The following is a 44,918-nucleotide window of genomic DNA, read 5'->3' as shown; positions in this document are numbered from 1 at the left end:
CAAGCTCATCATACTGCCATGCCCGAATGCCGCCTTCCGGGTCGGTCACCCGCTCCAATCTTCCGTCTTCACGGTACGTATACTTCCATACGCCCCCATCCGGCTGCACTTCCTCGACGATCCGCCCGAACCCGTCGTACGCATACCGCGTAATCCGACCTTCCTCGTCCGTTTCGCTCAGCAGCTCGCCCAGTTCGTTGTACTCATACTGCACAACGCCGCCCAGCGGGTCGACGATCCGGGTGCAATAATACTCCGGGGTGTATTCATACGTCGTCGTATGTCCCTGACTGTTGCTCACTTCGTTCAAGCCGTCGTGATACGCGATACGCCCTTCCAGCAGCCCGTCGTCCCCGTACGTATGAACGCAGCGAGCCCCGGTTGTCGGGCCGTCATAACGCCAGTGGAAGCTGTACCCGTTACGGTCCGTCTTTTGGAGCATCAGGTGACCTTCATAGGACATGCGGGTCGTCTGTCCCAACGCATCCGTTACCGCAATAAGGTCCCCTGCCTCGTTATAGCCGTACTGCACCAGCACCTCGCGCTGCTCTCCGCGGTACACATGGGTCACTTTTGTGATGCGTCCGGCTTCGTCCGTCTGGATATCCAGTCTCCGGCCCACACTATCGGTTATCTGCTGTAAATAGCCACGGTCATCGTACGAGAGCACGATGGAATGTCCCCATTCCCGCACGATCCGTTCCAGACGAAATCTCGTTTCCATCCCTGTCTGTTTTCCAAAATGATACGTCAGACGGCTGTCTTCCTCGAATAGTGCATACCCGATACCTTCCCGGCGCAAAACCATCCGTTCCTTCGGGTTTCGCGTTTCCATCCGTCCCCGGTGCAAGCGCTCGAACGAAACCGCCCGTCCATCTGCGAGCAGTACACCGATGCAGTCATCCAGCACCTCCAGCCGCATATCCAGACTGTGATGCACCCCATGACCGAGCAATCCCCGATGGCCGCTGTCGCTGATCCAGCGCCGATCCCATTGGAGCGGCAGCGGACCCGGAAAGGCGAAGTCTGTCGCTTCGCTCATCATCCGTCCGGTGATCAAATCAACCGGCTCAAAGCCCCATTTACAGAAGCGGTCACTGAGTCCTTGGGTGCTCTTGAAATTCTTCAATACCTTATGGTTGAACTTGGTCAGCGCCTTCTTCGCCCCGGATTTCTCCAGCGCTTTCTGGAGCAGCGCTTTCCCCTTCTCCGCCAGCTTCTGCTGCATGTCCTGCAGCTTCTTCTGCAGCAGCTCCCGCAGCTCCTCGGCCTTCTGCTTCAGCTTCCGGGCTCCGGTCATCACCTTGTTCAGCGTGTTCTTCCCGAACTGGACCGCCTTCTTCGCCGCTGCCCGGCCGATTTTCGCGCCCATCTTGCCGCCTGCCTTCGCCGCCGCTTTGGCCGCGACCTTCGCTACGCCTTTCGCCGCCAGCTTCGCTGCCCCGAACGCCGCGCCTCCGATCGGCAGCATCGAGCCGATGGACAAGGCCGCGCCGAGGAAATCTCCACGGCAAATACTCACGACCGCGCTCGCCGCCCCCGCGATAATGCCAAGGCCCGGAACCATGCTGAGCACATCCAGCGCCGTTCCCAGCTTTTCCAAAAAGCTGTCCTTCTCCTTGTCGCTCTTGGCCTGTTCCGCTTCCGGGTTGCTGAGCGGCTCGAACGACTGCCGCTCGCTGCCCGTCATCATGACCTGCTGACCCATCACGTCGGTCATGTCGGTCAGCATCATGCTGCTTTTGCCTCCCGCGATCCACAGCTCTTCTTGCGCCTCGGCCCGGAACGTTTTCAGCTCGCTGAACGACAGCTCCTGCTCGGCCATCAGCACGAGGTCTTTATCGCTTTGCAGGGTAATTCCGTCTTCTTCGCCGATATTGATAAACAGCGCGCCTTCCTTCGCCGTAAATGAAATATCTTTCGTCCCCAGCTCGAATTCCTTGCCTCCGCCCGTGGAAAACGACTTCACGGTCGTGTCGGCCATTTTCTTATTCGCCTTCTCCGCCGCCTCGCCCTGCGGGGAAAACGGCGTCCGCACGGACTGAATCAGCATCGCTTCCGCTTCGTCGTGAGTTGGAAAATACAGCTTGATCCGCGATCCGACCGGCGGCATGGCATGGAAAATATGGCTTGTCGGCGACGAGTACGGGAACCAGACCGCTTCGTGCTCCGGCTGGATTTTGTCGATATCCAGATGCACCTTCGCCTTCTTGACGCCGATGGCTAAAATTTTGCCGTCCATCGCCAGCCCGGGCAGGTTCTCGTTATACCGCTTGTTTTGCCGCAGCCCTGCCGGGGTGGTGCACAAGTATTCGAACTGCAGGATGCCGTGGACCAGCGCTCCCTGAATGCCCGCAACGACAAACAGACGGCCGTTTCTCTCTACCTCCGCTCCGAGCTCCAGCCACTGGTCTTTTGCGACAATAAAACGCGTAAAATCTTCCTCCTGGAACCGCTCGACCTTCGTTTCCACCGCGGTCAGAAACGACTGCACGTCATGCCGGATGCGGTAGGCGCCTTCTTCCAGCTTCACATGCTGCTTGCCCGACGGCGTGCCGATCCACAGGCGCGGGGCATGCGTGCTCACGTCCGGCGTCACCACCGCGCCCGCATGGGAGGCGATCCGTTGAATAAACTCCCAATCCGTCTCCTCGTATTGGAGCACCAGATCGCCGAGCGATGCTCCGCGCTGGAACGCGTCGGTTTCCAGAAAGTTTCCGCCCGGATACGCGTGGATGACTTCGGACAGCACATCCGTATAAAGCATGCCCGCATGCTGGAAGGAGCGGCTTTTGCGCTGCACGTCCAGCTGGTACGTATGCGAGATGACGTCCACTTGGACGTTGTATACGCCATGGATGCGGTCAACTTGGATTTCATGCAGCTGCCCGAGGAACAACGGCACCTCCGGCTGCCCTTCGCGAGCCGCATACAGGCCGATAGTGTCGCGGTGACTGCCTTGCCGCACCAATGCCTGGCTGTCTTCCTCGCTCATGATGCCCCCAAGCTGCATGCGGGCATGGGCTCCGGGAAACCGCGTCATTTTTATATTTTCAAGCCGCAGCTTTCCGTACGGCCATTTCAGCACTAGGTCCTGTACGGTCAAGCCCGACAGGCGATCCGATTCGTTGTTTGACACGTCCATCCCCCTCAAATCTATTGCGAAGTAAAAGATGGCCTAAGGCTCATAAACCCGACTGCCGCTGCCGAAGCTATTCTTTCTTCTGCCCGTCGTCGGCGATATAGATGACCCCGCTTGCATGCTTCATGCACATGATGTAGGAGTCGCTGGTTAACACGGGCTTGCCGTCGATGAGCACGTCCGCTTTCCCGTTCATCCACTCCATGTTCACCTGCGGCTCGCACGGCGCATCCAGCGCTTCGCATACTCCGAAGGTGGCCGGTATATTGACGATGGGCTTGCTGTCCGCGACATTCATGAGCGGCTGCCCTTGAATATATGCGCCATGGCACGTGGGCAGATTGAGCAGATTCGGATTGCTGCCGCACTCGCACTCCAGTATCGCTCCTCTTACGACATAGCTGGCTTCCTGCCCCGCCGGCGCTTCTACGGTAGGCCCGGCGGGCTTTCTGAACGATATGACACTAGGCATTTGTTTCCCTCCTCAGGGCTTTGCTTTAGCAAAGCCATCTTCGTAAGCGTTACAGGGCTTTGCTATTGCAAAGCCTACTTCGTAAGCGTTACTGGGCTTTGCTTTAGCAAAGCCATTTCCTAATCCAACTCCACCGGGGTCAAATGAAGCCCCGTAAACGCCCGTCTGAGCAAGCTTTCCGCGATATCCAGCCGGACGATCAGCATATCCTCCTGCAAGCCCACCACGCGAAAAATGCGCTCCCGCCGCACTTTGGGGGCCGCCAGCACCAAGCGTCGGCAGGTCCCGCCGGCATCCACCTGCGTCCTCGCGGATAAACAATCCAGCTCGCCCGGCTCCATAAACCAATAGATGTCTTGACGCTGCGTGCTGCGTCCGGTCACGATAGCCGATTGAAACCGCAGCCGGTCGTCGTACTTCTCAAGCAGCGCCTTCAGCCGGTCCGAGACGAGCAGCCGCGGATAGTCGATGAAGTCGAGGTAAACCGGCTTGTCCCCGTCCTCTTTCACAAAAACAATGTTCCGCTCCTTCATCTCCATATCCCGGCTGACTTGCTCTAGCCGCAAGCCGTCGATGAACCGTTTGTCCTGCTGCAAACGAAAATAGTACATGTGCCCGTTCTTTCCTCCCCCGCCCGGGTCTAGCTGCGAACCTCCACCAGCCGCCCCGTTTCGTCTTCTTCCATCCAGCGCACCTGCCGTTTCTGCTCCTCGCTCAGCGCAAACTTGGCCGCCTCCTGCAGGATGATCTTGGCTCCACGCAGATCGGCTCCTTGAAAGTCCGCGCGCTCCAAGTCCGCAAACATCAGGTTGGCTCCCTGCAAATTCGCTCCGGCAAAGCTGACGCCGAAGGTGCCCATGACCTGCCCTTCATGAATAAGCGGCTCGCCGCCGACGGCTTCCTGAAAATTCGCCCCCTGCAGGTCGCAATGGCTGAAGTTGGCGTCATACAGCACGCTTTGGCTCAGATCGACGTCCTGCATGCGGCTGCCGCTAAAATCAACCCCTAAGCAGACGCTTTTGTTCAAGCGGCTTCCCGTCAGATTCGAGCCGGTCAGGTGGCTGTAAGCCACATCGGCTCCTTCGTAGCGGCCGCCGCTCAAATCAAGCTTACGCCAGTCCTGATAGCGGAAAAGCGTGCCGTCCTGCCGCTCCAGCGAAGCGCGGATCGCTGCCGCATCCTTCTCCTCGCGTACTTCTACCCATACGTCCTCGCTCAGATCAAGGTACTCGCCCGCGCGTATGCGGAACGTAGCGGCCCGCTCGATTCGCTGAAACTCCGGCAGCTCCACAAGGCGCGAAGCGGCCGCCCGGACAAGGCTGACGACATAATGGCCGGCGATAGAGACATCTTCCATCCAGACGCGGTCGCATTCCAAGGGCAAAATGTCGGCGCCGTAGCTTTTGCGCGCCTCGTCTATTTTTTTCCGGTACCTTTCCAAATGATCATACAGCCAAGGCAGCTCGTGCAGCTCCATGCAAGCCGCCCGGTCCAGATACCAAGTATCGTCGTATGCTTCCAGACTGCACATGAGCTTTCCTTGTCCAAGCCACGAGCGCAAATATGAGACGTGGATGTAGGCGATGGGACGTTTGTCACCGGCCTCTTGCATCGCATGAATGCGGAGGCAGAGCTTGCGGAACGGCTCGATCCACTCCCGAATGCGCGCCTCGGCCTGCTCCCGGACCTCCGCACCCATGCGTCCAATCAATGCCTCCCGCTGCGGCGCAACCTCCTGCGTCAGCCATCGTTCTAACGGTTCCTGCTGCAATGGTTTCTCCTCCCCGGCGTTTGTCCGCTCGCGCAAGCGTGCGCTTCGTTAGTTGTTATGAACCTGAGTGCCTTTCACATCGACGCGGTCCTCCAGCACGACGGAGCTGGCCTTGCAGGTTAACTCGATTTTTTCCTGGGCGGAAATCGTTATTTTTTTCGAGGTCATCGTCACTTCCTCGGCCGCTTTTAGCGTCACGTTTTTGCTGCTGACAATCGAGATGCCGTCTGCATCGCTAAGCGTGATCGACACGCCGTCGCCCGTGATGAGAATGTGGTCGGGGGCCAGCACGATCATTTTGCCGTTTTTGGTCTTGATCGTTTTGATGCTCGGGTCTTCCATCGGATCGCTTCCGCTGCCGCCTGCTGCTCCGGCTTCGGACTTCGGCTTCGGCACGGAGCTGACCGCAATCGCGTCCTCCTCCTTGTGCGTCGGAAAATAAATTCGCACATCGTCTCCGTTCTCGGGCATGCAGTACCAGCCGGCATTGTCTTCCGAAGCATAGATCGTCGAATAAGGAAACCAGAACGCTTTGCCCGCGTCCTGCGCCGGATCGATGTTCAAATGCGCTTTGATTTTGTCTTTGGTCACCGCAATCACTTTCCCTTGCAGCGACGCCCCGACAATGGCCATGTTGTACTGCTTCCGCCGGCTCAAGCCCTGACGCGTCGCCAGAAGGTACGTATATTTCAGAAGCCCGTCAAGCATGCTTACCCGAACCTCATAGACGACGAGCCGCTGGCGATCAAACGTCACTTCCATCCCAATCTCGAACACTTGATCGGTTTCCACTTCATAAAAGATGCAATCGCTCTCGCTTAACTCCGGCACAAGCCCCCGCACCGACTCCTGATACAGCTCCATCCGTTTGTGCACGCGATAATGATAAGCGTTCACTTCCCCTTTAAAGCCAAGGTCCGGAACGCCGAAGTGGACTCTGGGGGTATCGAAGGCGACGGCAGGCACCAGCCCGGTGTGGAAGTGGGAGGCTAGCCGTTTCAGCAGTTCCCAGTCCGTCTCCCGGTACTGCAGTACAACACGGCCGATCGCAGCGCCGTTCGAGGCTGCATCCATCACGTCCGCGCCGTCATAGTCCTGTACAACCTGGTCCACCAGCTGCGAATAGGCCATTCCGGCGTCCTGAAACGTGCGGTCCTTCCGCGTCACATCGAACTGATACGACAGCGACACGGCTTCCAGCTCCAGCTGGTAAACGTCCCGCACCTGATGGATTTGCATGCTCATAATCATGCCCTGAAACAGGTGGATTTTCCCGCCCTGCTCGGTCTTTTGGGTAACGGCGATATTCATCCGGGCATGGCTCATTTCCATGTAGCTGGCTTTCAGCTCTTCCGGGACGATGCCCGTCAAGCGAAGCGTGGCATGCTCGTTGATTTGCTTGACGATCGCCAGCTCTTGGATCGATTCGAACGTAAAAGGCGTAACTTCCAGATCCTGATAAGTCGCATAAGACCGTTCTGCCACCCTTTATTCCTCTCCTTCCCGCTTCGGATTGATTTGCAGGGCGTCCATGATGCCGTGAGCGATCGGGCGCCACTGCTCCATATATTTCTCCATGCAGTTCAAGCCAAAAAAGACGCCTTTTCCATCCAGCTCAATGAAAAAGATGCCGTTATACATGACCCCGTCCAGCACCGGCACGGAAAATTCGTAAAAGCCCATCTTGCGGCCGCCGACCTCGCGGACGCCTTCGCCGTGCCATTTGGCATTCGGCTGCATCCGCCGGATCATGAAGCTGAGATCCTTGACGAACGTTTCCATTTCGTCGTTTACCATCCGGTTAGGTGTCGGATTGACAGTCAGGTTAATCTCCAGCGTCGAGTCGGTATAGATCAGCTTCGGCCGACGGTCGGCCGGATATTTGATCCTGGCGTAATCCTCCGGCATCGGCTCGAAGGAATCCGGTACAAACATGAACACTTGTCCGGGCACCACTTCCATTCGGGAAAACTTGATCGTCTCGTCGCCCAGCACAAGCTCGCCCGCTTGAACCGCCCGGCTGACATTCTCTGCCGTCAATGCCGACTTCAGCGCCTTCTGGCGTTCTTCCTGCTCCTGCTTGCTTATCAGCTCCAGCCACTGCTCGTCCATATGCTCCATCGTTCATCCTGCCTTCCGTTCCGTCTCCATGATCCGCGGAATCTTTGATTTTCTGCAAATTCATTCCAGATTACACTTTTCATTGTATATCGGACAAAGCGATTGAGATTTTTAGATATTTTTAGTAATTTTTCCATAAGTGTGTTAATACTCACAATTTTGAGCCGCAGGCGGCACCAAAAATAAAAAGCAGCCTATCCTCCATAGAGGCGGGCTGCAATGCTACGCTTGCATCGTTTTAAGATTTGCACACTTCGCTCGGGATGCAGCCGAACGTTTTGCGGAACAACAGGGAGAAATGGCTTACATTATGATAGCCGACCATCCCGGCCGCTTCGCTGACATTGACCTTTCCCTGCTCCAGCAGGCTGTGCGCTTCGTTTATTCGCAGCGCGCGCACATAGCCGAATACCGTCGTGCCGAACAGCTCTTTGAAGCCAAGCTTAAGGGATCGATGCGAAGCTCCGTATGCAGGAAATCGTCTTTGGGCATAAGCTCCGTGTGCAGCTTCTTATCCTGGATGTAAACGAGCGTAGAGAGGCCCGGGGATAAGCTGTAGCTTCGGGCGTTACCTTCGGTTTCCCAGCAGCCTTGGCCGGACAGCGTATAAGCGATTTCCAAGTGCGGATAATCGACTCCGACGTCCAGAGTGACAGGCTCTCGAAAGCTCGCATCCAAACCAATTGATCTCCATGCCTTCTCTTAGGCGAATCCGGTTTAAATGAACCGTGCCTCTCGCTGCGGGCACCGAATACGTTTGCCGGGATAGCCCCTGTTCGCATGACAGCCGGCTGAGGCCGGTTAAAGCCTCGTAAATGCCCCCCAGATCCTTCGAATTTACTTGAAGCTTCACTGTGCGGACCTCCTGTCTGCGCAAATCGGCGGAAGCGGCTAGTCCGTTTCGACCAAGACCGCAATTAACGGATCGCCTCGTTGTATCGGCGGTTGACCTCTTCCCAGTTGACGACGTTCCACCAGGAAGACACGAAGTCCGGTCTTTTGTTCTGATACTGCAAATAATAAGCATGCTCCCACACGTCAACGACCAAAATCGGCGTTTTCTTCTCCATGAAAGGTGTATCCTGGTTCGGCGTACTGGTCACTTCCAGCTTGTCTCCGTCGACAACAAGCCATCCCCAGCCCGATCCGAAACGGCTGATTGCCGCCTTCGTCAATTCGTCCTTCATCTGCTCGAAGCTGCCGAAATGTTTTTCGATCCCCTTCGCAATATCTCCGTAAGGAGCTCCGCCCCCGTTAGGACTCATAATGGACCAATACAGGCTATGACCGTAATGCCCGCCCCCGTGGTTCCGGACGGCCATCCGAATATCCTCCGGCACATCGTTCAAATTGCTGATCAGCTCCTCAACGGTCGCATTCTTAAACTGCGGATAGCTCTCCAGCGCTTTGTTTAAATTCGCTACATAGGTTGCATGATGCTTGCTGTGATGAATTTCCATCGTTCTGGCATCCAGATAAGGCTCCAGCTCGTCATATCCGTAAGGCAGCTCCGGCAAAGTAAATTGTTCCATTCGACAATCTCCTTTCGATGATCTTTTTTTTCCAATGGTTGGGTACACCCCAAGTTTACACGATTGGAACATTTTTGTACATAACCAATTATTTTTACACAGGGAAACTTTTTTTGTATTTCTTCCCTTGGGTGTCGTGAACCCATTCCGCAGGAATAATCGGCTGCCCGAAATAATACGATGGCTACAGGCGACGGCTTGATACTCGTGGCACGAACCTCAATTTTGCATGTTACCCATCCTTGTGGAGGTAGGCGCTTATGCTGAATTTTTCGCAAATTTTCATCGAAGGCATGCTGCTGTCCGCATTTTTTTGCTTCGGTGTTCTGGGGATGTTGGCTTACAACCCTCGGCTGCTGTTAAACGATTATCCCCAAAGCATTCGGCTTTCCGTCCCCCCGAAATCGTCGAAGGAAACGAAGCTGACCAGGGCGATCGGGATACCGTTTGCAGCGGTTCTCCTTATCGCTCCGTTTATTTCCACGCTGCACTACGGTGAGATCGCCTTTATCCATGCTTTTTTGCATCCGTTTCTCGTGTTTGCCATCGTCAGCTTGGTGGATCTGATCGTTGTCGATTGGCTTATTTTTTTGCTTCATCACACCGGATTTTTTAGTTATTCCGGGAACAAAAGGAATGAAGGATTATAAAAATTACCGGTTTCATTTTTTTGCTTTTCTGAAAGGGATTGTCGTATACGGGGGCTTGTGTATGGTCATAGCGGGCATCCGCATGCTGCTCTGAAAAGCCGCCTTCTCGGAAATCCGCTCCCGTCTCGTATAAAAAGATTGCCGCTCTCCGGCCTTTCGTGCCAGATGGTTGGCAATCTTTTTCATTTTGACAGTTCTAACCATTGGATTTAGTAACATATATTGTAATAATTTACATCAAAAGGAGGTGAATGAGGTGGCACGGATTGTTCCGCGCAAGGATCGTCTGAGGACGACGGGTTTTTACCCTTAACTCCAAGAGCACGGCACGAAGCGCGAAGACTAAATCAAACGAATAAAAAGGAGAGTTATCATATGAAAATGTTATTGAAAAAAGCTCCGCTTTTCCTGTTCGCTATCGTAATGGCGTTATCCTTCTCGCTTGCCGCAAGCGCGGCCCCGTCCGCCGATCAAGCGGCTGCGGCGCCTGTCGTCAGCTTTCAGTCGGCCAATGGATCGTGGATTAAAGTGAATGGGGACGGCAGCGTAACGGCCAACGCCAGCTCGGCGGACCAAGCGGGCAAATTTGATCTGATTCCGGTGGACGCGCAGTATTTCGCCTTAAAATCCCGGACCAACGGCAAGTTTGTTTCCTTCAATGCCGACGGCACCGTAGTGGCAAACGCCGCTTCGATCGGCACGGCTCAGAAAGTGGCCATCACTTATGTTGTCAACACGCCTCAAGAAAAAGCGATTCAGGCCAAAGCTTTAAGCAACGGCAAATATGTCAGCGCCGTTAACGGCGGCGGCGGAAAAGTGGTCGTGAACGTTGCCGTACCGTCCAAATTCGAAACATTCAAAGTGAAAAACTGGCAGTAATCCGCATTTTGGTCGTAGGGGCGACGATTAAATAAGGAAAGGCGCCAAGGAGTCGTGAACGCGACAGCATTTGGCGCCTTTCCCGGCTGAACGTTTAAAGGTCCGTGCCTTACTTTGGACTTCCGCGCAGCCCCGTTCTGACCGCCAGCCCCCAGCCAAAAAACTCGGTGTGCTCTACAGACGCCAACGGCACATAAACGGCTCCTTCCACCACAAACGTATTATTTTGCTGTTGCACAATCCTGGAGTGATAAAGCTTGGAATGCTTCATGAATTCCACTCCCTATCGTTCGCGTCGGGGGATTTGCAGCCCTCCGGGTGTTGGAATCAATTCTTTATCTATCATTCACCACACGTTCTGCAGGTGTCAAGTTTTGGTTCAAATAAAAAACTATCATGAGCGTTCATGATAGTTTTTGGGCGGTTTTGATATGAGCGAAGCTCCCGCTGACCGGCTGCGGGTCGGTCAATAGATGCAGGCTGGAACATGACCTCTCAACCGCTTTATGCAGCCTCAGAATCTCGTCCGTGGAGTCCGGAGACAAAATATTGAGCTTGTAAGTAATGTTGCGAAGAGCCGCCGGAGTCCAGGCGTCAACCGCGGTCAGCTCGCCCGCTACTTCAACGTCCAGATAGTGCAGCGTAATTTCCCGGGAGGCAGCCAGCGACAAAGCGGCTTGAGCGATCCCGCTGCCCAGCGCGCCGAGCATCATCTCCGCCGGACTTGGCCCCAAGGCATACGGCTCTCCGGCTTCGGCTATAACATCCGTCGTAACCCGGAAGCCGCGCATTTGAATTTCCCGCTTCCCGGAGCCCCCCATCGCCACGACTTTGGCCTGCAGCTTCGCCGGCTCGCCCGGGCGGGACTGCTCCTGTTTGCGCGCGGCCACAATCTCATGCAGCTTCCTGGCTTCCGCTTGCGGCTCCTCCTTCGCAGGGGGCAGCATCGCCGGAACGGACGGAGCGGCCTCTTGCGGATCGGGCGACGCCTGACGCGGCTCGTACTGCGGCCGTTCCCGAAACCATAAGGTCGCGATCCATTTCTCCCCTTCCCTTAGCTCGCGGGAGCCGTGTAAAGAGAGCGGGTGCCGCTCGTTGGTGCCTCGCTTGCAGTTTTCGAAGACGATCAAATTGCCCTCCGAAGGCGCGATGTCCAGATTCAACTCCGGAAAATAAGTTTCCCCGCCGGCTTCGACGGTATTTAAATACAGGAGCGCCGTATAAAGACGCTGGCCTCCTTCGTCGTAAAACTGTTTGCCGGCTACCGTGTTCAGGTCGTACGTATCGAAATGCGCTCCGAACCTGCCTCCGGCCCCGTATCTTGCAATCTGCAGATGTTCCGCGTAATGAAGGGGCTGGCCCACAAGGGCCGCGAGCCGCTCGCACACTTCCCGCACGAGCGGATGCGAATCATGGCGAAACCAGGCAAAATCCGATTTGCGGAATTCGGAGGCGACGACTTCCTTTTCCCCGATCACCTTGGCAGGCTCCAGCTGATGTCTGGCTAGCTCGATCAGCTGTCTGCATTCCGGCACGGATACGGCCTGCCCGTAGCTTGCTACAAGCGGCTCTTCGTGAAAAACGACCGAAGGTTTCCTCACCGTTTCTCTCCTCCAACGGTTTAATATGCATGCGGATCAGCATCATCCTTCATAGCATATTAAAAAACGCTGCGCGCCGTGTGGACGAATGCGAAGGCGCATGAGCCTATTCAAAAAGCCGAGGCTGTCCTAATCTTCAAAAGCGAAAACGACAGCCCTCCAAATGAAAGCCTTCATTTGTAAGGGCTGTCTGTCTGATCAGCCTATTTCGCCAGCGTTCCCTGCAGCTTGGCCGACTCGAAGGCAGGATCCCCCTTCGACTTCGTGTCTCCGGCCGCTCTTACCTTCTCCAGCGCCGCGTTGTAACGCGTATTCAGATCGTTGATCACCTGATCCAAATCTCCGCCTTGCATCAAATATTTGGTCAGCGTGTCCGACTTCTTCATCCCTTCGACCTTGCCTTCTACCGTAAACGTAGGGGCAGCGGGATAAATGGCGTCGTATTTCGTCGGATTGAAATATTCAATCCCCGGTATGTTCGCTTTCTTCGCCGTCGACGTAACGTGCGGCAGAATGGATACGCCGTAGCCGTTCTCTTGGTAGCCCGATTGCACTTCATCGCTGTACATATACTCCAGAAACTTCCAAGCCTTGTCCTTGTTTTGGGAATCTTGGCTGATGGACAAGTAAGCGCCCCCGTTAACCAGGGCGGCCCCTTTCACCGTTCCGTCGATCGTCGGCACTTGGGCTGCGGCCCATTTGACTTGCGCGGGGAATTGGCTCTTGTAGACCGCAGGCTCGGACGAATGGTTAATGTACATACCGATCTTGCCTTGGGCGAACTGGGCGCGAAGCGGATCGATATCCAGCCCTTCGGCGCCCGGCATCATGCTGCCGTCCTGCTTCATTTGTCTCAAAGCTTGTACGATTTCCTTGTAAGCGCCGAAGTCGTATTGGCCGGTCTTCAGGTTATAGCCCTCCACGACATCCGTACCGCTCAGCGACGCGATCGGATAAGCGACGCGATCGATCGCCGTGGCGCTTTTGAAATTGCCTGCGAAGCCGTAAGCGCCCGTGCTCTTGCCCGCTTCGGTCAGCTTCTTGGCCGTGGCCACCAATTCCTGCAGCGTTTTGGGCGGTTCCTTGATGCCGGCTTTCTCGAACAGGTCCACATTATAGATAAGGCGCCAGATTTGCCCTACGTTCGGCAGGCTGTAGATTTTGCCTTCGTATATATTTTTTTCTTCGACAAGCGTGCTCGCGAATTTTTTCTTCATGTCGTCGCTCAGGTAAGCGTCCAGCGGAGCGAGATAGCCTTTCTTCACCCAAGGAACGACTTTGTTGAAATCGACCCGCAGAATGTCCGGCGCCTGCTTGCTTGCAAACGCGATATCGACGGATTGATCGTAGTTGTCCGCCATCACGTTTAATTCGACTTCCAGATTGTCTTTGTTCGTTTCGTTGAATTTGGCGATTACTTGCTTAATATAGTCCGCATCGGAACGGTCATTGGTCCAATACGTCAGCTTGGTTTTCTTCGCGTCCTGATTTCCGCTGCTTGATGCGGACGGCTTCTCCGGCTGAGCCGAGCAGGCGCCGAGCGATAAAGCCAGCAGCGCGCTTACCGCCGGGATGTACACTTTCTTGTTCATTGCAGCAATCCTCCCCCATGGAATTAACGGTTTCTACGTTCTGTTCGTATTATAGAACACTTTTGCCCAGTCTCAGGAAGGACAATTCAACTATCCATGGAGGAGGAAACTGCTATTATTACATCGAGCGGAATGCGCAGCGTGACGACAGTCCGTTCCCCGGGGGCGCTCGTCAGCTCCATGGACGCCCCGGAGCCGTAATACAGCTGCAGCCGGCTGTATATGTTGGACAGCGCATAGGACGACCGCTCGGCGCTTTTTTGCGCAAGCTCGCCGAAGACCTCATCGGCATTCATGCCGCGCCCGTTATCCTCCACGCTCAGCTTAAGACTGCTCCCCTCCCGCACCACGCCGATCCGAATGAATCCGCCCTGCTCCATATGCTCAAAGCCGTGCAGAATGCTGTTTTCCGCCAAGGGCTGAAGCAGGATCTTGATCAGAGGCAGCTTAGCCAGTGCCGGATCCTCCAGCTCGATCGCATAAGTAAACAAACCCTCATAGCATTTTTGCTGAATCTCCATATACTGCCTCACGTGCTCCAATTCCTTGTCCAGCGTTGTCAGCTCGTTCCCGTTATTCAACCCGAGCTGAAACAGCTTGGAAAGCGACATAATCATCTCCCGGACGTCGTGCTTCTCCGCGGTCTCGGACTTCCACAGCATCGTATTTAACGTATTATATAAAAAATGCGGGTCGATCTGGGCCTGCAGCGCCTTGATTTCCGATTTGCGCTTTTCCTGCTCCGACATTTTCACCTCTTCGATCAAAGCGGCCAGCTGCTTCAGCATCCGGTTAAAGCTGTCGCCCACCTGCGTCACTTCGTCATCGAATTTGCTTTCGAAGCGGACCTCCAGCGCATTATCGCGCTCCACCTTGTGCATAAGCCCTTGCAGCTTGTACAGCGGCTTGAGCAGCCGCGCGGTCAGCACATGGGAGAATACAAAGGCGAGCACGACACAAGCTCCCATGATCAGAACAATCAACCATTTGATTAACGTGATCTGGCTGAGAAGATCGGACTTCGATTGCAGGCTGACCAAAATCCAGTCGTCCACCAGCTTCAGATGCGAGTAGTTGACGAGCAAGGAAGACTTGAACGGCCGACGCAGCTCGTATTCGAAATGTCCCGCTCTCCGGTCGGCCATTTGGCTTAAGAAGCCGGATTGCCGGTTTAAATCTCCGAAAGCCCGCGACATAGTCACCGCCTCTTGTCCTTCGCTTCCGAGCAGAAGAAAGTCGATCCTCTGACTGTAAAAATCCTGGTAGACATCCTGCCTGATCGCTTCTTCCTTAATATTGATGACGATATAGACATCCGAGCCCGAGCTTTCCGTATACGGCTTGAGCAGCAGCGAGAGGACGCGGCTGCGCCCGGTAAAGAGCGTATCCTCGTGACTTCCGACCCAAACGGACGGGCTGTCACGCTCCTTGAGCAGCTCGTACAGGAAAGTGCGGTTGAACGCCACCTGTGCATTCCGCACCGCATTCGTCGGATAAAACTCCCCGACCGGCGTGCTGATCAGCACTGATTCGATCGACGACTCGTTTAATTTGATCTGAGTAAACAAGGCCTGCAGCGCGGATAAATGCTGGTAATAGTTCGCGGAATTCCGCACGGCCGCATCCTGCATCATCTGCTTGAACGGCTCGCTGATCAGAATCGTCGACGAAGAGACGACAATGTGCCTTAGACGTTCATCAAGCACCTGAACGGCTTTGTTCAACGTGTTCTGGCTCAGCTGAAAAGCGTTATTTTCCGTCACCCGCGAAGCGATGTAATACGACATGACGCCTGTCGCCGCGATACATAGGACCGTCAGCAAAATGCAGGCCATCCACATTCTTTGTTTCAAGGACGAACGATAAATGAACCGGTTCATCTCTTTCCTCCACTGTCTGCTCAATCTGCTTAAACCAAAATAACTCTAGCACAGGCCAGAGTTATTTTCGAGTCGTCCGGTGCGGAGCGGGCCTGCTATCCTTTGAGCGAGCCGGCGGTCACCTGCATAAACGATTTGTTGGCGAACATATAGACGACCAGCATAGGCACAATGGAGATGCAGGCTCCGGCCAGCATCAGCTGCAATTCGGCCGCCGCGCCGACACCGTATTTCAGATTCGTCAAGCCGACGGTTAAGGTCTGGAGCTTCGGCGTGCTCATCGTGAACACAAACGGCAGAATGTATTCGTTCCATGCGTTGCGGAATGTAAACAACGCGGTTACGCCGATCGCCGGTTTCAGCAGCGGAAGCACAATGCGCCAATACACGCTGTAAAAATTGCAGCCGTCGATATAGGCCGCTTCGTCCAGATCTTTGGGGATTCCCTTGAAAAAGCCGATCAGCATGAAAAACGCAGTGGCATGAGCGCTGATCAGAATCAGCACGACGCCCCAGAGCGATTGATTGAGGTGAAGCGCGACCATCAGATCAAACTGCGGCCGAAGGACGACCGCTCCGATGGAGATAAACATCGTGCTCGCCTGCAGGGCGACGTAAGCCTTTTTCCCCGGAAAATGCCCCCGGTCCACCGCATAAGCCGCCATAGAGGTGACCAGCAGGGTTCCGACGGTCGTTGCCGCGCTGACAAACACGCTGTTCCAAGTAAACAAAGCGAAATTCGCTTTTCTCCACGCTTCCGCGTAGTTGGAGAACAACCATTGCTTAGGGAACAGTGTCGCGCCGGCGGTCACTTCCAGATTCGTCTTGAAGGAGCCCAGAATCGCGACGATAACCGGAAACAGCGTAATTACCGCCATAACAAGCAGAAATGCCCATAGAACCGTAAGCGAAGCATAGGCGGAGAATCGGACTTGCAGCTTCGTTGTGCTCACTTGTATTTTCCCCTTTCCGTGAACGAATGTTTAGTACAGTTTGTTAAGTCTGCGGGATAGCGCAAAATAAACCAGCGTGATCAAGCCGACCATGACGGCCGTCACGAAGCCTACGGCGCTTCCGTAGCCGATCTGCTGTACGTTCGCATTCGTCGTGGAAACCGGGAAGAACAGCTTGTACACGTACAGGAACATCACTTCCGTTTTGCCGAAAGGCCCTCCTTCCGTCAGCACCATAATATTCTCGTAGCCCTTGAGCGAGACGGTGATGATCAGCATCATGACCATTTGCAGAATCGGTCCGAGCATCGGGATGGTGATGAACCAAAATTTCTGAACCGTGTTCGCGCCGTCGATGGAGGCCGCTTCGTACAGATCGTCCGAAATATTTTGCAGCCCGGCAATGAACAGGATCATATAGTTCCCGATCGCCCCCCAAATCGCAATGATAATGACCGTAGTCATCGCATAATCGGGACCCAGCCATTCGATCGGCTGCGATATGAATCCCAGCCTCAGCAAATACTGGTTCAATATGCCGTTGAACGAATTAAATACAATGCCGAACACAACGGACATGACCGATGCGCTGATGATTGTCGGCATGAAGTAGATCGCCCGGAGAAGCTGCCTTCCCTTCATCGCCCGGTTCAGGATCACGGCCAAAATAAGCGACAGCGGGATGGTGACGACGATTTTCCCGGCCGCATACAGAAACGTATTGTATACCGACAGCCAAAATTGGGAATCCTCCATCACTCGGGCAAAGTTGCCGAGGCCGATAAACTTCGGAACACCGAAGCCGGGATAATCGTAGAACATAAACCGAAACGCCCACAAAATGGGATATATTCCCAGAACGAGCGTCAGCACCAAGCTCGGCGCGATGAATACATAGGAATGGAAAACCCTTCTTTTCGTCACTTGCCATCCTCCCCTTATGACTCTTCTTCCTCTTACTATAAGAGAAAGCGGTCTTGGCGCAGGAGAGAGAAACTCACTTTCCTGAGGGGATAATGCAACTGTGGAACAAGGCCGGAACTCGATATCCAGGCTTATTTGGAACTGCCGTACAGCTGTCTGAATTCCGATGGCGTCATGCCGCAGTGCCGCTTGAACAGCTCCGTAAAATAAGGCCGGTCCTCATAGCCCAGCGCCAAGGAAATCTCCTGAATCTGCATGCCCCGGGAAAGCATTTCCTTAGCCCGTTCCATCCGCTCCGCCGTGACGAACTGGGTCACCGTCATCCCCGTTACCTTCTTGAACAGGTTGGAAAAGTAGCTCGTGCTCAAATACACCATCTTGGCGTATTCCCCGACCGTGAGGTTCAAGTCCAGATGCCCGCGGATATATGCGATGACCTGGTCCACCTGCTGGCTCGCCTCCCTGCTCTGCTGCCTGCGGATTTTTTCGCACCCCAGCCGGCACAGCTGCGTCACCTGGCGCTGCAGTTCCTTTAGCGTCAGGGAGGTATCGTGTTTCATTTCCGGCAGCATGGCTTCCAGCTCGGCCATTTCGGCGGGAGGCACTTTCTCGGCCACGACCCGGTTCATCAAGAAGATCAGCTCGTAGTACACGGCCTTCATCGATCCGGGCTCCGGAGGAACGCCGGCCGGCTGACCTTCCCGGAATATGTCCTCCAAACACTGCAGCGCCTTCTGCTCGTTGCCCAAACGGATACAGTACAGCAGCTCCTTTTCCTTTTCCGCGGAGTATCTCGGAGACAGCCCTTTCTGCCGGGGCACATTGCTGAAGCTGTAGACGCTGTTGCCTCCCGTATAAAAATTGTAGGAAAGCGCCGTCACGGCCTGTTGGTAGGACTGCGAAATCTCGTGAACCTCGCGGACCTCGCCGCCTAATCCGATCGAGACGGTATGCTGCGTGAACCGATGAATATGCTCCCGGCATTTCTCGGCGATCATTTCCGCTTTTTCGGAGGGGGACGGATTCAAAATGGCCGCGAATTGATGAACGTCCTCCCGGAACACAAGTCCCGTCGTAAAGGCAGCGATCGTTTCCTCCATAATATTTTGGATGGTGAACCGGATCAGCTCCACCTCACTGACGGGAAGCGCCTGACTCCGTTCCTTGAAATGATCGATTTCAACAAGCATCACCGTAAAATGCTGCTTGGCAATCGGGATCTGCAAGAAATCCCAGCGCTGTCTGGCACTGAGCGGACTGGCCGGGTACCGAAGCAGCAGCCGGAAATACTCCTGCCGGAGCAGGGGCATGCTTTCCCGGATTTGACCTTCCATCTCCGTCATCCGCTCGTGCCGGAGCATCTCAAGCTCCAGCGCTTGCTTGGCTTTCAACACGACCTCCAAAATCTGCGCAGGGGTAAACGGCTTCTGAATAAAGTCGAAAGCGCCCAAGCGAATGGCCTGCTGGGCGTAGTCGAAGTCGGAATATCCGCTAAAGAAAATGATTTTGGTCAACTCGCCTTGCGACACAACGGCGCGGGTCATTTCCAATCCGTCGAGCTTCGGCATGCGGATGTCGGACAAGATCAGGTGAGGCTTGGCCGAACGGATCAGTTCAATCCCGTCCTCCCCGTTGAAAGCCGTACCCGCGATGCGGATTCCGTGTTCCTCCCACGGAATATGATTCACAATCCCGTTGACTACGGTTTTGATATCGTCGATCACGCACATTTTCCACATGTGTTCCAAATGCCTTACGCCTCCCTCGGAAACCAAGCGAACCGGACCCGTGTCCGGTTCATTCGCAAGTATAACATTATAACGGTTCCCGTCTGTTGAACAGCGGCAATTCCACTTTTGTTCAGGGACAAATGCATTGTGTTTCCGCAGGCGGCACGGTCAACTCCGACGAAGTGCCTCGATGAAAAGCTGCTCCAGGCGGTCAGCGTCCTTCGATACGGCAAATAGAACAAAGCGGCCTTCGCTCTTCAAGACATGCTTTTGGACCAAAGCGTACTCCTCCGGGCGATAGTCTTTAAATTTCACCGTTTGCGCATCGATCCTTTTCGATACTTGCTGCTTGACGCGTTCCGCTTGGGCCGCATCCTTCACTTGAATGACAGCCACTTCGTCCGCTTTCACATTCGATACGGCCGTATACAGAACGAAGTCCTCGACTTCATCGCCGCGGAGATGATATAACCGCTGAAGCGTCTCTTTGTCCCGCTGCTTCAGTTCATCCAGCTTCACCGCTTGCTTCAGCCGTTCTGCCAGTTCGGCAACCGTCACATCGCTGCGGCCCCCCTCCGGTTTGCCGGAGCAGCCGATCATCACGGCGGCGAAAAGGACCGCAATGACCAGCAGCGGGATCAAGCGCTTCCCGTTCGCTTTTGCAAATAAGCTTACCATCAATCTTCCCCTCCTTTCCGGCTTATTCCGGCGACTCCGCCAGTTGGTTCAACGACGGATCCTCAAAAAACGTATTGGCGTTGTACAGCAGCAGCACGTCGCGGATTTGACGCTCTTGCATGAGCGCCTTCAAGTCCTTCTCGTAATATCTCGGGTCGACGACATAAATTTCGCTGAAATGCGAAGCTAGAAAAGGAATGAAGCTGTTGGCATACGAATCCTTGACCACCAGCAATTTCGTTCCGTCGCGAAGGCCTGTCGTTATTTTGATCAAGGAATGATTGCCGCCAAAAAATACCGTGTACTTGTCCTTCTTGCCGAGATTGTCCATCGCATACATGGAATGCGAGCTTTGACCCTCATCGACGTACTCTACGATACAGCTCTCGCCCGCCTTCAGCGTATACAGCTCGATACTGTCGGGCTCGACATGTCTGAAGCCGCTCTTCGAATACAGCGAGCCGTAGAACTCATCCGTCACTTGGCGGATGGTGAAGTCTTCTTCCTTCCTCGGGGTCAGTCCCATCCGCTTGCCTAGCTCCTGATAAGCGTAGAATGCGCCTCTTGTCGTCCAGTGATGATCGGTTTTATAATAGACGGACCTTTCCCGCTGCGCATGAAGCGCGGGATATACGTCGACAAAGCGAATATCCCTACGCAGCGCCTGCTTCACTTGATCGAGATACGTCAGCTCCTCGCCCGCTGGCGCGTAGTCCGGGAGCTTATCGGCAAGCACGCTGGCGGCGGTAGGTACGAGCATGACGAACATGCGCAATCCAGGCGCAGCCTTAGCCAGGGAATGGATCGCGTTCACCTTATTCTCCAAATCCCCGTCTGCGGGCGGAGTGAATTTTTGAATGAAATAGCCGTCCTTCCCGAGGTAAACCCCGTTGCTCTCCTTCTTCCCCATGGCCCGGTCCGCATCGGATTTGACGCCGATCCAGAAATCCCTGGCCATAAATTGATCGGAGATATATTTCTCGAAGCCGGCAGTAAACTTTCCCGAAACCAAGCTGTGAAACGAAAACGGCGGAAGCTGCTCCAAGCTCCGGTTTTCCGCTTCCGAAAATGATTTGCTTGGCTTAAACAGATTGACCAGCATGACGCCCCCGAGCGAAAACAGGAGCAGCATGGCGATCATCGCTTGCGAACGTTTGCTGTACCTGTGCATGTTATGCATGAAGATCACCCTCTTCAAAATCTAAAGTAGAGGAATGGGTTATAGGTGGCATTGACCAAATAAGCCGTTGACAGAAACAGCAGAACGAAATAGACCGCAGGAGCGGCGACTACGCCTGTCCTCCGGAACCTTTCGGTCAGCCGGGTCATCGCTTTTCCCGGAAGCGGAGTCGAGCATAAAGCCAAGACGACCAGCAGCAGGAGATTCGCCGACAAGTCGTACCAGGTGCGGTTGTCCGCCAAGCCATGCGCCCCGAAGCCGAACATCGTCCCGATATAGGCGGTGGCTGACGACAGCTTCTCGAATTCGAAAAACACCCACCCGACCATGACGATGACAAGCGTATACCCATGTCCGACAAAGCGCGGTTTATTTTGCAGCCACCTTAACAGAAACAGCTTTTCGACCGTAACGAAGAACCCGAAATACAAGCCCCAGACGACGAAATTCCAGCTCGCCCCATGCCACAATCCGGTTAGGAGCCATACGACGAGCAAATTCCGGAGCTGGTTGAGCATCCCCATCCGGTTGCCGCCAAGCGGAATATACACGTACTCCCGGAACCAGGAGCCTAGCGAGATGTGCCACCTGCGCCAAAACTCCGTAATGCTTCTGGAAATATACGGATAGTTGAAGTTTTCCATAAAATCGAACCCGAACATTTTGCCGAGGCCGCGCGCCATATCCGAATAGCCGCTGAAATCGAAATAAATCTGAAACGTAAAGGCGATGATGCCGAGCCAGGCGGAAGCCACGGTCAGCTCGTCCGCAGGCGTCGCTTTCACACTTGCCCACAGCAGCCCGATGTTGTTGGCCAGAAGCACCTTTTTGGCAAGCCCCCTGATGAAGAGCTCCGCCCCTTCGCCGAACCGGTCCAGCGTTATGGTCCGGCCCGCGAGCTGGTGCGCAATATCGCCGTACTTGACGATCGGACCCGCAACAAGCTGCGGAAACATCGTAATATAGGCGCCGAACGACAGCAGGTTGCGCTGCGCCGGGATTTTGTCCCGGTACACGTCCACCACATAAGACATCGTCTGAAACGTATAGAACGAGATGCCGACCGGAAGCGGAAGCGCGGCCGCCTGAATCGACAAGCCGAACAGCTGGTTGAGATTGTCCACGAGGAAGCCGTAATATTTGAAGAAGCCGAGAATCCCCAGATTGACGGCGATGGAGCCGATGAATATCGTTCTGGCGATGCCTTTACGGCTTCTGTACTTGTCGATCAGCAGCCCGTTCGCATAATCGAACAGGGTCGAAAAGACCATGATGACGATATATACGGGCTCTCCCCACGCATAAAACACCAGACTGACGAAGAGGAGCACAGCATTCCGCAGCCCGGCAGGCGACACATAATAAACCAAGAGCGTCAATGGCAGAAACAAGAATAGAAAGATCAGACTGCTGAATACCAATGCCCGTTCACTCCTTGCCGGAAGCTCCTATTTCACGTGATCCTGCAAAAGCTTCAGCAGCTGCGTATAATATTCGGCTTTCATATGGATGCCGTCCGTATCGTGCAGGTCCGGATGAGCCGCAAAAATCGGGGATACGTCGGTGAAACCCACCTTTTCCTTGGCGGCCAGCTCCTTCAGGCCTTGATTGTAATCCGCAATGTTTTTATAGCGCGGCTCGCTCTTCTCCGCTTCCGCCGTCACCGGCGTGACCGATAAAATCGTAATTTTGGCTTTCGGCAGCTTTTCCTTGATTTTTCCGATCAGCTTCGCATAGTTCGCCAGCGAAAATTGCTTGGGATTGTCCGTAGGCCATAAGAGATCGTCCGATCCTAGTTGGATGAATACGTGCTTCGGATTTCGGCCGGCCAAGTCGTCCACATCCTCCAAGGCGAACATGGCGGTCGCGCCCGCTTTGCCCATCACGTTTTTGTCATCCAGCATCCCATGGAACGATAGTCCTTCCGTAATCGAGTCCCCGAGAAAGACGCTTGAGCTGTACATCGATTTATACGAAGTCTCGGCGGTCGCTGCTGCCGCTTCCTTGTCGCGGGTTGCAGCGGCCAGGCCCTGCTCCCGTTCTTCATTTCTGCAGGCCGCGAGCGTGAATGCGATAGCCCCTGTCAGTACGATTGCCGTCCATTTGTTTACCATTTCGATTTCCCACTCCTTTATGATTTTACAAGCGATGATCCTTCATGAAATTCAGGTGAAAATGCTTCGTTTCGTCATATACGGCGAACTTGTAGCCCTTTTGCTTATAAAAATCGATGATTTCCGGCAGCACTTGCAGCGTCTGCGGTTTTTCGTGCATGAGTACGACCTCCAGATCCGCCTTCGTCTGCTTCTTGATATTGTCGACGATCTCGTTCGGGTGCCCCTTGAGCTTCCAATCGTTCGAATCAATGGTCCAGTCCCACACCTTGATCCCCGCTTGCGCAATTTGATCGCGGAGGCGCTTATCGTTTAATCCCGGCGACGAACCGTACGGCGGACGCACCAAATGCGGATTCTCGCCCGTAATTTGCCGGATGAGCGACAAGGTTTGCTTCATTTCCGGCACGAATTGCTTCTCCTCGTACAGCTTCTTATATTGGTGGGTCATGCTGTGCCCGCCGACGTAATGCCCTTCCCGTACGGCGCGTCTTACTTGGCCTTGCAGCTCGGTACGTTTCAAGTTGCTTCCTTGCATAAAAAAGGTCGCCTTGATGTTATTTTGCTTCAGGACGTCGAGAAATTGCCCCGTCCACTCGCTCGGGCCATCGTCAAATGTTAAGTAGACGACCTTCCCTTGCGGCTTGCCGTCGGCCGAGGCTGCCGCGTTCGTGTCCGCAGGCGCTCCGCCCGGCTTCACGACCTCCTTTTCCGAAAAAGCCGTCACCTTCGCCAGCCCGAAAAACAGCAGCCCTGCGGCACCGAGCATCACGCCCCATCTTGCTCTTTTCTTGCTTCCCACTCCATCCATCTCCTCTCTCTATCGATAGATTAATAGAGAAAGATAAAGATGAAATGCAGATCGTATTCAGATGAATTAAAGAATTACGAGAGCTGCAAGCATACAAAAAAAGTGCAGAACCGAAGTTCTACACTTTCTTATTCAAGCAGAAGAAGAACAGCACGCCGTCCGCCGTATTGGTCACGCCATAAGGCACCCCGTGCAGCTCCAATATTTTCTTGCAGATCGCAAGCCCCAGCCCGGTTCCTCCCGTGGAACGATGACGGGAAGGCTCGGCGCGGTAAAACCGGTCCCAGATTTTCTCCAGATGCTCGGCTGGAATGGACGCCCCTTTATTTTCGACACGTACCGTCACCGTATCGTGCGATTCGACGGTCGAAACGTGAATGGCTTCTCGTTCCGGCGTATGCCGAATGGCATTGGTTAAGAAATTGACGATCACCTGCTCGATCCGATGCTGATTGGCAACCACGACAGCCGGGGACAGCCGGAGGTGCAGCTGCAATTGCTTTTGCTCGATGTCCATCGCCAATTTCCCGCATACCTGCCCAATGACGGCATCGATCGCAAACGAGTCCATTTTCATCTTATACGTCCCTGACTCGTATTTGGCCAGATCGAGCATATCGACGATCAGCAGATCCATCTTCTTCACTTCGTTCTCCATGGCGGCGAAATAGTGGTCTCTCTTGTGGCTCGCCACTCCGTCCCCCAGAATCGACAGACAGCTCTGGATTACGCTTAGCGGTGTCTTCAATTCGTGCGATACGCCGGAAATAAATTCTTTCCTCGTATGCTCCAGCTGCTTCTCTTTCTCGATATCCTGCTGCAGCTGTGCGATATAGGAATGCAGCCGGTCGGAAAGCTCGTTAATATTGCGGGACAGATCGCCGATCTCATCCTTGGTTGTGATCGGAATTTTTTCGGAAAAGTCCAGGTCCGCAATCTTTCTCGTCGTATGGTTGATGCGCAGCAAAGGACGGGCAATCCCGCGGGAATAATAGAACGATGCCAGCAGCACGAGCAGCAGTGTGGCGATAATGATATAGACATAGTAATCTTGCATCACCCCTGCGGCTTCATCCACAGGCTGCAGCGAGGTCATCGCGAAAATGTACGTGGGATCCCCCGTCGGATCTTCAATGCGGTCCACGAACATTTTGTAATTTACATTGTTTTCTTCATAATTCACGATCCGGACCGCATTCGAATGGTCATCATAGTCTCCGTAGAGAAGATCCGCTTGAAAAGCTTTGACCCGTTCCAGATACAAATGGTTCGTATAGCGCGCAGCTCCCGCACCTTCCGGTGTCTGGACCTTTGTAATCGTTCCGAGGACCAGAGCAGAGGGATACTTTTCATGATATTTGACCGGATTCTCGAATCGGGGGACGACTTCATACTCCTTCTTCACCAGCTGCTGATTTTCCAGACGATTTTCCTCTCTCAGATTGGATGCCCTTGGCCCCATCCGCTGCGGGAACAACCGATTTTTCACCATAATGCCTTCCATGGCAATTGGCTGCCCCTCTTTAATAAATGGTTCAAGAAACGGACCGCCTTTACTGAAATCCTCCACATTCATGACACTGTACAGCGGGATGGTCATCGTTTTATTGGAAAGGGCGGGTGTGTCAGTAGAGCGCTTCAAGCGGACCTCCATGTAAAAATCGTCCGTATATTTCAAATTGCCCATGGCGTCCAATGCCGTGATCCAGGTGCCATGCTTTCGATAGAAATCTTGCTCCAGCTTGGCTACGGCCTGTGCGTCCCCGGCATGCTTCAGGTAATCCTGGCGGTAAGATTGAAGGGCTGTCTTGACATCCTCCTCTTTTTGATGCACATAAAATTGCTTGAAAAATACGGCTTGCCCGCCAAAAATGATCGTAAGAATAAGGATGCATAACGCGGACGTCAGCAAAAACAGCTTCAATACGATGCCGATCCTCATGCGTGATCCTCGAATTTATAGCCCGAGCGCACGACCGTCATGATGCATTTGGACTTATCCCCTAATTTGTGGCGCAAATTGCGGATGTGGCTGTTGACGGTGCGGTCGTCGCCTGCGAAATCATAGCCCCAAATTTTCGTAATGAGCTGTTCTCTTGTGATGACGATTCCTTTGTTTTTCATCAAGTACGTTAATATTTCAAATTCGGTATGCGTTAGATTGCCGTTAACCCCGTCGACCGTGACGGTACGGGAAGGAAAATGCACCGCAATGCCGCTGCTCACCAACGTATCGCCCGCGGACTCTTGAACCGGCCTGCTCTCAAGCAGCCGCTTCGCTCTTGCCAATAAAATCGGCGGACTGTACGGCTTGGTCACATAGTCATCCGCGCCCAGCTCGAATCCGAGCAGCGTATCGTCCTCGTCCACCCGGGCCGTCAGCATAATGATAGGAACGTTCGAGCTCTTGCGGATGCGCTGGCACACGGACCAGCCGTCCAGCTCCGGCAGCATAATGTCCAAAATAATCAAGTGCACTTCGCGTTCCTGAAAGAGCGACAGCGCTTCTTTCCCGTCCCCCGCTTCCAGCACGTCATAGCCTTCGTTGATGAAATAATCCTTCATAATTTCGCGTAAAATAGGCTCGTCTTCTACAATCAATATCGTTCTATGCATCGCTTGCTCTCCCGTTTCCTTCGTTATCCCTATCATTCTATTCCCCTCCGGCCTTCTCTTCAAGAAAGAATACTAGGAAAAAATGAAGATAATGTGCAGATCCGGTGCAAATGAGGCGAAGAACCGCTTTATTCAAACTGGCCCTGATGAATTTTGACGCTTAGAACGAATCCGAGCGCAATCATATTGGTGAGCAGCGAGCTTCCTCCGTAGCTGATAAAGGGCAAAGAGATGCCGGTTAACGGAACTAATCCGATGTGCATCCCGATATTCACGTAAATCTGAAAAACGAGCATGGCCGTCACCCCCGCAACCAGGTAAGTGCCCGCCAATTCCTTCGTCTCCAAAACAATGCCGACCATCCGGTAGATCAGCAAAAAATACAGCATGAGCAGAATCGTCGCGCCCAAAAACCCGTACTTTTCGCCAACAACCGCAAAGATTGAGTCGGAGTACGCATAAGGGACAAACCCCTGCTGCTGGTAATGTTCGTTATTTCCATGCAATTGGCCCGAACCGATAGCCATCCGCGCTTGTTCATAATGCCACGACTTCTGGGGATCGCTTCCCGGTTCCAGGAACGTCTGGATTCTCGCCATCTGATGCGGCTTGACGATCTTCGACAGCAGTTCACGGTCGGCATAATACAGCCACAGCACCGACCCTACCGCAATCCCGGCAGCGCCAATGGCGGTCAGCATATACGACAACCGGATGTTTCCCGTCCAGATCATCCCGAAAAAGATGCCCACAAATACGAGAGCCGTGCCCAAATCCGGCTGTTTCAAAATAAAAAGAATGGGTACCGCAAATACGGCGCAGACGGGCAGGAGATCTTGAACGAAGCGCAGCTTCTCTCCCTGCCGCTTCTGCAGCAGATGCGCAGCAAGCAGAATCGTAAACAGCTTCACCGGCTCGGAGGGTTGAATTTCCACGGAGCCGATGCTTAACCACCGGGCCGCCCCGTTCACGACGTGCCCTTTCCAATGAACGTAGGCAAGCATGCCGATGCCGAAGGCATACAAGTAGTAAGCCAGCTTGCCTGTGAGCAACCGGTAATTAAGCACCGTTACCAGCAGCATCGGAACGCAAAAGACCCCGAAATAGATCATGCTGCTGATGTGCAGACCATCCAATTTGGTCCCTGCGGTGGCCCGGTAAACCGCCACCGTGCCGGCGGCCACCAAGCACAGCATAAATACAAGGATGCCGCGGTCTATTTTTTTCAGCTTATCCAAAAATATCATACGGGTACCTCGATCTTCGATTCTTGGGATTGGCGCAATCGCTCCTGCCGCCTGCGGTTGTTGTCGCGCGAGATGCTTAACAAAATACCGGTGCATGCCATGCACGATACTAAGGAGGAGCCTCCGTAGCTGATAAAAGGCAGCGGAACGCCCGTAATCGGCAGACTGCCGGTAACGGCCCCGATGTTCAGCACGAATTGAATGCCGATCATCGTTACGATTCCCATGCCCAGCAGGAAGGCAAACGGATCCTCGCTCTTGAACGCGGCCATAAAGCCCTGCAATATAAAGACGAAAAACATGGCAAAAAGTAGCAAGGTGCCGATAAAACCCAATTCCTCGCCGATCACCGCAGCGATAAAATCCGTATGCGCTTCCGGCAAATAAAAAAGCTTCTGGACGCTTTGGCCCAAGCCGCTCCCCGTGACTCCGCCATGCCCAAGAGCATAAAGCGACTGGACAAGCTGATAGCCGGAGTCTGTCCGGTGATCGAACGGAGCGGCGAACGAAACGAGGCGCTCCAGCCGGTAGCTTTTACCGACCACGAGGAGAACAAGCACCGGCAGAAGTCCGAGAGCCAGAACAAGAAGATGGCGCAAATCTACGCCGCCCGTCACAATGACCGCGCCGGCAATAAAGCCGAGAATGATCACGGTGCCGAAATCCGGCTGCAGCAGGACAAGCAGGAGGACAATTCCTACCGCAATCACTAAGGGAAGCAATCCCGTTTTAAACACGCGGACAGCCTCCCCTTTTCTGCTGATCAAGGCCGCTAAATAAACGATGATCGCCAGCTTGGCGTATTCGGCAGGCTGAAAATTTAACCCGCCGACGGCAAACCACCGTTTCGCGCCATTGATGTTCGTACCGCAAATCAGCACCAGGATCAGCAAGAGCAGCGTGGTCAGCAGAAGAAACGGCGCCGCCCTCTTCCAGAGTTGAATAGGAAGACGCATGAACAACAGCAGGAAAAAGCCTCCGACCAATGCAAACATTCCCTGCTTAAACAAGTAGTACGAGGCATTTCCATGCTTCAGGACAGCCTGGGGCGAGCTGGCGCTAAAAATCATGACGAGACCGAAGCAGACAAGCACGATGGTGATAAAAAAGAGCAGAAAATCCGGGCGCCCTCGTATCGCAGGCTTCAATCGGAAACACCTCCTGGAACACCGTCAACGCGCTAAGCCTTGCCGAGTAAAAAGCTGACGACCAGGATGAGAAAAACAAGCAGGCTGATGCACGCATATAAATAATCTTTTTCCTTCAAGAAGACGAAGATCGATATTCCTACCCGGAATACAGGCGTCATGATCAGCAGCAGCAGCCCCGTCAAAATGATGGCGTACGGTTTAAGCTGCAGCAAGCCTTGCCCGATGTCCGGCAAACGGGCCGGAAACGTCCGCCCCGGGTATCCGCTGTCCCCCAGAATCAGGAAGAGGGCCAGCCCCAGTAAAATGACGGCTGCGCTGAGAAGCACTCCCGCCCGCAAATATTGGCTGATCCTGAGCTCCACGGCGGCAATCGGACGGCCGCCCGCTTTATGTCCATCCCCTTGGCTCATACGATAACCCCCGTTCCTTGCAGGATCATTTGTACGGCGACATACGTCAGGACGGGTACGAACCATTTGCGGATCGTCGTGCTTTTCATCCGCTGCATGATTCTGGCCCCGGCCGTCGCTCCGATCAATACGCCCAAAGCGACGGGAGCGGCTATTCCGGGATCAATGTCCCCCCTGAACAAATACACGCCCGCGCTGGCTGCCCCGGTCACACCCATCATAAAATTGCTCGTGGCGCTGGATACCTTGAGCGGGAGCTTCATAAACACGTCCATCGCCATCACCTTAAAGCTGCCGCTGCCGATCCCAAGCAAGCCGGATACGACGCCGGCGCCGTACATGACTCCGAAGCCGCCGTACACATTGTCCACGTGATAAGAGACGTTTTCGTTCAACGCCTTGTCATAGTAAGCGCCTTGTAATTTGAGCTTTTGGGCTAACGGATGCATCGGAACGTCCTGGGGCAGCTCGCTCTTCCCTTTCTTCAGCATCGCCAACGCGGAATACAGCAGCAGCAGCCCGAAGATGATATACAGTACCGCGGGAGACATCAGACCTCCCAGGAATGCCCCGGTAACCGCGCCGACCGTCGTTGCGATCTCCAAAAACATGCCGACTCTGACATTGGTGATCCGGTCTTTGATGTAAGCAATCGCCGCTCCGCTCGAAGTCGCGATAACGGAGATGATGCTTGCGCCGATGGCAAGTCGGATGTCTACGCCGAACAGAAGCGTCAGCGCCGGCGTCACGACGATGCCTCCGCCGAGACCAAGGACGGAACCGACAATGCCCGCCAAGATAGAGATCAATAAAATTTCCGCCGCCATGATGGTCAAAACCTCTCACTCCTTTCGTGCTAGTTACATACATATGTATACTACATTATTTACTTTCGATCAATATATGTACATGTTCACTTTACATTGTATATGATATAATGAGCTTAAAGTTTCCCCGAAAGGTTGAATGGCATGCAATTTAAAAATTTGGACGAGATCGACACCCGGATTCTGAAGCATTTATCGGAGAACGGGCGGCTGAGCAACGCGGAATTGGGCCGCCTTGTCAACCTGACCCGCGCGGCCGTCCGCGACCGGATCAACCAATTGGTCAGCAACGGCATCATCGACCGGTTCACGATTACCGTGAATCCGCTGAAAGCGGGCAAAATGCTGTCGATGTATTTTGATATCGAAGTCACATGGGAAAGCATGCAGCAGGTGATCGGCGAGCTGACGGCAGACGAGGAAATCACGAACGTGTACCAGATGAGCGGCAAGCCGCATCTGCATGTCCACGCCCTGCTGGACGATCCGGAGCATGCCGAGCGGTATATGACAAAGCTTCAGTCGATTCGGGGGATCACTTCGGTGCACAGCGAAATTGTCATCGCTCGCCATAAGGAACGGGGCGGGTTATTGATTTAAGGGGAATGGTGGCTTGGCCGTTCGGGACGCTTACAGGCCTGCCCGGTCGAGCAGCCAGCCGAGCCACCGGGTCGGATTGATCTCGCGATGGAGAAAAATGCTTATCCAGACGATACAGCCAAGACAGGACAAGGTGACGAACAGTCCGATTTCCTTTAGCGATTTATGGCTGCGCAGCATCGCAGCAAGGCCGGCGCCGAGGGCTACGAGGAAACATAGGATGAACCCGGTCACGCTGCCTCCCTCCCGTCTTTGTTCCGGCCTCTGCGAACCCGGGTGAGGATAATAAGCAGGACGGGGAATACGACTCCGTAAATACTGGCATATTGAAAAATATACCGTTTGTCCCACTCGATATTTTCTACGACGTTGTCGCTGAACGTAATTGCAAAGCCCGAAACCAGCAGCATGAGCGGGATGGCGATCCAGGTTCGGTCGCTCAGCCGAAACAATTGGCAGATGCCGGTCACCGCGCAATGATACGTGATGCACAGCTTGATGAAAATCCATACGAGCCATACGATCACGATCGTCGTTTCCACACGCTCGATAAATTCCGCAATCCGCAGCTCTTGTGCGATAATAAACAGCGGATACGTAAAATGGGAAGCCCGCGTCACGCCAAGCACGCCGATCGTCACGAAAATGATTCCGCTTAAAAGCAGGGCCGCCAGTCCGATGCCGAGCAGCAAAGCGGTCTTAATCCCGCTCTTGACATAAGGAGCCAGCATCATCAAGGAAACGACTTCGAGAAAAGGGAACCCGATAAGGGCTCTTGTCTCTCTCATCGTCTCCCACACGTGTAACTGAAACATGGGCTCGAAGCGTTCCCACTTCCATTCGGCTACGGCAAACAGGCAGATGGCCACCAGCAGGAATACGACCGCAGGGGTTAGAAATTCGTTGACCCGCGCAATGCTTTCCACCCCTTTGACGGACGCGTAACACACCACGATCAAAAACATAAAGTGAAACACGGAAATCGGCGTATTCGGCATCAGGGTCGATTTCATAAAGTCCCCCAAATTGCGGGTGACCCAGCTGGAGGTCTGGATAAAAAACCAGATATACAAAAGCGCGATGAACCCGCCGATTTTAGTTCCCGCCGCCTTGATGCAAATCTGGACGATGCTCAGTCCCGGATTACCTTCCGCCAGGATGAGCCACAGGCAAGCGATCAAGACGACGGCAGCCCCCGCCCACAGCGGCACAAGCCAAGCATCCTGTTGCGCCGCGGCAATCATCCCTCCCGGCCGAAGAAAAAAAGCGGTGCCGATCGTAAAGTTAAATACCAGCAAAAAAAACTGCCAACCGCCGATACGAGCGTTCTCCAACGACTATCCCCTCTTCTCTTTATACGGATCGATGGTCGTGCCGATGATCCGGATGCTGCTATGTACGGTTAGCTGAAGCTCCGTTTTTTTCCAAGCTCCTTCTTCCTTCTTGGCATCCGCCCATTCCTTTCCCGGTTTACGCTTGATTTGCGCTTCGATTCCGAGCAGGTCCCACCCGAGCCGTTTCGTTTTCTCGTAGAACTCGGAAGCTCTTTTCTCCACCTGCGCGTTAAACTGCGCTCTGATTTCATCCAGATTTTGCCCGGTTAATTTGACGTTCTGGTCGTTTTCGAAAAGCTGGGTCTCCGCATAGATGTCCATGGTTAACACCGGCTTGCCGGACACCATCGCCAGCTGCTTGCGGACTTCAGGCTTCGGCGCTTGAAGGTCGACGCGTTCTCCATTGACGATCAGCGATTCGCTGAATACGCCGATCCTGCCGTCCAATAAATAGAACCAGGGCAGATCGGACGGTTCCAACCGGCCGATCATCCGGTCATGCTTGAATACGGCGGCTCCCTTCATGATGAAGTTCCCTTGATTGGCGTCGATTTGCTCGTACCGTTCGGTAGTCGGCATCGGCTTGGCGCCGGCTAAGCTGATGATTGGCAGGACGGTTAGCACGGAGCCTTCCATGTTCTCGACCAAATCTTTTACACGGGACCGCTTGCTTTCCCAGCCGGAGTATTTGGACTGGAACTCGATCATTGAGCGTTCGGCACGGCCGGGCAGTCGTTCAAGCGGAATATACGTCTTCATCATATCCGAGAGCGGCGAATCCGTGACGAGCAGATGAATCGTAGCTCTTCGGTCCGGCTGCTTCTCAAGAAAATTAAGCACTTCCCTTAATCCTTCTTTCGCAAACCGTTCGGACACGATCAAAGCTTGGTAATGATCGTAAAAGGGTCGTCTCGGAATGAGATCGAACGTTCTATCGGCCAAGTCCACGGCGGAATATCCGTCTATCTTGTACGTATAGACCGGAGCTTTGATGCCTGCCCCCTTTTGCACGGCGACTCCCGGAGGGTTAATCACTTGATAATACGCCGTGTATTTCCCGTTACCGGGTTCCCTGTCCATCCCGACCAAGTTTACGATGGCAAGCTGATTGACCTCAACCATATCCCAGCAGCCCGTAAAACTGCAGCAGGCTGCGGCCAGCGCCAGCAGCTTTCCCGTACGGACGATCGTTTCAAGAATCATGCGGCTCACCTTTTTTTCCGTTTGGCATCGTTCATGCGGGGGAAGGTCGTCAACCACGGCCGCGGCACCCGGACCAAGATGTCCTTCCAATCCGAGAAGAACGTTGGCGCAACCGGAGCCAGGTAAGGCACGCCGAACGACCTGAGCGAAGCCAAATGAACGAGCGTGAACAGCACTCCGCATAAGATGCCGAAGCCGCCCATAAACCCGGCCAAAATCATGTAACCGTATTGCAGAAACCGCTGCGCAACCCCGAAGTTGTAGAAAGGAGCGACAAAATTGGCAATCGCGGTGATGGCGACCACGATGACCATCGCTGCCGATACGAGGCCCGCATTGACCGCCGCTTCGCCCAAGACGAGCGCTCCGACGATCGATATGGCTTGACCCGCAATCCGCGGCATACGCAGGCCGGCCTCGCGCAGCACCTCAAAGATGACCAGCATCAGAAACGACTCCATGTAGGAGGGGAACGGCACCCCTTCCCGCTGTGCCGAAATATTGATGAGAAGCGCAGGCGGAAGCAGCCCTTGATGGTACGAAGTTACAGCAATGTAAAGCGAAGGAACGAATACGGAGAGCAGAAACGCCAGAAACCGGATCCACAACAAAAAGGTGGCAATATCCGCCCTTTGGTAATAATCCTCGGGAGACGTAAAATATTGCATAAACGTAAAAGGAGCGATCAGCGTCAGCGGGCTGCCGTCCACCATGACCGCGACCCGCCCTTCCAGCAGATGGGATGCCGCGACGTCGGGCCGTTCCGTTCGCATTAAGGTCGGAAAGATGGTCCAGGCTTTATCCTGAATCCATTCCTCCACGTAGGTGCTGTCCAGAATACTGTCCGTATGGATCGGCTTGATTCGTCGCCGGAACTCGCTCACCACTTCCTCCGGCGCGAGATCCTTCATGTAGACGATAAGCACTTTCGTCTCGGTTGCCGTGCCGATCTGCAGCTGCTCGAAACGCAGGGCGGCCGTACGGATTCTTTTGCGGATCAAGCCGACATTCGTGGCAATGTCCTCGATAAACGCCTCGTGGGGTCCCTGTACCGTCGTTTCCGTTTTGGGCTCCGACACTTGACGCTGGTAAAATTTTGCCGTGTCGAGCGCGAGCACATGCTCCGACTCCGGGATGACGAGCAGACACTTTCCTTCCAGAAGACTTTGCGCGCTTGACTGCAAATCGGAGCAGGCCGATATCGCGGCAACCGGCAGCCGGCGCTTCAGCAGCTCCCCAAGCTCCGATTCGCCTTCCCAACCGCCGGACAACGCCTCCCCGGCGAACATACGAAGAACGTTATCTTCGATTTTCCTCTTGTCGGCCAAGGTTTCAATAAATAAATAGGTGCCTTCCAGGCTGGGGCCAAAAGTAAACGATTGATGAATGAGGTCCGGCGGATTTCCAATCGTATGGATCAGCAGATCGACGAAAGATCGGACGTCGCTTTTGTCAAATTGAGGGTTATCGGTTGGCGGTCTGGTCCCTTCGATCATGCGAAACCTCCAGCTTTTCGTTATGCTTCATTTATTTCCATTCCATGGAGGAGTAATACAGAACCTAAAATAAAAAACACCGCCGAAAGGCAGTGTTTGCGTGAAGTATCGTCCTCATGGAAACGTCCGGCGAGCATATCAGAGTGAATTTTTCTAAATCATTTTACTACTTACATTTTATTCCTTATACTATAATAAGTTGGGATATCCTTATACCGATGGGAGGAATAAATGATGAAGAAGAAAGCCGCAAGTGTTTTTATTGCATCCTTCTTATTATGCAGCCTGATCCCGGCTTCGCTGTACGCCGAGAACGAGGGTGCGAAGCCGCTGTCCAAAAATCTCATCGTGCTGATCGGTGACGGCATGGGACCCGCTCAGGTTACAGCCGCACGGCTTTATTCCAAAGCTATTCTGGGAACGGAGAGCCTGCATCTGGACGGTTACTACGTCGGTCAAGCCAGTACGTTTTCGGAACGCGGGGAAGCGGACGGCAGCGTCGAATCCGGCATGATCACCGATTCCTCGGCGGCAGGAACCGCTTTGGCGACCGGCCGCAAAACGTACAATTCCGCGGTCAGCCTCTCCAACGAAGAGGTGGCCAAGCCCTACGCCTCCGTGATTGAAGCCGCGGAAGCGAAAGGAAAAGCGACCGGACTCGTCACGACGGTAAGAATCACGCACGCGACGCCGGCCGTATTCGCTTCCCACGTACGCAGCCGCAAGAACGAAGCGGCCATCGCTTCGCAAATGCTGGATAGCGGCGTCGATGTTTTGCTCGGCGGAGGCGCGGATTATTTTACGGGAAAGGAAGCCGGCGGAAAACGTTCGGACACAACGATTGTTCCCGATTTCGAGGCCACAGGCTACTCCGTCGTCCAAGACATGGCCGGACTAAAAGCGCTGACTGCAAAGCATGATAAAGTGCTCGGCCTTCTCGGCCGGTCGCACCTCGACTATGCCATCGATCGCGATAGCTCTTCCCCGAGTCTGGCCGAACTGGCGGGAAAAGCGATCGAGCTGCTTTCGGCCAAGCCCGAAGGCTTCGTGCTCATGATCGAAGGCGGCCGGATCGACCACGCCGCGCATGCCAACGATTTGCCGACCATGGTCAAGGAGGTGCTGGACTTCGACGCGGCCGTGAAGACGGCAATGGATTTCGCCAAGAAAGACGGCAGCACATCCGTTGTCGTCACCGCAGACCATGAGACGGGCGGTCTGTCTCTTGGCCGCGATAACATGTACGACTTGCCTATCGACCTCTGGAACCGGCAAAAGCAATCTTCCCAGATGCTGAATGCAGCTCTTGAGAAAGCCCGAACGCTGGACGAAATCCGGCAGCTCGTTCAAGCGCACACGTGGATTACGGATTTGAGCGACGAGGAGGCCCGCTTCATTCTGAATGGCGACGGTACGGACTACGAGCGGGAAGGCGCGTATAACGCCGTCATTTCCAAACGGCTGTTAGCCGGGTGGTCCGGGCACGGTCATTCCGGGGTGGATGTGGGCGTCTGGGCATACGGACCGATTGCCGATCTCGTGAAGGGAAAAATCGATAACACGGACATTGCCAAGGCGGGCGCCAAAACGATCGGCGTCGATCTCGATGCCGCAACCGCCGGGCTGCAGGCCAAGTATTGGTACCCCAGGTTCAAGACGGCACCCGGCGGATCGGTCGTCTATCCGGCCAAAGCGCTCGCCGCGGAACTGGGGGCATCGACGGAATGGGACGAGACTTCCGGCACCGTGCGGTTCGTCAAAGGCGGCACAACGATTGTCGTGAGCCTGAGAGACGGCAGCGCGGCATTGAACGGCCAGGCGGCAGCCTATACCGTCCATGTCGATAAGGGCACGCTGTATTTATCCCTTGACGCCTTCAACGCGCTCAGCGGACAGAGCATGACCTGGGACCCGCTTTCCGAGCGTCTGGTGCGGAAAGCAGGCTGACCCTCCTCTACCCTTCGCGCCGCAGGTTCTCCTTTACATGCTTCAATTGGGCTACAATAATAAAGCTGACAATCACCAGCAGAAACCAGGAGCTGAACTTGCTCCACGACACCATGCTCCAGCCGTCTTGTTGATGGGGGTACCGCCATGCCCCCAGCCAAGTTCCGATATTTTCGGCGATCCAGATAAAAAAGCCGACCAGCGCAAAACCAAGCGTGAGCGGCATCCGGTACACGCTGTCGCCCACTTTGAAATACAGCGCCGTCCGGAAAAACAGTACAAACAGCAGAGCCGCAAGCAGCCAGCGCAAATCGGGGATGAAGTGGTGGGTCATAAAATTCAAATAAATCGCCGCCCCAAGCGAAACCGTCCAGACGGAAGACGGCCATCGTTCCAAGCGGATGTGCAGCCTGCGCCAGGCTTGGCATAGATAGCTGGCCACGCTCGCGTACATGAAGCCGCTATAGAGCGGGACGCCGCCGATTTTGGTCCAGCCCGGCTGCGGATAATCCCAAGAGCCCATATGTACTTTATACAATTCGAGCGCCAGACCGATGAGATGAAACACGCAGATAACCTTCAGCTCGTCGATCGTCTCCAGCCCTGCCCGCACCATGACGATTTGCACGGCGATACAGATGACGAGCATCCAGTCGTAAGCCGGCATCCCGGGCAGCGGTGCGATTTTCAACAAGGCCAACGAAAGAAAAATGCAAGCGGGAAACACGCAGGACATCGCTTCCTGGTAGCCAAAAAGCAGCAGTTGTTTGCCCCATTTCCAACTCATGCCATTCCCCCTCCTTTTGTATCCTGTGGCAGCCGCACAGATCGCTGCCTCTGTTTTTATTGTAATCCGAAAAACAAGAACAAAAAGAGAAATGTGAAAATCCAAAATTTCATATTTTTATAGAGGGGGGGGCTGTTTTGTGTCTTGCAATAAGAACAATTACCTATTGACAAATTTATTTGTTTATGCTATAATTTACATTTAAATAAATCGTGTGTATAATAAGATTCTCCTGGCCAGGGGAATCTTATTTTTTTATGCTGGAGGAGCATTGTATGAAGCCAACGGAGTCCAGTTTAACTTCCTTAATATCCGCGTTTGGTCGAGCCTATCACAGCCAATATGACACACCCAAAATTTTCGATGACTTTTTGGCAGTGAATCTCATTTCCCAACAAGAGTTTTCGGACATCAGAGAACATATGATTCGAGGGATACCGTTTTTCAATCAGGATATGGCTGAAAGGTTACAGGATAATCCGGATGAAATTTTGAAATGGATTGTACAAGTTCAGCTTTCCCCTACACCGTTGGCACGTGCTGCGTATTGCGAAAACGTATTGCTCAACGAAGTCAGGTTAGGATTAAAGCAGTATGTCATCCTCGGAGCCGGGCTGGATACGTTTTGCTTCCGGCATCCGGAATTGAGCAATCGCCTGGAAATATTTGAAGTCGATCATCCGGCTACCCAGGAATTCAAAAAGAAAAGGTTGAATCAAGCCAAGTTTGACATTCCGAGCAATCTTCATTTTGTTCCTATGGACTTCACCCGTCAGTTTGCTTATCAACATCTAGTAGAGGAAGGATTTGAAAACCAAAAAACGTTCTTTAGCCTGTTGGGGGTTTCGTATTATTTAACGAAAGAAGAAATTTCAAGCTTGCTCTGTCATTTATTTGCCAAAGTCCCTGCAGGAAGTTCTATCGTTATGGATTATGCGGACGAAAACCTGTTTGAAGAAAAAGGGAGGTTTAACCGGGTTGAACATATGGTGAGCATGGCTTCCGCAAGCGGAGAACCGATGAAATCGTGCTTCACTTATGACGAAATCGAGAATCTGCTGGAACCATCAGGCTTGCTCATTTATGAGCATCTGTCGCCGGCGGCGATCCAAGACCTTTTCTTTAGCCATCGCACAGACGATTTGTCTGCGTTCGAGACGATTCATTATATCCATGCCGTAAAAAAATAATGTTTCCGTTGAAAAAATGGCCTCCCCATCCTCGCCAAGGATTGAGAGGCTGTTTCTTTTTATCCTGCTTCTATATGTATCTTATTTCTCTTCAACCCCGAACCGTTTCGCCGATCGGATGCGGGCGCGTTCGATTTCCACCTCGCGGTTGCGGGGCTCGGCATGCGTTACCAGCGAGTCCAGCAGCTTCCGGGCAGCGGCCGTGACCTCCTCAACGGCCAGCTGGAACGCTTCCTCGTTCGCCTTCGAAGGCTTGTTGAAGCCGGACAGCTTCCTCACGAATTGAAGCGAGGCGGCTTGAATCTCTTCCTCGGTTGCCGGAGGGTCAAAGTTGAACAACGTCTTAATATTTCGGCACATCGCTTTTCTCCTTTGGGATCTTTTTGAGGTCATCTTACTATAACTCTTCTCCCATTCGCCACTTATCTCCCTATTTATCGAACGATTGCACTTTTTTCAATAAAGATACTTTATCGTGGTAGCCAATGTACCCCATTGCTTTTCCTGTTCTCGTGAGTAAATTTGGAATGGGCAGGCTCAAGTCCCAATGAACACATGATAACGTGATTCCCGTGAAAAAACCTCCCATATGTACGGGAGGTTTGCAGCATATTTTCTCCTACGCTTGTTGGATCGCACTTGCATCCATGTAGATTAATTCCCACAGATGACCGTCGATATCCTGGAAGCTCCATGTGTACATAAAGCCATGGTCCGTCGGATCGTTCGAAGCCTGGCCACCGGCAGCCAAAGCCTTATTGACAAGCTCGTCCACCTGTTCCCGGCTGTCGGCGGATAAGGCGACGATCACTTCCGTGCTTTTGGCGGTATCCGAAATGTCTTTCTTCGTAAACGTTTTGAAGAAGCTTTCAACCAACAGCATGACAAACGTGTTGTCGTTGATAATCATGCAAGTGGCGTTTTCATCGGTAAACTGGGCGTTGAACTCAAAGCCGAGCTTCGTAAAAAATTCGATGGATTTGTTCAAATCTTTAACCGGTAAATTAACAAACATTTTATCCGCTGTAAATGCCATGACCGATCACCTCATCGTTAATTTGAATGTATTGCGGGAACTCCGGACTTGACTGGCGGAAATTCCACCAAGCTTTGAAGCCTTCTTCAAATCGTAGACGACCCTCCTCTCCTATGGCTCGCCATCAGCGCACGCCGTCATGTGCGGCGCGGCTACGGCTTGTCGTCAGGTTTCCGGTCTGACTTTTGCAGCTCGAGCAAATAATCGTCCAGACGGTCGAACCTTTCCTCCCAAACGCGGCTGAACGATGCGAGCCAACGATTCAGCTCCAACAACGGTTGGGGCCGCAGCCTGTAAATCCGGCGGTTAGCGACCGGCTGCATCTCGACAAGTCCGGCTTCGCTAAGGACGCGAAGATGCTTGGAAGCTTGCGGCTGGTGGAGCCCAAGCCGATCGGCGATTTCCCCTACGGTGAGCGGGCCGTCACGCAAGAGCTCGACGATCTTTAGGCGGTTGGGCTCCGCAAGAGCACTCAAGATCGAATTCATGCAATCAATGTTATCCGAATTGGAATATTCCTGTCAAGGTATATTCGAGAGGCGCCTTTGGAATCCCTTTTATTCTAGCATATGAACCAAGCAGCGATTTCTTACGGATTGCTATCTTGGTTTCGGATGGTGATTTACATGATTGATTCGGATGGTTTTGGTTAATACTTCTAATAGGATAAGTCGATTTCATAAGGGAGATGGATTTAGGATGGGAAACGCAAAACAAAAAATCACCACGTTCTTCATGTTCGAAGGTAAAGCCGAAGAGGCCATGAATTTCTACATCACTTTATTTGACCAATCGGAAATCATCAGCATGCAGCATTACGGACCGAACGAATCCGGTGCCGAAGGAACCGTGGTGCAAGCCTTATTTTCGCTCAACGGACAAGTGTTTATGTGCATCGACAGCAGCGTGAAGCACGACTTCACGTTCACCCCTTCTATGTCATTATATGTAACATGTGATACGGAAGCGGAGATCGACCGGGTATTCGGGAAGCTGTCCGACGGGGGATTTGTTATGATGCCGCTGGGAGCTTATCCGTTCAGCGAAAAGTTCGGCTGGGTTCAAGATAAGTTTGGCGTCTCTTGGCAGTTGACTCTTGAGAAGAAGATCTAACGGTTTTACAGAACGTTAACAAATGTTTACGAACCAAGGTCAAAAGCGGAAAACCGCCGCCGACGGGCAGCGGTTTTTTGCCTTTTTTACTCCAACAGCAGCGTTTGACGACCGACAAAAAATGACGCTAAACAACATTTTACAAAAAAATATCTTGAAATTATACAAAATATCGCATATTATTTTCTACATGAGCAATATATTAGGTAAAATATTATTTTTTTTGTAATATGTAACACACACCTTGGAATACATATTCTATATTGCTCAAGAAAATCGTTTAGGGGGAAATTTCCACGTGAACACAAATGTAAATCCCGGGGCGAACGTGAACTACGCTAACCAGCCTCAATCCGCACCGATCATGACAGTAAAAGATTGGCTCATTACGATGCTGATTTTGATCATCCCGCTCGTCAACCTTATTATGCTGTTTGTATGGGCCTTTGGCGGCGGAGCGAATCCGAACAAATCGAATTATGCGAAAGCCGCGCTGCTCTGGATGGTCATCGGATTTGTCGTATATTTGATCTTTACTTTTCTGATTATAGGTCTCATCGGCGTTTCAACGTATCGATAAGTTCATGCGATCAAGCAAGCCTGTGCCAAATCTCAAAAAGATTTGGGGCGGGCTTTTTATTTTGCCAATTCCGCATAGGACAAAATCCGACTGCCATACCTTATATCGTACGCCGGCTATATCCGACGAGCAGGAGGGCAGACGATTGCACACCTCAAAAGCCAAGCCCAACCCCTATCCGTTCCTTGCGATATCCGCTTCGGATCTCAAGAAGGTCATTGTGATCGAGTTGATCTCCAGCACCGGGATCTATGCGATCGTCCGAAAAGCAACCGCTTCGGATCTGCTCGCCATCGCAGCCAGCACGGCCGCGAGCACCGCGCTGCAAAAATGGTCGGAGCTGCGTCGGCACAAAAGATTGCCGAATATGCGGCCGGCCAAACCCATCCCCTGGCCCAGCCCGGAGCGCGTAAAGCGAACCCGCCTAACCTAACTGCTTATATCGGCAGGTTCGGCCCAATTCTTAAGTTTTTTTCCAAATAAAAAAGCAGGCCCGTGCGCAAAAGTCGCATGGGCCTGCTCAGCCTGGACGAGAATCTGTCTCAACAAATCTATTACGATTGCTTCCCACCTTGGCCGTAGCGCGCTAGCGGATGGCCGAATAGACGGTATAATAATCGGACAGCTTGTAGAAAATGACCGTGAATTCCGTATAGGCGCCCTCTTCACTCGCTGCTTCGAGTCCTATGCTTAAACGCTCCGCCATTTTCTTCGCGTAATAAAGCCCCATTCCCGTCGATTTCGTACCCGACCGACCGTTTTTGCCGGTAAACCCTTTGTCGAAAATGCGGGGGAGATCCTCCCGCGGAATGCCGATGCCGTTATCCCGAATGCTGACGTAATAAGCCCGCTCCTCTTCCCTTACGGCGATCGTCAGCCGGCCGCCCGGGGGCGTATATTTGCTGCTGTTGTTCAGGATTTGGCATAAAATATCGAATACCCATTTTTTGTCGCTAATGACCGTAAACGGCTTCAAATCCGTCTCGATCTCGATATTTTTATGAATGAAGAACAGCGCGTTCTCCTTAATGGCGTTCCGCAATACCTGACAGACGTCCACTTCCTCCGCGGCCATGTCCTCATTGTAATGTGTCGCCCGGGTCATCTGCAGCACCTGATGAATCCTGAATTTCATCTGCTCGATCTGGTTCCTCAGCTCGTGTCCGTTCTCCATCTCCTCAAGCAGCAGCTCGCTCACCGCAAGGTTCACCTTGATATCGTGCACCCATTGCGTCATGTATTCCTGGGTTTCGTTCATTTTTTTCTTGTACTCTTCTTCCTTTTCCGAAAAAAGCTTGTGCTGCCGTTCCAGAGCTTTGGTCAGCATATCGGTATAGAAATCGCCTTGGGGATCGGTTTTTCGCCCCTTTTCTCCTGTGTCGTGCAGGAAGCGGGCATACGTTCTCTTTTGCTTGACGTAGCCGTAAACGAAAAACACAAGCTGCGTCGTGACGAGCAGAACGTCCATATAAACGATATCCGCCGTTCCTTGGCCGAGCGGCACGCTGCCGAACAAGATGCCGTTCGTCAAGAGCACCAGAACCGCATTGCTGATAAGCCACAGCTTGTGGCTTCGAATATAATCGCGCAGCCTCATGGGATGATGTAGCCCATTCCTTTTTTGGTATGGATGAAATCGCCGACGCCGATATCCTCCAATTTTTTTCTTAACCGGTTCATATTCACGGTGAGCGTATTTTCATTGACATACAGATCGTCATTCCAGAGCTGCTTCATCAAGCTTTCCCGGGATACGACCTTCCCCTTATTCTCCATCAGCGTCTTTAAGGTTCGAAACTCGTTTTTCGTCAGGTCCAGACTCGCCTCTCCGTAATAAAGCTTCGTATCGTTCAGATTGAGAATCACCTGGTTGCACTCGATCAGCTGCGTCTCGACCGTCCGGTACTCATAGGTGCGCCGGATAATCGCCTGCAGCTTCGCCACAAGCACGTGGCTGTCAAAAGGCTTCTGGATATAGTCGTCTCCCCCGTTGTTCATCGCCATCACAATATCCATACTGCTCTCTCTGGACGAAACGAAAACGATCGGGACGCTCGAAACCTCTCTGATTTTCTTGCACCAGTAAAAGCCGTCAAAAGCCGGAATGTTAATATCCATCAGCACGATATGCGGCTCGGCCGCTTCGAACGATTTCATAATATGTTCAAAGTCCTCGCAGACGACGGCATGATAGCCCCATTTGGAAAGCAGCTTTCTCATGGCGTCCGCTAAATCCTTGTCATCTTCAATGATCAGCAGGTTATACATCGTTTTCCATCCTTTACCTAAATCAGGATTTTCCTATTAAAATAGTACCTTTCTATCAAGCAATCGTCAAACGGTTAAGACCTCCAAAGCGGGTACAGCAAAAAAGGGCCGCCCTTTGGGCCGCTAAAACGGCCTTTCAGGACAGCCCTGCCTTGGTGATGCTGCGGCTGTTTTTTTAGACTACGGTGATATTGCGGGTCTGCTGCAAAATATTCGTCAGCACCGCCGCATTGCTGTGCAAGTAACCGGGGGCGAGCATCTCGCCATGCTTTCCGAACCCTTGGTATCGCGTATAACGCTTGGTCGTATAATCGCTCCAAGCTATCGGAACGACAGCCGGATTCTCCGCTCTCGGAGCCTCTCCCGCCTTTTCCGCTTCGATAAAGTGAATGTTGGTACCGATGACTTCGTCGTTCGCGAGTCCGTTCAAATAATGTGAGTACGCCTCGATTTTATGCTTGACCTTGTCTTTAAAATCACCTGTTTCAAAGAGCTTCCGATACAACGGATGGGTGCCGGCCTCCTCAAGGATGTCTTGATATACATTCGCGGTGTCCGCAGATTGAATCCGCACGACAGCATTGTCGAATTTATAGCTGTCCAGCAGGATCAGGTCCGAAACCTCCAGACCCCTGCGGGCCAGCTCGGCCGCGACCTCGAACGCCAAGTTGCCCCCGGCGGAATAGCCGAATAACACATAAGGGCCTTCCTGCTGCTTGCTTGTCATTAAGCTGACATAGCGGTCGATACGATCGTCGCTTTCGATAAAATCAAACGCATAGAGCGAGTGCGATCCGATCGCCTGCGCCAGCTCACTATAAACGATTCCAAGCCCGGCTATCGGCGGGAAAGCGAAGATATGAGCCTCTTTCTGCTCGTTAAGCAAATAGATGCCGTCCTCTTCGGAGGCCCGCCGGTATTCTTCCGTGACAATGTACTGCGCGGCGAGCCTGATCGTCGGGTGCTTGTAGAGGCTGTGTAATTCCAGAGCAACGCCGAACGCGCTCTTGATTCTCGACAGCAGCTTGATCAGGCTTAAGGAATTGCCTCCGGCCTCGAAGAAATGGTCGTCGATGCCGATGG

Annotated in this window: 46 protein-coding genes; 8 read left to right on the top strand and 38 right to left on the bottom strand. The window is 53.3% G+C overall.

The features are described 5' to 3' along the window. The 9 genes from PEH01S_RS24435 to PEH01S_RS24395 form a co-directional block, all read right to left on the bottom strand. Nucleotides 1–3,139: DUF6531 domain-containing protein (locus PEH01S_RS24435; protein ID WP_246063056.1), on the bottom strand; the 3,139-nt coding region annotated here is incomplete at its 3' end. Between the two features lie 73 nt (nt 3,140–3,212). After that, nucleotides 3,213–3,614: a DUF4280 domain-containing protein gene (locus PEH01S_RS24430; RefSeq protein ID WP_127488590.1), complete on the bottom strand. Its 402-nt coding sequence runs from the start codon at nt 3,612–3,614 to the stop codon at nt 3,213–3,215. 119 nt (nt 3,615–3,733) lie between these two features. After that, nucleotides 3,734–4,225: an imm11 family protein gene (locus PEH01S_RS24425; RefSeq protein WP_127488588.1), complete on the bottom strand. Its 492-nt coding sequence runs from the start codon at nt 4,223–4,225 to the stop codon at nt 3,734–3,736. A gap of 29 nt (nt 4,226–4,254) precedes the next feature. Further along, entirely contained in the window at nt 4,255–5,385 is a 1,131-nt protein-coding gene (locus tag PEH01S_RS24420; protein ID WP_127488586.1) for a pentapeptide repeat-containing protein, read from the bottom strand. Nucleotides 5,386–5,433: 48 nt separating this feature from the next. Then, on the bottom strand, nt 5,434–6,870 hold the full coding sequence (locus tag PEH01S_RS24415) for a hypothetical protein (RefSeq protein WP_127488584.1): 1,437 nt from the start codon (nt 6,868–6,870) through the stop codon (nt 5,434–5,436). Nucleotides 6,871–6,873: 3 nt separating this feature from the next. Continuing rightward, a complete protein-coding gene (locus PEH01S_RS24410) occupies nt 6,874–7,506 on the bottom strand; it encodes a hypothetical protein (RefSeq protein ID WP_127488582.1) in 633 nt (210 codons plus the stop codon). Nucleotides 7,507–7,744: 238 nt separating this feature from the next. Next, a complete protein-coding gene (locus PEH01S_RS24405) occupies nt 7,745–7,933 on the bottom strand; it encodes a helix-turn-helix transcriptional regulator (protein ID WP_127488580.1) in 189 nt (62 codons plus the stop codon). Next, a complete protein-coding gene (locus PEH01S_RS24400) occupies nt 7,888–8,184 on the bottom strand; it encodes a hypothetical protein (RefSeq protein ID WP_127488578.1) in 297 nt (98 codons plus the stop codon). Before PEH01S_RS24400 ends, PEH01S_RS24405 begins: the two co-directional genes overlap by 46 nt. 239 nt (nt 8,185–8,423) lie before the next feature. Further along, nucleotides 8,424–9,038, bottom strand: a complete 615-nt coding sequence (locus tag PEH01S_RS24395) for a superoxide dismutase (RefSeq protein WP_025850386.1) — start codon at nt 9,036–9,038, stop codon at nt 8,424–8,426. 260 nt (nt 9,039–9,298) lie between these two features. Here PEH01S_RS24395 and PEH01S_RS24390 point away from each other — a divergent pair, with 260 nt between their 5' ends. Both PEH01S_RS24390 and PEH01S_RS24385 read left to right on the top strand, forming a co-directional pair. Continuing rightward, the gene (locus PEH01S_RS24390) at nt 9,299–9,688 is read left to right on the top strand and encodes a hypothetical protein (protein WP_127488576.1); all 390 of its coding nucleotides are present in this window, start codon (nt 9,299–9,301) and stop codon (nt 9,686–9,688) included. Between the two features lie 375 nt (nt 9,689–10,063). Beyond that, the gene (locus PEH01S_RS24385; RefSeq protein ID WP_025850388.1) at nt 10,064–10,567 is read left to right on the top strand and encodes a fascin domain-containing protein; all 504 of its coding nucleotides are present in this window, start codon (nt 10,064–10,066) and stop codon (nt 10,565–10,567) included. A gap of 109 nt (nt 10,568–10,676) precedes the next feature. On the opposite strand, the gene PEH01S_RS34760 is transcribed toward PEH01S_RS24385, so the two are convergent. From PEH01S_RS34760 to PEH01S_RS24300, 18 genes are all read right to left on the bottom strand, one after another. Beyond that, entirely contained in the window at nt 10,677–10,838 is a 162-nt protein-coding gene (locus PEH01S_RS34760) for a hypothetical protein (RefSeq protein ID WP_164828030.1), read from the bottom strand. A gap of 133 nt (nt 10,839–10,971) precedes the next feature. Further along, entirely contained in the window at nt 10,972–12,168 is a 1,197-nt protein-coding gene (locus tag PEH01S_RS24380) for a 2OG-Fe(II) oxygenase (protein WP_127488574.1), read from the bottom strand. Between the two features lie 203 nt (nt 12,169–12,371). Next, nucleotides 12,372–13,760 (bottom strand): ABC transporter substrate-binding protein, encoded by a 1,389-nt coding sequence (locus tag PEH01S_RS24375; protein ID WP_127488572.1) that lies wholly within the window; start codon nt 13,758–13,760, stop codon nt 12,372–12,374. An 86-nt stretch (nt 13,761–13,846) separates the two neighbouring features. Beyond that, nucleotides 13,847–15,640 carry a sensor histidine kinase gene (locus PEH01S_RS24370; RefSeq protein WP_127488570.1) on the bottom strand — a complete coding sequence of 598 codons (1,794 nt, stop codon included), beginning with the start codon at nt 15,638–15,640 and terminating at the stop codon, nt 13,847–13,849. A gap of 95 nt (nt 15,641–15,735) precedes the next feature. Continuing rightward, nucleotides 15,736–16,518 carry a carbohydrate ABC transporter permease gene (locus PEH01S_RS24365; protein ID WP_051570472.1) on the bottom strand — a complete coding sequence of 261 codons (783 nt, stop codon included), beginning with the start codon at nt 16,516–16,518 and terminating at the stop codon, nt 15,736–15,738. A 105-nt stretch (nt 16,519–16,623) separates the two neighbouring features. Next, nucleotides 16,624–17,517 carry a carbohydrate ABC transporter permease gene (locus tag PEH01S_RS24360; RefSeq protein ID WP_246063055.1) on the bottom strand — a complete coding sequence of 298 codons (894 nt, stop codon included), beginning with the start codon at nt 17,515–17,517 and terminating at the stop codon, nt 16,624–16,626. 131 nt (nt 17,518–17,648) lie between these two features. Continuing rightward, nucleotides 17,649–19,256 carry a helix-turn-helix domain-containing protein gene (locus PEH01S_RS24355; protein ID WP_036714340.1) on the bottom strand — a complete coding sequence of 536 codons (1,608 nt, stop codon included), beginning with the start codon at nt 19,254–19,256 and terminating at the stop codon, nt 17,649–17,651. A 159-nt stretch (nt 19,257–19,415) separates the two neighbouring features. Continuing rightward, on the bottom strand, nt 19,416–19,925 hold the full coding sequence (locus PEH01S_RS24350; RefSeq protein WP_127488567.1) for a DUF4358 domain-containing protein: 510 nt from the start codon (nt 19,923–19,925) through the stop codon (nt 19,416–19,418). Between the two features lie 22 nt (nt 19,926–19,947). Continuing rightward, nucleotides 19,948–21,096: a DHHW family protein gene (locus tag PEH01S_RS24345; protein ID WP_164828032.1), complete on the bottom strand. Its 1,149-nt coding sequence runs from the start codon at nt 21,094–21,096 to the stop codon at nt 19,948–19,950. Between the two features lie 23 nt (nt 21,097–21,119). Then, the gene (locus PEH01S_RS24340; protein ID WP_127488563.1) at nt 21,120–22,526 is read right to left on the bottom strand and encodes an MBOAT family O-acyltransferase; all 1,407 of its coding nucleotides are present in this window, start codon (nt 22,524–22,526) and stop codon (nt 21,120–21,122) included. 27 nt (nt 22,527–22,553) lie between these two features. Beyond that, nucleotides 22,554–23,219 (bottom strand): GDSL-type esterase/lipase family protein, encoded by a 666-nt coding sequence (locus PEH01S_RS24335; RefSeq protein ID WP_127488561.1) that lies wholly within the window; start codon nt 23,217–23,219, stop codon nt 22,554–22,556. 25 nt (nt 23,220–23,244) lie between these two features. Further along, on the bottom strand, nt 23,245–24,021 hold the full coding sequence (locus PEH01S_RS24330; protein WP_302879290.1) for a polysaccharide deacetylase family protein: 777 nt from the start codon (nt 24,019–24,021) through the stop codon (nt 23,245–23,247). A gap of 127 nt (nt 24,022–24,148) precedes the next feature. Next, on the bottom strand, nt 24,149–25,972 hold the full coding sequence (locus PEH01S_RS24325) for a sensor histidine kinase (protein ID WP_127488557.1): 1,824 nt from the start codon (nt 25,970–25,972) through the stop codon (nt 24,149–24,151). Further along, nucleotides 25,969–26,646, bottom strand: a complete 678-nt coding sequence (locus PEH01S_RS24320; protein ID WP_127488593.1) for a response regulator transcription factor — start codon at nt 26,644–26,646, stop codon at nt 25,969–25,971. Before PEH01S_RS24320 ends, PEH01S_RS24325 begins: the two co-directional genes overlap by 4 nt. A gap of 128 nt (nt 26,647–26,774) precedes the next feature. Then, nucleotides 26,775–27,893 carry an FtsW/RodA/SpoVE family cell cycle protein gene (locus tag PEH01S_RS24315; RefSeq protein WP_025850402.1) on the bottom strand — a complete coding sequence of 373 codons (1,119 nt, stop codon included), beginning with the start codon at nt 27,891–27,893 and terminating at the stop codon, nt 26,775–26,777. After that, nucleotides 27,890–29,041 (bottom strand): putative lipid II flippase FtsW, encoded by a 1,152-nt coding sequence (ftsW, locus tag PEH01S_RS24310; RefSeq protein ID WP_127488555.1) that lies wholly within the window; start codon nt 29,039–29,041, stop codon nt 27,890–27,892. Before ftsW ends, PEH01S_RS24315 begins: the two co-directional genes overlap by 4 nt. A gap of 32 nt (nt 29,042–29,073) precedes the next feature. Then, nucleotides 29,074–29,454 (bottom strand): DUF1634 domain-containing protein, encoded by a 381-nt coding sequence (locus PEH01S_RS24305; RefSeq protein ID WP_127488554.1) that lies wholly within the window; start codon nt 29,452–29,454, stop codon nt 29,074–29,076. Beyond that, nucleotides 29,451–30,281 (bottom strand): sulfite exporter TauE/SafE family protein, encoded by an 831-nt coding sequence (locus PEH01S_RS24300; RefSeq protein WP_246063057.1) that lies wholly within the window; start codon nt 30,279–30,281, stop codon nt 29,451–29,453. Before PEH01S_RS24300 ends, PEH01S_RS24305 begins: the two co-directional genes overlap by 4 nt. A 144-nt stretch (nt 30,282–30,425) precedes the next feature. Between PEH01S_RS24300 and PEH01S_RS24295 the strand changes: the two genes are divergently transcribed. Then, on the top strand, nt 30,426–30,881 hold the full coding sequence (locus tag PEH01S_RS24295) for an Lrp/AsnC family transcriptional regulator (protein WP_127488552.1): 456 nt from the start codon (nt 30,426–30,428) through the stop codon (nt 30,879–30,881). 30 nt (nt 30,882–30,911) lie between these two features. Here PEH01S_RS24295 and PEH01S_RS24290 read toward each other — a convergent pair whose 3' ends face one another. From PEH01S_RS24290 to PEH01S_RS24275, 4 genes are read right to left on the bottom strand one after another with little or no spacing between them, the layout of a single operon-like run. After that, complete coding sequence (locus tag PEH01S_RS24290) at nt 30,912–31,115, bottom strand: hypothetical protein (protein ID WP_025850407.1); 204 nt, start codon at nt 31,113–31,115, stop codon at nt 30,912–30,914. Further along, nucleotides 31,112–32,215, bottom strand: coding sequence for a GerAB/ArcD/ProY family transporter (locus tag PEH01S_RS24285; protein ID WP_127488551.1), 1,104 nt, complete (start codon nt 32,213–32,215; stop codon nt 31,112–31,114). Before PEH01S_RS24285 ends, PEH01S_RS24290 begins: the two co-directional genes overlap by 4 nt. A 3-nt stretch (nt 32,216–32,218) precedes the next feature. Further along, nucleotides 32,219–33,418 carry a Ger(x)C family spore germination protein gene (locus PEH01S_RS24280; RefSeq protein WP_025850409.1) on the bottom strand — a complete coding sequence of 400 codons (1,200 nt, stop codon included), beginning with the start codon at nt 33,416–33,418 and terminating at the stop codon, nt 32,219–32,221. 5 nt (nt 33,419–33,423) lie between these two features. Further along, nucleotides 33,424–34,914, bottom strand: a complete 1,491-nt coding sequence (locus tag PEH01S_RS24275) for a spore germination protein (RefSeq protein WP_127488549.1) — start codon at nt 34,912–34,914, stop codon at nt 33,424–33,426. Nucleotides 34,915–35,145: 231 nt separating this feature from the next. On the opposite strand from PEH01S_RS24275, the gene PEH01S_RS24270 reads away from it, so the two are divergent. Then, on the top strand, nt 35,146–36,861 hold the full coding sequence (locus tag PEH01S_RS24270; protein WP_127488548.1) for an alkaline phosphatase: 1,716 nt from the start codon (nt 35,146–35,148) through the stop codon (nt 36,859–36,861). Nucleotides 36,862–36,868: 7 nt separating this feature from the next. Here the strand turns inward: PEH01S_RS24270 and PEH01S_RS24265 are convergent, their stop codons facing one another. Further along, nucleotides 36,869–37,648 carry a DUF817 domain-containing protein gene (locus tag PEH01S_RS24265; protein WP_025850412.1) on the bottom strand — a complete coding sequence of 260 codons (780 nt, stop codon included), beginning with the start codon at nt 37,646–37,648 and terminating at the stop codon, nt 36,869–36,871. Nucleotides 37,649–37,923: 275 nt separating this feature from the next. On the opposite strand from PEH01S_RS24265, the gene PEH01S_RS24260 reads away from it, so the two are divergent. Continuing rightward, nucleotides 37,924–38,838: a class I SAM-dependent methyltransferase gene (locus PEH01S_RS24260; protein WP_127488547.1), complete on the top strand. Its 915-nt coding sequence runs from the start codon at nt 37,924–37,926 to the stop codon at nt 38,836–38,838. Nucleotides 38,839–38,919: 81 nt separating this feature from the next. Here PEH01S_RS24260 and PEH01S_RS24255 read toward each other — a convergent pair whose 3' ends face one another. From PEH01S_RS24255 to PEH01S_RS24245, 3 genes are all read right to left on the bottom strand, one after another. After that, entirely contained in the window at nt 38,920–39,198 is a 279-nt protein-coding gene (locus PEH01S_RS24255; RefSeq protein ID WP_025850414.1) for a DUF2277 domain-containing protein, read from the bottom strand. 259 nt (nt 39,199–39,457) lie between these two features. Further along, nucleotides 39,458–39,874 (bottom strand): VOC family protein, encoded by a 417-nt coding sequence (locus PEH01S_RS24250; protein ID WP_025850415.1) that lies wholly within the window; start codon nt 39,872–39,874, stop codon nt 39,458–39,460. Nucleotides 39,875–40,026: 152 nt separating this feature from the next. Further along, nucleotides 40,027–40,362: an ArsR/SmtB family transcription factor gene (locus PEH01S_RS24245; RefSeq protein WP_025850416.1), complete on the bottom strand. Its 336-nt coding sequence runs from the start codon at nt 40,360–40,362 to the stop codon at nt 40,027–40,029. Nucleotides 40,363–40,573: 211 nt separating this feature from the next. Here PEH01S_RS24245 and PEH01S_RS24240 point away from each other — a divergent pair, with 211 nt between their 5' ends. The 3 genes from PEH01S_RS24240 to PEH01S_RS24230 all read left to right on the top strand — a co-directional run bounded on the left by PEH01S_RS24240 (nt 40,574) and on the right by PEH01S_RS24230 (nt 42,000). Then, a complete protein-coding gene (locus tag PEH01S_RS24240) occupies nt 40,574–40,987 on the top strand; it encodes a VOC family protein (RefSeq protein ID WP_127488545.1) in 414 nt (137 codons plus the stop codon). Nucleotides 40,988–41,285: 298 nt separating this feature from the next. Continuing rightward, nucleotides 41,286–41,567 carry a hypothetical protein gene (locus tag PEH01S_RS24235; RefSeq protein ID WP_025850419.1) on the top strand — a complete coding sequence of 94 codons (282 nt, stop codon included), beginning with the start codon at nt 41,286–41,288 and terminating at the stop codon, nt 41,565–41,567. Between the two features lie 145 nt (nt 41,568–41,712). Further along, nucleotides 41,713–42,000 carry a hypothetical protein gene (locus PEH01S_RS24230; protein WP_127488543.1) on the top strand — a complete coding sequence of 96 codons (288 nt, stop codon included), beginning with the start codon at nt 41,713–41,715 and terminating at the stop codon, nt 41,998–42,000. Between the two features lie 153 nt (nt 42,001–42,153). On the opposite strand, the gene PEH01S_RS24225 is transcribed toward PEH01S_RS24230, so the two are convergent. From PEH01S_RS24225 to PEH01S_RS24215, 3 genes are all read right to left on the bottom strand, one after another. After that, nucleotides 42,154–43,164, bottom strand: a complete 1,011-nt coding sequence (locus PEH01S_RS24225) for a sensor histidine kinase (RefSeq protein ID WP_127488541.1) — start codon at nt 43,162–43,164, stop codon at nt 42,154–42,156. Next, nucleotides 43,161–43,835 carry a response regulator transcription factor gene (locus PEH01S_RS24220; protein WP_127488539.1) on the bottom strand — a complete coding sequence of 225 codons (675 nt, stop codon included), beginning with the start codon at nt 43,833–43,835 and terminating at the stop codon, nt 43,161–43,163. Before PEH01S_RS24220 ends, PEH01S_RS24225 begins: the two co-directional genes overlap by 4 nt. Before the next feature lie 175 nt (nt 43,836–44,010). Next, nucleotides 44,011–44,918, bottom strand: a 908-nt coding sequence (locus PEH01S_RS24215) for a thioesterase domain-containing protein (protein ID WP_246063054.1), incomplete at its 5' end; no start/stop codon positions are given.

It is taken from the genome of Paenibacillus ehimensis NBRC 15659, from assembly GCF_004000785.1.
GTDB lineage: Bacteria > Bacillota > Bacilli > Paenibacillales > NBRC-103111 > Paenibacillus_G > Paenibacillus_G ehimensis.
This window is presented reverse-complemented; position numbering and strand designations above follow the sequence as displayed.

Bases quoted from the DNA above. Each gene is read 5' to 3' on its own strand.
- PEH01S_RS24390 (WP_127488576.1), top strand. From the start codon at position 9,299: ATGCTGAATTTTTCGCAAATTTTCATCGAAGGCATGCTGCTGTCCGCA.
- PEH01S_RS24350 (WP_127488567.1), bottom strand. From the start codon at position 19,925: ATGGTAAGCTTATTTGCAAAAGCGAACGGGAAGCGCTTGATCCCGCTG.
- PEH01S_RS24250 (WP_025850415.1), bottom strand. From the start codon at position 39,874: ATGGCATTTACAGCGGATAAAATGTTTGTTAATTTACCGGTTAAAGAT.
- PEH01S_RS24425 (WP_127488588.1), bottom strand. From the start codon at position 4,225: ATGTACTATTTTCGTTTGCAGCAGGACAAACGGTTCATCGACGGCTTG.
- PEH01S_RS24255 (WP_025850414.1), bottom strand. From the start codon at position 39,198: ATGTGCCGAAATATTAAGACGTTGTTCAACTTTGACCCTCCGGCAACC.
- PEH01S_RS24245 (WP_025850416.1), bottom strand. From the start codon at position 40,362: ATGAATTCGATCTTGAGTGCTCTTGCGGAGCCCAACCGCCTAAAGATC.
- PEH01S_RS24355 (WP_036714340.1), bottom strand. From the start codon at position 19,256: ATGTGGAAAATGTGCGTGATCGACGATATCAAAACCGTAGTCAACGGG.
- PEH01S_RS24410 (WP_127488582.1), bottom strand. From the start codon at position 7,506: ATGGAGCATATGGACGAGCAGTGGCTGGAGCTGATAAGCAAGCAGGAG.
- PEH01S_RS24270 (WP_127488548.1), top strand. From the start codon at position 35,146: ATGATGAAGAAGAAAGCCGCAAGTGTTTTTATTGCATCCTTCTTATTA.
- PEH01S_RS24305 (WP_127488554.1), bottom strand. From the start codon at position 29,454: ATGAGCCAAGGGGATGGACATAAAGCGGGCGGCCGTCCGATTGCCGCC.
- PEH01S_RS24260 (WP_127488547.1), top strand. From the start codon at position 37,924: ATGAAGCCAACGGAGTCCAGTTTAACTTCCTTAATATCCGCGTTTGGT.
- PEH01S_RS24240 (WP_127488545.1), top strand. From the start codon at position 40,574: ATGGGAAACGCAAAACAAAAAATCACCACGTTCTTCATGTTCGAAGGT.
- PEH01S_RS24300 (WP_246063057.1), bottom strand. From the start codon at position 30,281: ATGGCGGCGGAAATTTTATTGATCTCTATCTTGGCGGGCATTGTCGGT.
- PEH01S_RS24370 (WP_127488570.1), bottom strand. From the start codon at position 15,640: ATGAACCGGTTCATTTATCGTTCGTCCTTGAAACAAAGAATGTGGATG.
- PEH01S_RS24265 (WP_025850412.1), bottom strand. From the start codon at position 37,648: ATGAGTTGGAAATGGGGCAAACAACTGCTGCTTTTTGGCTACCAGGAA.
- PEH01S_RS24315 (WP_025850402.1), bottom strand. From the start codon at position 27,893: ATGATATTTTTGGATAAGCTGAAAAAAATAGACCGCGGCATCCTTGTA.
- PEH01S_RS24325 (WP_127488557.1), bottom strand. From the start codon at position 25,972: ATGAGGATCGGCATCGTATTGAAGCTGTTTTTGCTGACGTCCGCGTTA.
- PEH01S_RS24345 (WP_164828032.1), bottom strand. From the start codon at position 21,096: ATGCACAGGTACAGCAAACGTTCGCAAGCGATGATCGCCATGCTGCTC.
- PEH01S_RS24225 (WP_127488541.1), bottom strand. From the start codon at position 43,164: ATGAGGCTGCGCGATTATATTCGAAGCCACAAGCTGTGGCTTATCAGC.
- PEH01S_RS24320 (WP_127488593.1), bottom strand. From the start codon at position 26,646: ATGCATAGAACGATATTGATTGTAGAAGACGAGCCTATTTTACGCGAA.
- PEH01S_RS24220 (WP_127488539.1), bottom strand. From the start codon at position 43,835: ATGTATAACCTGCTGATCATTGAAGATGACAAGGATTTAGCGGACGCC.
- PEH01S_RS24375 (WP_127488572.1), bottom strand. From the start codon at position 13,760: ATGAACAAGAAAGTGTACATCCCGGCGGTAAGCGCGCTGCTGGCTTTA.
- PEH01S_RS24335 (WP_127488561.1), bottom strand. From the start codon at position 23,219: ATGGTAAACAAATGGACGGCAATCGTACTGACAGGGGCTATCGCATTC.
- PEH01S_RS24365 (WP_051570472.1), bottom strand. From the start codon at position 16,518: ATGGCGGTAATTACGCTGTTTCCGGTTATCGTCGCGATTCTGGGCTCC.
- PEH01S_RS24385 (WP_025850388.1), top strand. From the start codon at position 10,064: ATGAAAATGTTATTGAAAAAAGCTCCGCTTTTCCTGTTCGCTATCGTA.
- PEH01S_RS24395 (WP_025850386.1), bottom strand. From the start codon at position 9,038: ATGGAACAATTTACTTTGCCGGAGCTGCCTTACGGATATGACGAGCTG.
- PEH01S_RS24295 (WP_127488552.1), top strand. From the start codon at position 30,426: ATGCAATTTAAAAATTTGGACGAGATCGACACCCGGATTCTGAAGCAT.
- PEH01S_RS24430 (WP_127488590.1), bottom strand. From the start codon at position 3,614: ATGCCTAGTGTCATATCGTTCAGAAAGCCCGCCGGGCCTACCGTAGAA.
- PEH01S_RS24275 (WP_127488549.1), bottom strand. From the start codon at position 34,914: ATGATCGAAGGGACCAGACCGCCAACCGATAACCCTCAATTTGACAAA.
- PEH01S_RS34760 (WP_164828030.1), bottom strand. From the start codon at position 10,838: ATGAAGCATTCCAAGCTTTATCACTCCAGGATTGTGCAACAGCAAAAT.
- PEH01S_RS24280 (WP_025850409.1), bottom strand. From the start codon at position 33,418: ATGATTCTTGAAACGATCGTCCGTACGGGAAAGCTGCTGGCGCTGGCC.